The sequence below is a fragment of the Ensifer sp. GW821-FHT05G01 genome (assembly GCF_059419585.1).
The window spans coordinates 1-56,879 of record NZ_JBWKSC010000013.1 but is presented as its reverse complement, the minus strand read 5'-3'; the positions used below and the strand labels follow the sequence as shown (position 1 = coordinate 56,879).

General features: G+C 61.7%; 48 protein-coding genes and 1 pseudogene (1 of these 49 running past the window's edge). 34 read left to right on the top strand and 15 right to left on the bottom strand.

Annotated elements, in window-relative coordinates:
• From AC07UR_RS26615 to AC07UR_RS26605, 3 genes are all read left to right on the top strand, one after another.
• On the top strand, window positions 1–971 hold the 3' portion of the coding sequence (locus AC07UR_RS26615) for an L-lactate permease (RefSeq protein WP_209789787.1). 427 nt of this gene lie to the left of the window's left edge; only the last 971 of its 1,398 coding nucleotides appear in the window; the start codon falls outside the window, past its left edge; its stop codon occupies window positions 969–971.
• A 5-nt stretch (window positions 972–976) separates the two neighbouring features.
• Window positions 977–1,447, top strand: coding sequence for a VOC family protein (locus AC07UR_RS26610; RefSeq protein ID WP_173424034.1), 471 nt, complete (start codon window positions 977–979; stop codon window positions 1,445–1,447).
• 81 nt (window positions 1,448–1,528) lie between these two features.
• On the top strand, window positions 1,529–2,455 hold the full coding sequence (locus AC07UR_RS26605; RefSeq protein WP_209789786.1) for a DMT family transporter: 927 nt from the start codon (window positions 1,529–1,531) through the stop codon (window positions 2,453–2,455).
• A 36-nt stretch (window positions 2,456–2,491) separates the two neighbouring features.
• Here AC07UR_RS26605 and AC07UR_RS26600 read toward each other — a convergent pair whose 3' ends face one another.
• The 4 genes from AC07UR_RS26600 to AC07UR_RS26585 form a co-directional block, all read right to left on the bottom strand.
• The gene (locus AC07UR_RS26600) at window positions 2,492–3,622 is read right to left on the bottom strand and encodes an ROK family transcriptional regulator (RefSeq protein WP_209789785.1); all 1,131 of its coding nucleotides are present in this window, start codon (window positions 3,620–3,622) and stop codon (window positions 2,492–2,494) included.
• 282 nt (window positions 3,623–3,904) lie between these two features.
• Window positions 3,905–5,143, bottom strand: coding sequence for an NAD(P)/FAD-dependent oxidoreductase (locus AC07UR_RS26595; RefSeq protein ID WP_209789784.1), 1,239 nt, complete (start codon window positions 5,141–5,143; stop codon window positions 3,905–3,907).
• Between the two features lie 59 nt (window positions 5,144–5,202).
• Entirely contained in the window at window positions 5,203–5,523 is a 321-nt protein-coding gene (locus AC07UR_RS26590) for a 2Fe-2S iron-sulfur cluster-binding protein (RefSeq protein WP_209789783.1), read from the bottom strand.
• Window positions 5,524–5,532: 9 nt separating this feature from the next.
• Window positions 5,533–6,135 carry an MSMEG_1061 family FMN-dependent PPOX-type flavoprotein gene (locus tag AC07UR_RS26585; RefSeq protein WP_209789782.1) on the bottom strand — a complete coding sequence of 201 codons (603 nt, stop codon included), beginning with the start codon at window positions 6,133–6,135 and terminating at the stop codon, window positions 5,533–5,535.
• Window positions 6,136–6,189: 54 nt separating this feature from the next.
• On the opposite strand from AC07UR_RS26585, the gene AC07UR_RS26580 reads away from it, so the two are divergent.
• Together AC07UR_RS26580 and AC07UR_RS26575 are read left to right on the top strand one after the other, a co-directional pair.
• Complete coding sequence (locus AC07UR_RS26580; RefSeq protein ID WP_209789781.1) at window positions 6,190–7,410, top strand: hypothetical protein; 1,221 nt, start codon at window positions 6,190–6,192, stop codon at window positions 7,408–7,410.
• 20 nt (window positions 7,411–7,430) lie between these two features.
• A complete protein-coding gene (locus tag AC07UR_RS26575; protein WP_209789780.1) occupies window positions 7,431–7,628 on the top strand; it encodes a hypothetical protein in 198 nt (65 codons plus the stop codon).
• A gap of 114 nt (window positions 7,629–7,742) precedes the next feature.
• On the opposite strand, the gene AC07UR_RS26570 is transcribed toward AC07UR_RS26575, so the two are convergent.
• Complete coding sequence (locus AC07UR_RS26570) at window positions 7,743–9,176, bottom strand: aldehyde dehydrogenase family protein (protein WP_209789779.1); 1,434 nt, start codon at window positions 9,174–9,176, stop codon at window positions 7,743–7,745.
• A 221-nt stretch (window positions 9,177–9,397) separates the two neighbouring features.
• On the opposite strand from AC07UR_RS26570, the gene AC07UR_RS26565 reads away from it, so the two are divergent.
• From AC07UR_RS26565 to AC07UR_RS26530, 8 genes are all read left to right on the top strand, one after another.
• A complete protein-coding gene (locus tag AC07UR_RS26565) occupies window positions 9,398–10,432 on the top strand; it encodes an ABC transporter substrate-binding protein (protein ID WP_173424066.1) in 1,035 nt (344 codons plus the stop codon).
• 4 nt (window positions 10,433–10,436) lie between these two features.
• Window positions 10,437–11,249, top strand: coding sequence for an ABC transporter ATP-binding protein (locus AC07UR_RS26560; protein ID WP_209789778.1), 813 nt, complete (start codon window positions 10,437–10,439; stop codon window positions 11,247–11,249).
• Between the two features lie 62 nt (window positions 11,250–11,311).
• Window positions 11,312–12,085, top strand: a complete 774-nt coding sequence (locus AC07UR_RS26555; protein ID WP_234941784.1) for an ABC transporter permease — start codon at window positions 11,312–11,314, stop codon at window positions 12,083–12,085.
• A gap of 111 nt (window positions 12,086–12,196) precedes the next feature.
• A complete protein-coding gene (locus AC07UR_RS26550) occupies window positions 12,197–13,552 on the top strand; it encodes an FAD-dependent oxidoreductase (RefSeq protein ID WP_209789776.1) in 1,356 nt (451 codons plus the stop codon).
• Entirely contained in the window at window positions 13,549–14,706 is a 1,158-nt protein-coding gene (locus AC07UR_RS26545) for a CaiB/BaiF CoA transferase family protein (RefSeq protein ID WP_209789775.1), read from the top strand. The genes AC07UR_RS26550 and AC07UR_RS26545 overlap by 4 nt, the downstream gene beginning before the upstream one ends.
• Window positions 14,703–15,476, top strand: coding sequence for an enoyl-CoA hydratase-related protein (locus AC07UR_RS26540; protein ID WP_209789774.1), 774 nt, complete (start codon window positions 14,703–14,705; stop codon window positions 15,474–15,476). The genes AC07UR_RS26545 and AC07UR_RS26540 overlap by 4 nt, the downstream gene beginning before the upstream one ends.
• A 45-nt stretch (window positions 15,477–15,521) precedes the next feature.
• A complete protein-coding gene (locus AC07UR_RS26535; RefSeq protein WP_173424060.1) occupies window positions 15,522–16,445 on the top strand; it encodes a LysR family transcriptional regulator in 924 nt (307 codons plus the stop codon).
• A complete protein-coding gene (locus tag AC07UR_RS26530) occupies window positions 16,442–17,839 on the top strand; it encodes an amidohydrolase family protein (protein ID WP_209789773.1) in 1,398 nt (465 codons plus the stop codon). The genes AC07UR_RS26535 and AC07UR_RS26530 overlap by 4 nt, the downstream gene beginning before the upstream one ends.
• Here AC07UR_RS26530 and AC07UR_RS26525 read toward each other — a convergent pair.
• The 4 genes from AC07UR_RS26525 to AC07UR_RS26510 form a co-directional block, all read right to left on the bottom strand.
• On the bottom strand, window positions 17,824–18,711 hold the full coding sequence (locus AC07UR_RS26525; protein ID WP_209789772.1) for a dihydrodipicolinate synthase family protein: 888 nt from the start codon (window positions 18,709–18,711) through the stop codon (window positions 17,824–17,826). The genes AC07UR_RS26530 and AC07UR_RS26525 overlap by 16 nt on opposite strands.
• Before the next feature lie 26 nt (window positions 18,712–18,737).
• On the bottom strand, window positions 18,738–19,076 hold the full coding sequence (gene fdxA / locus AC07UR_RS26520; protein WP_209789771.1) for a ferredoxin: 339 nt from the start codon (window positions 19,074–19,076) through the stop codon (window positions 18,738–18,740).
• A gap of 429 nt (window positions 19,077–19,505) precedes the next feature.
• Complete coding sequence (locus AC07UR_RS26515) at window positions 19,506–20,345, bottom strand: alkaline phosphatase family protein (RefSeq protein ID WP_209790264.1); 840 nt, start codon at window positions 20,343–20,345, stop codon at window positions 19,506–19,508.
• Between the two features lie 60 nt (window positions 20,346–20,405).
• The gene (locus AC07UR_RS26510) at window positions 20,406–21,989 is read right to left on the bottom strand and encodes an ABC transporter substrate-binding protein (RefSeq protein WP_209789770.1); all 1,584 of its coding nucleotides are present in this window, start codon (window positions 21,987–21,989) and stop codon (window positions 20,406–20,408) included.
• A gap of 132 nt (window positions 21,990–22,121) precedes the next feature.
• On the opposite strand from AC07UR_RS26510, the gene pdxR reads away from it, so the two are divergent.
• The gene (gene pdxR, locus AC07UR_RS26505; protein ID WP_209789769.1) at window positions 22,122–23,645 is read left to right on the top strand and encodes a MocR-like pyridoxine biosynthesis transcription factor PdxR; all 1,524 of its coding nucleotides are present in this window, start codon (window positions 22,122–22,124) and stop codon (window positions 23,643–23,645) included.
• A gap of 73 nt (window positions 23,646–23,718) precedes the next feature.
• Here the strand turns inward: pdxR and AC07UR_RS26500 are convergent, their stop codons facing one another.
• Window positions 23,719–25,821: an oxidoreductase gene (locus AC07UR_RS26500; protein ID WP_209789768.1), complete on the bottom strand. Its 2,103-nt coding sequence runs from the start codon at window positions 25,819–25,821 to the stop codon at window positions 23,719–23,721.
• Between the two features lie 244 nt (window positions 25,822–26,065).
• On the opposite strand from AC07UR_RS26500, the gene AC07UR_RS26495 reads away from it, so the two are divergent.
• Entirely contained in the window at window positions 26,066–26,704 is a 639-nt protein-coding gene (locus AC07UR_RS26495) for a TetR/AcrR family transcriptional regulator (protein ID WP_173424052.1), read from the top strand.
• Window positions 26,705–26,795: 91 nt separating this feature from the next.
• Here AC07UR_RS26495 and AC07UR_RS26490 read toward each other — a convergent pair whose 3' ends face one another.
• Complete coding sequence (locus tag AC07UR_RS26490) at window positions 26,796–28,889, bottom strand: oxidoreductase (protein WP_209789767.1); 2,094 nt, start codon at window positions 28,887–28,889, stop codon at window positions 26,796–26,798.
• A gap of 584 nt (window positions 28,890–29,473) precedes the next feature.
• Between AC07UR_RS26490 and AC07UR_RS26485 the strand changes: the two genes are divergently transcribed.
• The 11 genes from AC07UR_RS26485 to AC07UR_RS26435 all read left to right on the top strand — a co-directional run bounded on the left by AC07UR_RS26485 (window position 29,474) and on the right by AC07UR_RS26435 (window position 42,839).
• Window positions 29,474–30,736 carry an MFS transporter gene (locus AC07UR_RS26485; RefSeq protein WP_209789766.1) on the top strand — a complete coding sequence of 421 codons (1,263 nt, stop codon included), beginning with the start codon at window positions 29,474–29,476 and terminating at the stop codon, window positions 30,734–30,736.
• Window positions 30,736–32,751 carry a CocE/NonD family hydrolase gene (locus AC07UR_RS26480; RefSeq protein ID WP_173424049.1) on the top strand — a complete coding sequence of 672 codons (2,016 nt, stop codon included), beginning with the start codon at window positions 30,736–30,738 and terminating at the stop codon, window positions 32,749–32,751. The genes AC07UR_RS26485 and AC07UR_RS26480 overlap by 1 nt, the downstream gene beginning before the upstream one ends.
• Window positions 32,752–32,781: 30 nt before the next feature.
• Window positions 32,782–33,729 carry an ABC transporter permease gene (locus AC07UR_RS26475; RefSeq protein WP_209789765.1) on the top strand — a complete coding sequence of 316 codons (948 nt, stop codon included), beginning with the start codon at window positions 32,782–32,784 and terminating at the stop codon, window positions 33,727–33,729.
• Window positions 33,726–34,631 carry an ABC transporter permease gene (locus AC07UR_RS26470; RefSeq protein WP_234941749.1) on the top strand — a complete coding sequence of 302 codons (906 nt, stop codon included), beginning with the start codon at window positions 33,726–33,728 and terminating at the stop codon, window positions 34,629–34,631. Before AC07UR_RS26475 ends, AC07UR_RS26470 begins: the two co-directional genes overlap by 4 nt.
• Window positions 34,628–35,500, top strand: a complete 873-nt coding sequence (locus tag AC07UR_RS26465) for an ABC transporter ATP-binding protein (RefSeq protein ID WP_209789764.1) — start codon at window positions 34,628–34,630, stop codon at window positions 35,498–35,500. Before AC07UR_RS26470 ends, AC07UR_RS26465 begins: the two co-directional genes overlap by 4 nt.
• Window positions 35,497–36,498 (top strand): oligopeptide/dipeptide ABC transporter ATP-binding protein, encoded by a 1,002-nt coding sequence (locus AC07UR_RS26460; RefSeq protein WP_209789763.1) that lies wholly within the window; start codon window positions 35,497–35,499, stop codon window positions 36,496–36,498. Before AC07UR_RS26465 ends, AC07UR_RS26460 begins: the two co-directional genes overlap by 4 nt.
• 36 nt (window positions 36,499–36,534) lie before the next feature.
• Window positions 36,535–38,079, top strand: a complete 1,545-nt coding sequence (locus AC07UR_RS26455) for an ABC transporter substrate-binding protein (protein ID WP_209789762.1) — start codon at window positions 36,535–36,537, stop codon at window positions 38,077–38,079.
• A 9-nt stretch (window positions 38,080–38,088) separates the two neighbouring features.
• Complete coding sequence (locus AC07UR_RS26450; RefSeq protein WP_209789761.1) at window positions 38,089–38,838, top strand: electron transfer flavoprotein subunit beta/FixA family protein; 750 nt, start codon at window positions 38,089–38,091, stop codon at window positions 38,836–38,838.
• Between the two features lie 24 nt (window positions 38,839–38,862).
• Complete coding sequence (locus AC07UR_RS26445; RefSeq protein WP_209789760.1) at window positions 38,863–39,792, top strand: electron transfer flavoprotein subunit alpha/FixB family protein; 930 nt, start codon at window positions 38,863–38,865, stop codon at window positions 39,790–39,792.
• 342 nt (window positions 39,793–40,134) lie between these two features.
• The gene (locus AC07UR_RS26440) at window positions 40,135–41,778 is read left to right on the top strand and encodes a caspase family protein (RefSeq protein WP_209789759.1); all 1,644 of its coding nucleotides are present in this window, start codon (window positions 40,135–40,137) and stop codon (window positions 41,776–41,778) included.
• Window positions 41,779–42,206: 428 nt separating this feature from the next.
• Window positions 42,207–42,839 carry an autotransporter outer membrane beta-barrel domain-containing protein gene (locus tag AC07UR_RS26435; RefSeq protein ID WP_173422832.1) on the top strand — a complete coding sequence of 211 codons (633 nt, stop codon included), beginning with the start codon at window positions 42,207–42,209 and terminating at the stop codon, window positions 42,837–42,839.
• A gap of 322 nt (window positions 42,840–43,161) precedes the next feature.
• On the opposite strand, the gene AC07UR_RS26430 is transcribed toward AC07UR_RS26435, so the two are convergent.
• The 3 genes from AC07UR_RS26430 to AC07UR_RS26420 all read right to left on the bottom strand — a co-directional run bounded on the left by AC07UR_RS26430 (window position 43,162) and on the right by AC07UR_RS26420 (window position 47,137).
• Window positions 43,162–44,235 carry a porin gene (locus AC07UR_RS26430; protein WP_173422833.1) on the bottom strand — a complete coding sequence of 358 codons (1,074 nt, stop codon included), beginning with the start codon at window positions 44,233–44,235 and terminating at the stop codon, window positions 43,162–43,164.
• 149 nt (window positions 44,236–44,384) lie between these two features.
• A complete protein-coding gene (locus AC07UR_RS26425) occupies window positions 44,385–46,121 on the bottom strand; it encodes an LVIVD repeat-containing protein (RefSeq protein ID WP_209789758.1) in 1,737 nt (578 codons plus the stop codon).
• 230 nt (window positions 46,122–46,351) lie between these two features.
• Complete coding sequence (locus AC07UR_RS26420) at window positions 46,352–47,137, bottom strand: GntR family transcriptional regulator (protein WP_209789757.1); 786 nt, start codon at window positions 47,135–47,137, stop codon at window positions 46,352–46,354.
• A 168-nt stretch (window positions 47,138–47,305) separates the two neighbouring features.
• Here AC07UR_RS26420 and AC07UR_RS26415 point away from each other — a divergent pair, with 168 nt between their 5' ends.
• The 5 genes and pseudogenes from AC07UR_RS26415 (at window position 47,306) to AC07UR_RS26395 (ending at window position 53,026) form a co-directional block, all read left to right on the top strand.
• Entirely contained in the window at window positions 47,306–48,292 is a 987-nt protein-coding gene (locus AC07UR_RS26415) for an ABC transporter substrate-binding protein (protein ID WP_209789756.1), read from the top strand.
• 137 nt (window positions 48,293–48,429) lie between these two features.
• Window positions 48,430–49,209, top strand: a complete 780-nt coding sequence (locus AC07UR_RS26410; protein WP_209789755.1) for an ABC transporter ATP-binding protein — start codon at window positions 48,430–48,432, stop codon at window positions 49,207–49,209.
• A 7-nt stretch (window positions 49,210–49,216) separates the two neighbouring features.
• Window positions 49,217–50,139, top strand: a pseudogene (locus AC07UR_RS26405) (ABC transporter permease).
• Window positions 50,140–50,152: 13 nt separating this feature from the next.
• Window positions 50,153–51,394, top strand: a complete 1,242-nt coding sequence (kynU, locus tag AC07UR_RS26400; RefSeq protein ID WP_209789754.1) for a kynureninase — start codon at window positions 50,153–50,155, stop codon at window positions 51,392–51,394.
• A gap of 201 nt (window positions 51,395–51,595) precedes the next feature.
• Window positions 51,596–53,026 carry an NAD-dependent succinate-semialdehyde dehydrogenase gene (locus AC07UR_RS26395; protein WP_209789753.1) on the top strand — a complete coding sequence of 477 codons (1,431 nt, stop codon included), beginning with the start codon at window positions 51,596–51,598 and terminating at the stop codon, window positions 53,024–53,026.
• 78 nt (window positions 53,027–53,104) lie between these two features.
• Here the strand turns inward: AC07UR_RS26395 and AC07UR_RS26390 are convergent, their stop codons facing one another.
• Window positions 53,105–54,010, bottom strand: a complete 906-nt coding sequence (locus AC07UR_RS26390) for a LysR family transcriptional regulator (protein WP_209789752.1) — start codon at window positions 54,008–54,010, stop codon at window positions 53,105–53,107.
• A 143-nt stretch (window positions 54,011–54,153) separates the two neighbouring features.
• Here AC07UR_RS26390 and AC07UR_RS26385 point away from each other — a divergent pair, with 143 nt between their 5' ends.
• Genes AC07UR_RS26385 through AC07UR_RS26375 form a run of 3 tightly spaced genes read left to right on the top strand, consistent with a single transcriptional unit; the run spans window position 54,154 to window position 56,506 of the window.
• The gene (locus AC07UR_RS26385) at window positions 54,154–55,110 is read left to right on the top strand and encodes a dihydrodipicolinate synthase family protein (protein ID WP_209789751.1); all 957 of its coding nucleotides are present in this window, start codon (window positions 54,154–54,156) and stop codon (window positions 55,108–55,110) included.
• A 20-nt stretch (window positions 55,111–55,130) separates the two neighbouring features.
• Window positions 55,131–55,673, top strand: coding sequence for a 3-hydroxyanthranilate 3,4-dioxygenase (locus tag AC07UR_RS26380; protein WP_077502360.1), 543 nt, complete (start codon window positions 55,131–55,133; stop codon window positions 55,671–55,673).
• Window positions 55,674–55,699: 26 nt separating this feature from the next.
• A complete protein-coding gene (locus tag AC07UR_RS26375) occupies window positions 55,700–56,506 on the top strand; it encodes an aspartate dehydrogenase (protein ID WP_209789750.1) in 807 nt (268 codons plus the stop codon).
• Window positions 56,507–56,879 lie beyond the last annotated feature (373 nt).

The following is a 56,879-nucleotide window of genomic DNA, read 5'->3' as shown; positions in this document are numbered from 1 at the left end:
GATTGTTGGGTCTGTGTGCGGTTCCGTGGGGATCGATGGGGCCGGGAACGCTTATTGCCGCTAACATGTCGGGTCTGTCCTTTTATGATCTTGGAGTTACGTCCGCGATTGTGAGTGTCATTCCGTTCACAGTCACGGGATGCGTTGCCGCGTGGTTGGCCGCATCTGGAGAAGGCCGAGGGCTCGCCATCCTACAGGGTGCGCTTTCGGGAATAGTGCTGACGGTTTCCGTTACCGCAGCCAACGTGGCGTTTGGTACCCCGAGTGCAGGCGCAATGGGTGCGCTGGTCGTGATCGCCTTGCATATTTTGCGTGGTACGCGGCTTCAAAATAGCGCGCCACTGGAGAGCGGTGGCCGAGCCACCCTCTGGACTTACGCCATCCTTCTCGGTGGAGTCTTGGTTTCCGGTTGGGCCGTGCACGCGGCCGATCTGTCCGAAAGCTGGCGCTACATGTCTTCGCCCGCGCTCTGGCTGTTCCTTGCTGCACTGTGGTTCGCACGCGGATCCCTCCGGGCGCTGCCCTTGCAACGCACATGGGCTTCCTGGATCCAAGTTGCACCGGTGACGGGATTGTTCATTGTCCTGGGCGTTTTGATGGCTATGTCGGGTATCGCTGCGTTCCTGGCGCAGACCTTGGCCGGTGTCGGGACCGCCTATCTGGTGGTGGCCCCCTTCGTCGCCGCTTTGGGTGGGTTCGTGACTGGATCCAACAGTGGGGCCAACGCTATGTTCGCCTCGACCCAGGCCGAAATCGCACGATCGCTTGGGGTGGATGTGCTTTGGTTCATGGGAATTCACAACGTGGCCGCAGCTTTCCTGCTGATGGCCTCACCGGGAAAAGTCGAGATGGCGATACAGTTGGCGTCTGCGGAGGCGTCCGAGCGTCGATCGCAGATTCAATTGACTGTTTTGGGCGTGGCTTTCCTGGTCGTTGCGATGCTCGCATTCGTCATCCTGTTCCTCTTTTAGAGTCAATGACGACCGATACCGGGCCCAGGAGAGCGGTCGGTTTCTCAATACACGGTTCCCAAATTGAGAATCAGGGACCCAGGATACCGGAGGCAGGTGTGATAAGCGGGACTATCGGTGCGGTTTTCATTCCCGTTCGCGAAATCAGAAGAGCGCGGGCATGGTATGCGCGCCTGCTCGGCGTCTCCCCGGAAGGCGACATCCTATTCGACCATTTATGGGTCGTGCCCACCACCGGGGAAACAAAGCTCATTCTCGATAGCAAGGATTTCACAGCCCCGCACGACGCCAAACCGATCTTCTATTTCAGGGCGAACGACCTGCAGGCGGCCCACGATCATTGCAGGAAGATTGAGGCGCCGGCGCTTGAGCCAATCCGCGACGAAGCGTTCTTCACGCTCAAGGACATCGACGGCAACCTGTTCATGGTCGCAAGTGTCGACCGAGCCAGACCGGACAGGGAGGAGTGCTCATAAGCGCGAAACATCCCAACGAAACCCGCCTCACGACACGGCGCAATGAAACTCCCCCCGAAACCCCACCTTTTAAAAAGTCCAATGCATTTGCCGACGACAAAAATGAATTCCCGCCTTGGGATTGAGATCGGTCTTTTGGTTCTCCTGTCCCTGATCTGGGGCAGTTCATTCACCTGGATCAAGGTCGCCGTAACCACGATACCTCCCTTGACCATAACGGCTATACGGGTGTCGGTCGCCGCTGTGTTCCTGGCGGCGTTGGCAAGGTGGAGGGGCTATGCCCTTCCACGGGACCACGTGGTCTGGCGAGAGTTCTTCGTCCAGGGGCTATTGCAGAGCGCCTTGCCGTTCACGCTTCTCGGATGGGGTTCAAAGTACATTCCAAGTGGCCTTACCGGTGTGCTGAATGCGACGCCTCCAATGTTCGTCCTGCTGATCGCGTTCGTCACGGGATATGGAGCGCAGCATGTCACCGGCCAGAAGATCGTCGGAGTTTGCCTGGGCCTCCTCGGTGTCGTCGTGATCATCGGCACCCAGTCACTTGGCGACATCCAAACATCGGCGGGTTGGGCACAGGCAGCAGTGCTTGGTGCCAGCCTTTGCTACGCGCTGGCCTCCATTTTGGGGCGGAGATTTGCCAAGCTTCCAGCCATCGTCACGGCCACGGGCGCCATGACAACCGCAGCGATCATGATCGTCCCTGCGGCAATCGTGATCGAGCGTCCGTGGACGCTGATGCCCAGCACTGACGCTATCGCCGCCGTGATGGTTCTCGCCGTCATTTGCACGGCACTGGCCATGGTGATCTATTTCCGCCTGGTACAGACCTTGGGTCCTCTCGGGACCACGAGCGGAGGTTATCTCCGGGCCGGATTCGCCGTTGCGCTCGGCATCATTTTTCTCGACGAAAACTTCGATACATCGACCTTGATCGGAATGACGTTGATTGCGGTGGGTGTTGTCGCTGTGACCGTGCCTATCGCTTGGCCAAGCCTATTGAGGTCATGACGTGCAGCGAAGACCGCACCCGCGCGCTTCGCCATGTCACGACGACTTAACGTTCGCGTTGACACGAGGAGTGGCGACAATATCGTCCAGCGAAAACGACTGCTTCGTCAACTTCGCGAGACTGGGGTTGGTAACGTTGAGCAGCGATAGCGCCGCTGCACCCAAAAGGGCAGATCGGCTGCCAAGTTTAGAAATCTCGAGCCGCTGCTCTGCCAGTTCGGATCGTACGGAAGGAAAATCCTGTCTCGCCAGACGCGATACGATCTCAGCCAAAAGCCATTCCGGGGCGGTGCCTCCGACGATCACCCGTTCCGGGTCCAGGATATTCTCCAGGCTCACAAGTGCGCGGCCGAGTGCCGAGGCAGCCGAATTAATCCATTCGTCCGGGACGGATGAGGGCTCCAACGAAACGTCCTTGTATTTTCGCCGCAGCCCGCCAATGGACAAATATCCGTGAAGGCAACCGTTGTTGCCACAATGGCATTTTTCACCATTGGGATCGATCAGGATATGTCCGAACTCGCCTGCGTTCCCCCGAACGCCGCGGACTGGCTCGCCAGCATCGACAATTCCTCCGCCAACGCCCTCACCAACGAAGATATAGACAAAGTTTCCACCGGCACGCACAAGACCGAACATGCTCTCCGCGAGCGCCGCAGCATTCGCGTCATTTTCGAAGACGATCTCCTCGTCGAAATACCCGGCCAAGGCCTGAGATTGCGCCGCAAATTCCTCTGGGCTCTGTTCGTGGATGAACCATTTCGAGGAAGCGGGGCGTGAGAAGACCGCGCCGACGCCGAGGCGCATGAGACCCTTCAACTCGTGCTGGCTCTTGGCATCGATCTCAGCAATCGTTTCAAGCATGTCGGCCTTGGAGCGGGGGATGGGTAGAGACTTGCCCTCATAAACAATCTGCCCCCCGAGATTGGCGGCAACATGATGCAGGATGCCCGCTTCGGCATGGAAACCTAGCGAGTAGCCACCGTCAGGATTGATTTCGATATTGATCTGGGGCTGGCCGCGGAAGCCTTTTCTCCGACCTGTCTCCCTTATCAAATTGGTCTGCAGGAGATCATCCACGATGTTGCGGATTGCCTGGGGCGTTAAGCCACTCAAACGCGCAATCTCAACCCGCGACAAACTACCGTTTCTGCGCAGGGCATCCATGACAACGGCTCTGTTGTACTGCCTTGTCAGGGCTGCCGAATTTCCAGTTCTCATCAAGCCCCCCAGGCAAGCCGCCGTCCGGCCAAAAGTAAAAACAGTGTTTTTCTTTGGTGATAGCACTCACGACAGCCGTCGGATAGAACCCTTGCGTGCGAGGTCTCATCTCGGCGGCTGCGGCTATAGCACGTCGGCGGACGGTTGCCGATTTGGGCCGACAGCTTTGAAGTCACCGATTGGGCGGGCGTTTTTCCGACTTGTCGGCTCCAGGAGGCGGAAAGCGCTTCATGCAGCCGACGCGGTTATCGAGCGTATATACGCAACAAGATCCAAGCCTTCGTCTTCCAGAACCGCCGCCGGCGGGTTGATGCCGAGCGAAAGCATTCGCCTGCCGCTAACAAACGCCTTTGGATCGTTGATCGCATCGACCGCGATGAATTGTCCCTGTTGGAAATACCACACCGACTTTGCACCGGGACGTGACCCATTGCGAACGAGCGTTCTGTCATATCCGACATTGTAACCAGCGATCTGCAGCTTCAGATCGAACTGATCGGACCAGAACCAAGGCTGCGGCTCATACCGAACACGACCTCCCATGATTGATGTCGCAACCGTCTCGGCTTGGTCCACTGCATTTTGAACGGATTCCAATCGCACCGATCTGCCCTTGTATGAAAACTCCGTGCAGTCACCGGCAGCATAAATCGAGGGATCGGAGGTACAGCCGTACTCATCGACCGATATGCCATTTCCAACCGAAAGTCCGCTTGCTCTGGCCAGCTGGTCGTTTGGAACCACGCCAATGCCGATGATGACAAAGTCCGCCGCGATCTTGGAACCATCTGAAAGTTCCGCGCCAGTCACATGGCCTTGGTCGGAAATGAGGGTCACGAGCCCAGTATTTTCCCGAAACTCAACCCCGTTCGCAACATGCGCAGCACGCACGATGTCTGACGTGTCGCTAGCGGCAACACGCTGCAGAATCCGCGTGCCCAATTCGACCAGAATGACCCTTAAGCCCAAGGAGCGGGCGACCGCCGCCGCCTCGAGGCCCACATAACCTCCGCCGATGATGAGCACACTGCGTTCCGGGCGCATCTCCGCTCGAAGAAGGTCGCAATCGCGTTTATCCCTTACGAGATAAACGCCTTGCAGGTCGCCGCCAACGGCAGAGGGTAGGGACCGAGGCGACGCCCCGGTGGTCAACACCAGACTATCGTAGGCAATTCTGCTGCCATTTTGGAGAACAACGCACTTCTCGCGTCGGTCGATTTCTTCAACCGAGCTGCCGAGGCAAAGGTCGATGTGATTTTCCCTGAACCAGTCTTGGTGCCGAAATAGCAGCGTCTCGAATGCGACATCACCGACCAGGTATTTTTTCGACAGCGGAGGTCGCTGATACGGCGGAACGCTCTCAGAGCCAATCATGGTAATTGGGCGGGTATCACCCTGCGCCCTTAGCTTTGCAGCAACAGCGAAACCCGACTGCCCTGCGCCGACGATCACAAGTCTATTTTCCACTGGATTACTCCGAGCTTTTGGTGAACGGCTGATGCACGCACACCGTTTCCTCACGGCGATTAGCCCTGCACTTCCGGCATTTGAACGCGAAGCCCGTCAAGCTCTGCCCTAAGTACGATCTGGCAAGCCAGGCGGCTTTCCGGCAGCAAACTGTCCGACAGGGAGAGCATATCCGCCTCGTCGTCTGCCGGCGGAGGAAGTCGGTCGAGCCAATGTTGTTCAATGTAGACGTGGCAGGTTCCGCAGCCGCAAGTGCCGCCGCACTCTCCGAGCATGCCGACAATGTCAGCATTCCGGCCAGCGTGCATGAGGTCACCAGCGGCCGGAGCCGTTACCGTTCGTTCTTTGCCACTGGCCTCAACAAACGTGATCTCTATCATATCATTTCCTCAGTAGAGCGTTTTCTGATCACCGACGCGGATCCTTTCGATCATTTCGTCCTTGTTCAGACCCGCGATTTGATCGGCAAGAATTGCGCCGAGTGGCGGAAAATCCTGTCTGGTCGCGAACGTTGCCGGGTTCCAAATTTTCGACCGGATGACCGCTTTCGAGCAGTGGAAGAACACTTCCTTCACATGAAGTCGGACCGCGACTTGCGGCGTCCTGCCCTGTATCGCCAAGAGCTCGAGTTCTTCGCCGACAACCAGATCAGCCTCGCCGTTTATCCGTAAGATTTCCCCCAAGCCCGGCGCGAGGAAAAGACAACCCACCTTCGGGTTGTTCAAAATGTTCTCCATCGTATCGAGCCGGTTGTTTCCGGGTCGGTCTGGAATGAGAAGGGTCGTGGGGTCGATTACTTTGACGAAGCCTTTGGGGTCACCACGCGGAGACACATCCGCACCGTGCAAACCCTGAGTTCCCATGAGGAGGAATGGCGAGAGCGAAATGAAATGAAGGCAGTGCTTGTCGAGCCACGTTAGTTGCTTATTGACGACAAGCGCCTCCGGTTCGGGAAACATCTCGCGCAACTCTGTCCGATCAATCGATCGCATCGCAGTCCTCCCTTTTCGAGCGAGTTCAACGGTGCTGACGATAGCCGAAACCGATTGAATGTCAATAAAACAAAACCATTGTTTTTCTTTATTACGAAAACTGGTGACCAGGGCTATAGGAGGCATGGGCTTGATGCCGAACGGACAAAAGGGTGGGACGAGATGTTTACAGTGATGTGTTCCGGGATGAAGGTCGTGGTTAACCCTCAGGGTGGCCACTTGGAAGACGTCTCAATCAGCGCAGGTGGACGCGTCATGCAGCCCTTGCACCGCGCTCCATGGCGCACCGGCGAAGACACCGGAGGTATTCCGGAGGTTTTTGACGCTGGGGTAGCACCGACGCTTCAAAGCCTCTCAGGCGACTTTTTCTGCGCACCGTTTGGCGCGGACGATATTACCGACACGCCGGAACATGGTCTTCCAGCAAACGGGATCTGGCTATACGAGCAAGGGATCAACCATGAAGATGGGGGAGTGACCGCCATCTTCAGGTTGAGAGAGCCGATACTCGGCGCGAAATTGTTCAAGCAGATTACCCTTCGGCCGGGTCATCCGGTCGTCTATCAACGACACAGGTTCATCGGTGGCTGTGGCGCCCTGTCCGTAGCGCACCACCCCATGCTCCGCATCTCAGAAGGCGCGAAGCTGACTTTCTCGAAAAAAGCCTTCGGTGCCACGCCAGAAAATGCCGTCGAGACTGACGCTTCACGCGGATTCTCGGCTCTAAGATACCCTCAGGAATTCGACAGCCTGTCTAGCGTCGAGCTTCAGGGGGGAGGGTGCCAGGATCTAACCGTCCAGCCTGGTCCTCCGAATGCGGAGGATTTTCTGATCCTTGCTGAGGAGAAGGGCTCAAAGCTGGGTTGGACTGCTGCCGTACTTCCAACGGCAGGGTACATCTACTTCGCCGTACGTGACCCAAACGTGCTCCCGTTCACCATGCTCTGGATGAGCAACGGCGGACGAAAGTATCCACCTTTCTCCGGCAGGCATAAGGGCGTCATCGGCCTGGAAGAAGGATGCACGTTCTTTGGCGCCGGAAATGGTCCCTCCACTCGCAGGAATTGGCTCAACGACCGTGGATACAAGACGGCGATCACGTTGAACCCCCATGGCGACACCGTTGTTGATTTCGCGTTCGGAGCGATACCGTTGCCCGAGGGGTGGACTGAAGTGATGGACATATCGGTGACGGAACGAGAGCTCGTCTTGGTTTCTCCGCAACTGCAGCGGGAGCGAGTTCCATTCAGGCGAGAGTGGCTGTCGACCCTGTGAACAGCACTAGATCTTTGCCAATGCCCGGGCGCAGCGATGCGCATCTTGGCATTGCCGTCGAAGCCGTTCCGTTCAAGGAAATCGCTGATGTGACGGGGCGCCAGCTCGGCCTCCCGGCATTGCTTCGGCTGCAAGAGCGCTTCGGCTCATTCACCAACTCTGCAGCGGCAAACATGGCGGCACCCGGCGCCAAAACCCGATCGCTTCTCGGCTTGTAGCCGGGCGGTCCGGGGCTGATCGCCGATCTCGATCAGCCCGCCTACTTCCTGGGTTGAAGCTCGGTCGCAGGACTCTGGACGTCAGTCAACTGACGCCGCGGGAGTGACCTGCCGTTACGTCAATGTGTATGCCGTCTTGACGGTTGTGTAGAATTCGGCGGCATAGCGACCCTGCTCGCGCGAGCCATGGGAGGAGCCCTTGCGGCCGCCGAAGGGCACGTGGAAATCGACGCCGGCGGTCGGCAGGTTGACCATCACCATGCCGGCCTCGGCATTGCGTTTGAAATGCGTCGCGTGTTTCAGGCTGGTGGTGGCAATGCCCGACGACAGGCCGAACGGCGTGTCGTTGGCAACGGCAAGCGCCTCGTCATAGTTCTTCACCCGGATCACCGAAGCGACCGGTCCGAAGATCTCTTCTTGGCTGATGCGCATCTGGTTGGTCGCCTCGGTAAACAGCGCCGGCTGCAGGTAGAAGCCGGGCGTGTCGCGCTTCAGGAGTTCGCCGCCGAAGGCGAGTTTCGCGCCTTCCTGTTTGCCGATGGCGATATAGTCGGTGTCCTGGTTGAGCTGGCTCTGGTCGACCACCGGGCCGATATGCGTGCCGGCCTTCAAGGCATCGTCGATAACCAGACCCTTCATGCGCTCGCCCATCGCCTGGACGAAGCGGTCGTGAATGCCTTCGGTCACGATCACCCGCGACGACGCGGTGCAGCGCTGGCCGGTGGAGAAGAAGGCGGAGTTGACGGCAGCCTCGACGGCAACAGTGAGATCGGCATCGTCGAGCACCACGAAGGGGTTCTTGCCGCCCATCTCCAGCTGGTACTTGCGATTGTGCTCGACCGAGGCGAGCGCGACGCGTTTGCCGGTCCCGGTCGAGCCGGTGAAGGTGATCGCCTGGACGTCGGGGCTGTCGAGCATCGTCTGGCCGACGACGGAGCCCTTGCCCATGACCAGGTTCAAGACGCCCTTCGGCAGGCCGGCGCGCACGAGGATATCGACGATTGCCCATGAGCAGCCGGGCACCAGTTCGGCCGGCTTGAAGACGATGGTGTTGCCGTAGCAGAGCGCCGGCGCGATCTTCCAGGCGGGAATGGCGATCGGGAAGTTCCAGGGCGTGATGATGCCGACGACGCCGACCGGTTCGCGGGTGATCTCGACGCCGATGTTTGGTCGCACCGAGGGGATGACCTCGCCGGCCAGCCGCAGCGCCTCGCCGGCGAAGAAGTCGAAGATCTGGCCGGCGCGCACGGTCTCGCCGATGCCTTCTGCCAGCGTCTTGCCCTCTTCGCGCGACAACAGCCGACCGAGTTCGTCCTTGCGCGCCAGGATCTCGTCGGCGGTCTTTCGAAGGATGGCGTGGCGCTCGAGAATGCCCGAGCGCGACCAGGCCGGAAAGGCGGCTTTCGCCGCGGCAATCGCGGCCTTCGCATCCTCGGCCGAAGCGCGGGCGTACTCCCCGATCACGTCGTTGGTGTCGGACGGATTGATGTTACGAACCATGTCGTTACCGTCGATCCATTCCCCATCAATCAGGTTGCTGTGCATCATATCTGTCCTCCACGACGGTGAGCGCTTGAAATGTCCGTTCGCTTATCCGACGGGCACGGGCCCCAAACAAAGCACAATCTTTCGAGCCTGCCGTTGCCGAAAAGGCAAAGGCGCGAGAAGTCTGTGTGTTGCCGTATCGGCAACGCTTACCGCGAAAAATTGTGCTTTATGAGATGCCGAATTTCATCATCATCGCTCCCATAACAAGCCAGGGGAACGATATGTCTCATTTCATGATGAACCGCCGGGGTTTCCTTTCCAAAACCGCCGCAGTCGGCGCGATCGCCGCGACCCACAGCCTGATCAACGTCTCGCCAGGCAAGGCTGCCGATCCGGCCACGATCCGGATGCAGCTCGGCTGGCTGCCCTCCAACGGGCTTCTCGGAGAGCTGGTCGCACGCAAGAAGGGTTATTACGCCGAGAGCGGCGTGGAGCTGGAAATCGTACCCGGCGGACCGAATGTCGACGGTGTCGCCGGCGTTGCCGTCGGTCAGTCGACGATCGGGCAGATTTCCTCCAGCCCGTCTGTCATGCTCGCCCGTTCGGCCGGTGCGCCGATCAAGGCATTCGCGGCCGGTTATCAGAAGCATCCTTTTGCCTATTTCTCCCGCAAGGCCAACCCGATCGCCAAGCCGCAGGATATGATCGGCAAGACGATTGCCGCGATCCCGACCTCGGTCATCCTGCTGCGCGCACTTCTCGCCAAGAACGGGATATCGGAGGACCAGGTCAAGATCGTCAACATGGGCTCCGACATGAACCAGTTGGTGACCGGCCAGGCCGATGCCGTCTGTGGGTGGCTGACCAACGTCAATGCGCTGAAGGTCCTGGGCGATGACCGCGTCGACCTGACACTCTGGGACGGTGGCATCCGTCTTTACGCCAACGTCTACTACACGACCGACGACCAGCTGGAAAATCACGCCGACCATCTCGCGGCATTCGTATCGGGTGCGGCACGCGGATGGAACTATGCGCGCGAACACCAGGAGGAGGCGGTCGACATCCTGCTCGAGTCCTATCCGAACCTGGACAAGGCAAGTGAGCTCGAGGCCATAGGGCCGCTGATGAAATTCGTCTTCAACGAAACCACTGCCAAAGTCGGCTGGGGTGGCATGGAGCGGGCAAACTGGGAGGAGCAGATCAAGACCTATGCGGACCTCGGCCAGTTCAAGGGGCCAGTTCCCAATGCGGACGACGTCTATACGATGGCCATCCTCGATGCCACTGCCGACGTCCGCAAGAGCGTAGGATAAGGCGATGCTGGAAACGCTTAACAGACCCAAGCAGGTGTCGACCGGGGCAGTCGGCGGCTCGGCGGTATCGGTGCAGAACCTGCATATCCGCTTCGGCGCGGATGATTCCAGCTTCACCGCGCTGTCGGATGTTTCGGTCGAAATACCGGCCGGTTCTCTGGTGACCATGCTCGGTCCGTCCGGCTGCGGCAAGTCGACGTTGTTGCGCACGGTCGCAGACCTCGTGCATATCAGCGACGGTTCGGTGTCCGTGCACGGCCAGACGCCGCGCAAGGCACGCGAAGGGCGCGATTTTGCCTTCGTCTTCCAGGAAGCAACCTTGTTGCCCTGGCGCAACGTGATCGACAACGTGCGCCTGCCGCTGCTGGTCGGAAAACGCGAGGCGGGCGCGACCTATGCTGATCCGGAGGAATTGATCGCGCTCGTCGGACTGAAGGGGCGCGAGAAGGCGATGCCGCACGAACTTTCGGGCGGCCAGCGCCAGCGCGTGGCAATCGCCCGCGCGCTGGTTACCCGTCCGCGCATCCTGTTGATGGATGAACCGTTCGGTGCACTCGACGAGATCACCCGCGACAAGCTGAACGAGGAGTTGCTGCGGCTCTGGCAGGAAACCGGGACAACGATCCTGTTCGTCACCCACTCGATCCCCGAGGCGGTCTTTCTCGGTCAGCACGTCCTGATGCTTGCGGCGCATCCCGGCCGGGTCAAGGAGTTCATGAAGGTCGACTTGCCCTATCCGCGAACGCTCGCCATGCGTGACACGGTCGAGTTCATCCGCGTGACCGCACACCTGCGTACACTTTTGGGAGAATGTTGATGGCTAATGCCCTTCCTTCGCAAGCGGAAGGCCGCGCTTTGGTCGATGGCCAAAGGTTCAGGATGCTGGACACCATTGCTGCGGCTGGCCTACGTCACTTGCCGGCAACGCTCGCGATCCTCGGCTGCATCCTCTTGTGGCAGTTCGTCGTCTGGGGTTTCTCAGTGCCAACCTTCATGGCGCCAGGGCCAGTCGACGTGATCAAGGCATTCGGCGAGAACGCCGGTGTGCTGTGGTCGAATTTCCTGCCGACGCTGATGGAAGCCGTGCTCGGTTTCATATTCGGCAATGTCGTTGCCGTCCTGCTGGCGGTCTGGTTCGTCCACAGCCCGCTCGCGGAGCGAGCATTCTATCCGATCGCCGTTATCATCAAGTCGATCCCGATCATCGCGCTGGCACCGATCCTGGTGCTGCTTGTCGGCAACGGCATTGCGCCCAAGATCATCATCGCAGGCCTGATCTGCTTCTTCCCGACGCTCGTCAACATGGTGCAGGGCCTGAAGTCGGCGAGCCCGGCAATGCTCGATCTCATGCGCATCCTGTCGGCCAGCAACGCCGAGATCTTCTGGAAGGTTCGGCTTCCAAGTTCGCTGCCCTTCCTTTTCGCCGCGCTGAAGATCGCTGCGACGAGCAGCGTGATGGGGGCCATCGTCGCGGAGTGGATCGGATCGAGCTACGGCCTTGGCGCCCTCATCATCGAGGCGACCTATAATTTCCGGTCGCCGCTGCTCTATGCGACCGTCGTGATCGCCGCCTCGCTTGCCGTGGTTCTCTTCTTCGCGGTCTCATTCGCGGAATCGAAGATCGTCCGCTGGAAGCCGACGACGGACCACTGACCCCAACCCCCTTCCTTGCCGGACCGCTTACCCGGTCCGGCCAACCGATGACGCCGCTGGCTGTGAGCCTTCTCACATTTCGCCGGACACGCCCCCTATGGAGGAAAGACAATGGAAACAATCAGGGAACCCTTGCGCAACGCCAGGATCGTCGACCGCTCGGATGTGGTCGTGGTCGGCGGCGGTCCGGCAGGCATTTCAGCCGCCGTCTCGGCGGCGCGCACCGGCGCCAGCGTCACCCTCATCGAGCGCTATCCCTATGTAGGTGGCCTTGCCGCAGGCGGCATGGTTCTGGTGCTCGACGACATGGTCAATAGCGTTGAAATCACCGTTCGCGGCATCTGTATGGAGATGATCGAGCGGATGAAGACGCTCGGCCTCTGCGTCACCCCGACGGACGGCGACCGTCAACTCGATCTTCGCGATACGCCGGAAGCATGGCGCCGCTGGGCACGCTGGGGACTGTTCGATTTCCACACGCCGTCTGCGCCGCACCCGATCTGCTACGCGGCGGCGTTCGATCCGGATGCCTTCAAACGCGTCTCCTATGACGTCCTGCGCGAATCCGGCGTCAAGCTCAGGACACACAGCTGGTTTTCGTCGGCGATTGTCGAGGATGGCACGATCAAGGGCGTGGTCTGCCAGACCAAGGCCGGGCGCGAAGCCATCATGGGTGACGTGGTTATCGACGCATCCGGCGATCTCGACGTCGCTGCCGACGCCGGCGCCCAGCATACGGACGGCAACTTCATCCTGACGACCGTTTCCCGCTGGGGCGGCATCGACACGGAGGCTGCCGAACGTTTCGAGTTCGAGGAGCCGGAACGGTTCAAGGCACTCGACCACGAGGCCAAGCGCCTGATCGGCGGTTGCTGGTCGTTCTGGTGGCTGAAGACGCCGCTGCCCGGCGTAATCTGGCTGAATTGCCCGCACATGCCGAAGCTTTCCGGCCTCAGCGTCGAAGATTTGACCTATGCGGAACTCGAGGGACGCAGCCGGATCGCCCGCCTGCTCGATTTCGCCCGCGCAAATCTTCCTGGCTTCGAAAATGCCCATGTCATCGACTTCGCGCCGCAGACGGGCGTGCGCCAGTCGCGGCTGCTTCAGGGCGAATATGTCGTCACCAAGGACGACGTGATGAACCGCCGTCACTTCGCCGATACGGTCTGCCGTGGCCGCGACTACTACACGCCCTACCGGGCGATGCTGCCGAAGGAGATCGACCAGTTGATCGTGGCCGGTCGGCACTATTCCGCGACGATCCAGGCGCAGAAGTCGAGCCGCGAGATACCGCCGTGCATGGCGATGGGCGAGGCGGCCGGTGTCGCAGCCACCGTCGCGCTCAACGCCGGCGTAAAGGTCCGTGACGCCGATGTCAGGGCGATCCAGAAGCAGCTGCGCGCCCAGGGTGCCGACCCCGGCGACGTGCCATCCGAAAATGCAACCTATCTGGAGGCCGCAGAATGACGTCTCTTCCCCTCGACGGTATCCGCGTCGTCGATTTCACCCAGGTCATGCTTGGCCCCTGCTGCACGCAAATGCTGGCCGACTATGGAGCCGAAGTCATCAAGGTCGAGAAGGCCAAGATCGGGGATCTTTCGCGCTGGTCGCTCGGGTCTGACCCTGATGGCCTCAACAATCCGGTGTTCTCGTCGCTCAACCGCAACAAGAAGAGCCTGGCGCTCGACCTCAAGCAGGACGAGGCGCGTGCCGCGGTGCGTGCCCTGATCGACACGGCCGACGTGGTGGTCAACAACTTCCGCCCCGATGTGATGGAGCGCATGGGCTTCGGCTACGAAGAGCTGAAGAAAACCAATCCGCGGCTGATCTACGCCGTCGGTACCGGTTTCGGCCTGGAAGGTCCCTATCGGCACAAGGGCGGACAGGACATTCTCGCGCAGGCGCTTTCGGGCGTCATGCGTCGGAAGTCCGACGCGAGCCATCCCTTGTCGATCTATGCGACGCCGCTTGCCGACTATTCGGCCGGAATGCATCTGGTTCAAGGTATCCTGCTAGCGTTGCTGCACCGAGAGAAAACCGGGCAAGGCCAACAGGTTGCGGTCAGTCTTTACAGTTCTATGCTAGCCATGCAGCTGCAGGAGGGCACCACGCACATGATGCGGGAGAAGGACCTGAACTGGGGCGCCTTTCCGCTGACAGGCGTATTCGAAACCACGGACGGTGCCATCGTCATGGTCGGCGCCTTCAAGCCGAACCCGCTCAGGGACATCTGCGTCGCCCTGGAGATCGAGGACCTGTCCTTGCAGCCGCAGTTTGCCGATTTCGACGCCCAGATGCAGCGCCGCCCTGAGCTGCAGCGGATTTTTCGCGAGACCTTCGCGACGAACAGCAGCGCGCATTGGCTTGCCCGGCTCGAAGAGGTCGACATTCTCTGCGCGCCGGTGCGCTCGCTTCCCGAAGCGCTGGCCGACGAGCAGACGGCCATTAACGGCATGATCCTGGAGGCGGGCGAAACCAAGGCTGGTCCCGTGCGCCTAATCGGCTCGCCGATTGCCATGTCCGCCGCGACCGTGGCCGTGCGCATCGCCCCGCCCAGGCTCGGCGAACACAACGACGATATCCTCTCGGCGCTTGCCATCCGTCAGGGAGATGCGGCATGAGCGTCGCGTTTGTCGTGGAGGATCGCGTCGCGCGCGTCACGCTCTGCCGTCCGGAACGGATGAATGCGGTGGACGCGGCGACCGAACGCGATCTGGAGACGATCTGGCAGGAGATTGAAGCGCGCGACGACATCAGTTGCGTTGTGCTGACGGGTGCCGGCGAGCGGGCCTTCTGCGCCGGGGCAGATCTGAAAGGGGCCGAAACGACCGGCCTTGACTACTGGAGCGAGAGCCGACCGAACGGTTTTGGCGGGCTTGCCTTTCGCCGCTCGCTCGATGTTCCCGTTATCGCCAGGGTCAACGGCTATGCGCTCGGTGGCGGCTTCGAGATGGCCCTAGGCTGCGATATCGTCGTCGCCTCGACGACGGCAGCCTTCGGCCTACCGGAGGCCCGCGTCGGGCGCCTGCCGCTCGACGGGGGCATGGTCCTGTTGCAACGGCGGATCCCGCACAATCTCGCGATGGGCGTGCTGCTGACGGGTCGGCGGTTCTCCGCTGCCGAGATGCAAGGGTTTGGCATCGTCAACGAGGTCGCCGAACCGGGAGAACTCGACGCCGCCGTCGCGCGCTGGACAGATGAAATCGTCGCCTGTGCGCCCCTTTCGCTCAGGGCGATCAAACAGACGGTCAATCGCACCGAGCATCTTTCGCCCGCCGAGGCTCAAGCGCTACGTACGCCCGCGCTTGTAAGGGCGCTGAAAAGCGAGGACGCTCTGGAAGGTGTCAGCGCGTTCCAGCAGAAGCGTGCGCCCGTTTGGAGGGGGCGGTGAGCGTGCTATAGGTCGGTGCCCAGGGGGAGGGAAGGTTCCAATCGAATGCACGCCAGCATCTTGAAATACTTTGTCGCGGTCGCACGGTCCGGCTCCATTCGCAAGGCCTCCGAGGAGCTTCACGTTGCGTCGTCGGCGGTCAGCCGCCAGATCAAGAAACTGGAGGACGAATTGGGCATCGCACTGTTCGAGCGGCTCTCGAACGGCCTGAAGCTGACCGTTGCCGGCGAAAACGTGCTGCGCCACGCCCGCGCCACGCTTGAGAATTTCGACCTTCTGCGCAGTGACCTCGGCGCCTTGCAGGGGAAGAAGACCGGCCGCGTGCAGATGTCCTGCCTCGACAGCCTGGCGATCCAGTTTCTCCCGGACATGGTCAACGCCTTCCACAGCATCCATCCCGGAGTGAGCTTCCATATCCACACCGCCGGCCACGGCAATATCAGCAGCCTGGTCGCGGAAGGCGACGTCGACATGGGGTTGACCTTCGATCTGGCCAGACCCGATGACACGGAGATGCTTTTTCGCGTGCCGATGCCGCTAATGGCGTTCGTCGGGCGCGGCCATCCACTAGCCAGGCAGCGGCAGGTTTCGCTCGCCGAGTGCGCTCAGTACGATCTTCTGCTGCAACTCGACACGCAGCCGATCCGCTCGCTCATCGAAATCGAACTGTCCGTCTTCGAGCGTACCGGGCGACCTTTTGTATCGTCAAACAGCCAGATGATGCTCAAGCCCTTCATGATCTCCGGCAAGGGCGTGGCCTTTTTCACGCCGATCGGTTTCCTGGCGGAGATCAAGGCGGGCGACCTGGTGGCCATACCGCTTTCCGGGTCGCGTCTTCAAAACCTGCACGTCGGAATCCTCGTGCAGCGGCGTCGCCAGCGTACGCACGCGGCCGAGGCGGTCATCGAGTTCGTCGGCGCGGAACTGCAGAGGTTCAGCGATCAGATCATGGAGGCCATCCGCACGTGACCGCAGGAGCGAGCCCCGGACGACTTCTCTTGCGTCCCGGTCATGAGCCTGCACGGCGAGAGACGGATCTCTTGCGGCATCTGCCGGAGAGCGTTTCACCGCCAGCGATCCCGGCCAATGCTCTCCTCATGCCGCCGCCCGTCAACGCCCATGACCACGGCTATGGCATCCGCACCCTCGATTTCGGCAACATTGACGATGCCCTGGAAGTCTGGATCCCTGGCCTTCGGCTGCGCCCCCGAACCGACCCTTACCTCGAAGCGCTCGTGGCGTTTTCACGGCTGGCGCTGACGGGTGTCGGTGCGACCATGCATTGCCACAACTCGCTGAACATCGACCGGCTGGTGGAAGAGGCTGGCGCCGTGATGCGCGCCGCGCGCGATGTAGGCATACGACTTGCGCTCTCCTGTCCGCTGCTGGACCACGACCCTTGGGCCTATGATGGCGGGCCGCAACGGCTGCGACCGTTACTCGCGCCGGCAGACTGGGAAGAGCTCAGCGCTTCGATCCCGAAATATGCGGCGCCCTCGGTCCAGATTGCCGCGGCAGACGCTGTGGGTGCCGCAAACACCAGCCCGCTGATCGATGTCCAGTACGGCCCGATCGGTCCGCAATGGTGTTCCAACGCTTTGCTCGAAAGCATCGCAGAGGCATCAGCGGCAACGGGCAGGCGGATTCATATGCATCTGCTTGAAAGCCCGCGGCAGCGGCAATGGCTGGATCGGCGCTTCCCGCAAGGGGTCGTGCGATACCTCGACGATATCGGCTTCCTCTCGCCGCGCCTCGCGGTCGCCCACGGCGTTCAGTTGCGAACGGATGAACTGGAGCTTCTGGCGGCACGCGGTGTGCAACTCGTTTCCAATCCATCGGCAAACTTGCGCCTGCGTTCGGGCGTGGCGCCGATTGCCGATATGTCCGTGCATGGACCCGCTTTCGCTTTCGGCCTCGACGGGACAGGTTTTGACGATGATCAGGATCTCTGGCGGGAACTGCGCCTTGCGCATCTGCTGCATGGCGGCCAAGACCTGATGCGGGCGTTTACAGCGAAGCAGGTGTTCGACGCAGCGATCCATGTCGGCGCCAAGATCCTGAATGCGCCGGTGAACGAAGACCTGGTGCTCGTAGACTACGGCGCGTTGATCGCCGACAGTCTGACTGACGATCTGGACGAGGCGGAGGTGCTGCTTGCGCGGATGACGGCGGCTCACGCGAAGGGTCTCTACGTCGGCGGACAGGAGGTCATGCGTGATGGAAAGCTGACCCGGATCGACTGTGAGGGCGCCCGGGCAGAACTGCTACAGCAGGCACGTGCCGATCTTCCGCGGCTGACCCGCGAGCGTCAACGTGTGACCAAGCTCGCCGCCGCCACGCGGGCCTATTACTCCGGCTGGTGAACCTGGGTTGCGAGAAGGTCGAGTTTTTCTCGGTGCGCGCCGCCAAGCGAAGGCTGCGGCGGGGCGGCATTCAACCAGACCGGATTTCCGGTTCGCTTGGCGACCAGGTATTTGACGGCCGGGATCAGCGGGTTGGCGGATATCGCATGGCGCAGCCGGAGCACGCGATCCTGCAAGGGAGCATCGCCCTGGCTCTTCCAAAGCTTGGCCGATAGGACCGGGGCGATATTGACGGTCGCGGAAATCGTGCCGGCATAGTTGTCAGCATTGGCATCGGCAAGCGTCGCCTCGTTGCTCGGGAAAACGGCGAAGTTCGGGATCTCCGCCAGCTGACGGGCATAGCCGAGATCGCCGGAGCTGTCCTTGGCACCCTTGACGCGGTCCGGAAACGCTTCGGCAAGTATCGCGGCGAAGGCCGGGGTAAACGTGATGCCGGTCATTTGCGGAAAGTTGTAAAGATAGATCGGGATCGGATTTTTCGCAGTGGCCTGGACGAGCCGCGCAAACCACGAAAAGAGCCCGTCGTCGGAGGCCGGCTTGTAGTAATAGGGCGGCAAGACCAGCGCCGCCGCATAGCCCAGGCGATGGGCAAGCGCTGTGAGCGCGACGGTCGTCTCGATGTCTGGCGTACCGGTGCCAACCATCAGCCGTTTCGTATCGAGCGCCTCGGCAGCGGCCACCATCACGGCCCTGCGCTGCTCGAAAGACAGCGAGTTTGCTTCGCCAGTCGTCCCCAGCACATTCAGGCCATCACAGCCATTGTTCAGGCACCAGCTGGCATGTTCGACAAAGGCTGCGGTATCGATCCGCCCCAGATCGTCGAACGGCGTCGGCACGGCGGCTACAACGCCACCGAATTCGGTCACACACATGTCTCGTTCCTGTCGTTGAGGTGTTGTTATGCTGCTGTTGCGGCTTTCTCGAAGCTGGCCACGAAGGGGTGGTCCAGCACTGTCGAGCACTCCTTGCTCCATCCGCCAGGCGACCCCATTCCCGTAACGTCGGGGCCGAAGAACTCCTTGTTGACGGTGATGAAATGGCGCTGTGTCTCGGAGATTTCCTGGTCCCAGACAATGGCATCAACGGGACAGATCGACAGGCAGAGCCCGCAGTTTATGCATTCGTCTGGATGGATGTAGTAGGTGCGTCCACCCTCGTAGATGCAGTCGACAGGACAGGCCGCGGTGCAGTCGCCGTCTTTCACGTCGATGCAGGGCTCCGTAATGACATAGGCCATCTTGCTTGCCTCTGATGAGTTGCTTGCAAGCGCAATGTTTCAGAGTTTCTCCGGGCGAAGAAGCATAGATATTCGCAACAGACGTTGCCGAAAAGGCAACGTTTGGCGGCTGTCGGCCGCAATCGGTTCAACGTTTCGTTCGCCCTTGCTTGCGCCACGTTCGCTTAAAATTCCGGCGTGGTGGTCTCGTCACGCTATCCTGACCGTGGTTGGGCCCGACGCGACAGCCTATGCGGATGCGGATGCGCTCTTTTGGTGTCAAATGTCAAAGCTGGTTAGATGCGCGACGCTGTCAGCCAGTTATTAACGCAGCACTGGCACGGACGATCCGTCCTGGCATTTCGAGCAGACGGGCGGCAACGACGATACCGTCACGGCGACACAGGCTCGTTCACTCCGTAGGCCCAAAATCGGTAGGCAGTGATCTGTCTAAGCTAAAAACGGCTTCGACTTCATGCTCTCGGGGAGGTCCACCCCTAGGCGCGACAGCACTGTCGGCGCGAGCTGCAATTGGTGCAGGAGCGTGTCGGCGGGCGGACCTTCGCCGCCACCGAACCAATAGAATGCGAAGTCCTGCATTTCTTCATCGGCGCCGCCATGATGTCCCCGGTTGGTCTGGCCGTGATCGGCCGTTACGATGACCTCGTAGCCTTTCCCACGCCAGCGGGGCAGGAATGCCGCGAGCTGTGCGTCAATGGTGAAGCAAGCATGGTCCATCTGCGAACAATCGTGGCCGAAGCGATGCCCCATGCTGTCGAGCGTGCAGGTGTGCAGAATACCGTAGTCTATCGCATGGCGCTCGGTCAGCATGGTTAGCGTCGCGAAGAGGTCTAGATCGCTGGGCGTCATCTGGTTCTGATGATTGTACCCCGCCATGGTGTGGAAGCGGCCATGATGAATGGGGCCTTGCGCATCGTCATATTCGATGTCGCGCACCATGTCGAAGGGCGCGCGCTGAAAGAAGGTCGACCAGAAGGAATGGGTTACGGCGCCCGTCTTGCCACCGGCCTTGGCCACCTCGGAGAAAATGTCGGGTTGCTCGACGCGAAACAGCGTTTCATTCGAAAGAACGCCATGGACCTGCGGTGGCACACCGGTATGGATCGAAGCGTAGCAGGAGGCGGACGTGGAGGGCAGAACCGAGCGCATCTTCCACACGCGGGCCTCGCCGGCCTCTACCCAGCCTTCCAGATTGCCCATCAGCCGGCGCGCGTTGCGCCAAGGCTGGCCGTCAAGGATGATCAGCAGAAGTTTGTTGCGAAGCGGCATTTCGGTGTCCTTGGCGTGGCGCGCCGCCATCAGGGCGGCGCGTTTGATCCGGGTGCTCGATCAGGCGCTGAGCCAGCAGCGCAACGGCGCGTCGCCGTTCATGAGCTCTCCGGCGGGATTGTCCACCCAGCCCTGGATGCTCTCGCCAACGCCGTCGATGAAGTCATTGAACATCGGCGCGATCAGGCCGCCTTCGTCGCGCATCATTTCCGACATGTCGCGATACATCGCCCGCCGCTTTGCCTCATCCAGTTCCGCGCGCGCGGCGACGACCAGCTTATCGAAGGTCTCGTTCTTGAACCGAGTGTCGTTCCAGTCCGCTGACGAGATGTAGCCGGTCGAGTACATCTGATCCTGCGTCGGTCGGCCACCCCAGTAAGACGTCGCGAAGGGCTGGACATTCCAGACGTTCGACCAGTAGCCGTCGCCCGGCTCGCGTTTGACCTCGATATCGATACCGGCCTTGCGTGCACTTTCCTGGTACAGCACCGCGGCATCAACCGCGCCGGGAAACGCCACGTCCGACGTGCGCAGCACGATGCCGCTGCCGTGTCCGGACTTCTTGAAATGGAACGCGGCTTTGTCGGGGTCGTAGGTCCGCTGCTCGATTTCCTCGTAAAGCGGATAGGCCTTGTTGATCGGCGCATCATTGCCGACCGAGCCATAGCCGTGCAGGATGCGCGCAATCATCGTCTCCCGATCCATCGCGTATTTGAGCGCGAGGCGCAGGTCCTTGTTGTTAAAGGGGGCGGTGTCACAGAACATGTTGAAGGGATAAAAGCCGCGGCCGGACACGTTGCGGATGGTCACCCGCGGCATGGTCTTGAGCAGCGCGACGGTTTTCGGCTCGATCCGGTTGATCATGTGCACCTGGCCGCTCTGCAGGGCGGCGATGCGCGCCGTCGCGTCGTTGATGACGACAACTTCCACCTGCTCGGCGAAGCCGACCGTTTCGCTGGCCCAATAGCCTTCAAAGCGGGTCGCATTGTAGCGCACGCCCGCCTCTCGGTCGGCCAGCTTGTAGGGGCCGGTGCCAATCGCCGCCTCGGGATTGTCCTTGCCGCCATTTGGCTGGATCACCAGATGATAGTCGATCATCAGGAACGGCATGTCGGCGTTGGCTTCCTTCAGCGTGAAGACGACGGTCTCTCCGTCCGCCTTGACGGTCTCGATCCCCTTGAGAATACCGAGCGCCCCTGACTTTGCGCTTTCGTCCGAATGCCGTTCGATGGTCGCAACCACGTCTTCGGGTGTCAGCGTCTTGCCGTCGTGGAACTGCACGCCCTTGCGGATCTTGAAGGTCCAGGTTTTAGCGTCGGACGAGGCGCTCCATTCTTCGGCAAGAACGGGTATTGGCGAACCATCCGGCGCCAGCCAGACGAGGGTCTCGCCCCACAGATGATTGATCATCGCCGCGACCTGATTGTTCGCAAGGCCTGGGTCGAGGCTGTCGGTGGATGCACCGCCCTGCATGCCGATCTTGATCGTTCCGCCGCGCACCGGCCCCTCGGCCCTGACGGCTGTCGACAGCAAGGATCCCGCCGCAACGATGCTAACCCCGAACGCAGCACTGCGCCCGAGAAAGTCGCGGCGCGACATCCGGCCCTTCGCAACGAGGCCGGAAAGATATTTGAGTTCATCCATCGATAGTCCCCCGATACGGCCGAACTGGCCTGGCCCGCGGTTCGCCCAGCGGCGCCTTTGCTTGACCCGACGGATATTAATCGCCAAGAATGCTGCATACATGTCCAGAAATGGCAAAAATGACCAGTCCACTTGTCATCGCTGGGACACACCCCATGGAGGCGCGCCATCGCCCGCACGATCGACGGATCCAGCCTGGACGGATTGATACTCGAAGCCGACAGCGCACGACCTCTGTACCTCCAGCTCTACGACGGCTTGCGGGAGATGATCCTGTCGGGCGCGCTTCCCGGCGGGATGCGCATCCCTTCGTCACGCGTCCTGTCGGAAAGTCTCGGCATCTCCCGCTTCACGGTGGTGACCGCACTCGACCAGCTTGTCGCGGAAGGCTATCTCAATTCTGCGCGCGGCAGCGGCACCTATGTGGAGACGGTTCCTCGACGCCAACAGGGCAGTCCGAACACACCTTCAGAACGCGACGTCGCAACGCCGGACCGGTTCGAAAACCTGCTGTCGAAGCGTGGGCAGGCACTGACATGGCGCACGTCCCTGACCCTCAATGACGGGTCGCAACTTCTGCACATGGCGACCCCCGATCACCGGCTGTTTCCGGTGCAAATCTGGTCTCAGCTGACGAAAGAGGTCTATGCGCAAGGCGATTTCCGGATCGTCAATTATCGGGAGATCCTGCGTCCATCCCTGCTCGAAGAGCAGATCGCCCGGCATATCGCCGTCAGCCGCGGCATCCGATGCGAGCCAGAAGAAGTGGTGACCACGCTCGGTGCGCATCATGCCGTCACGCTTTTGGCCGAGCTGCTGCTCGACCCCGGCGACACCGTTGCTTTCGAGGAACCCGGGATGGCGGCAATCAGGTCGATTTTCCAGTCGTCCGGTTGCAAGATCGAGCCAATGTATGTCGATGCGTCGGGGCCGGACCCGCATACGGTTGCCAGCCGCGACGTCAAGCTCGCCTTCGTCACGGCTGCCAAGCAGCAGCCGATGACGATCGCTATGCCGATGAAGCGAAAGCTGGAACTGCTGCACTGGGCGGCCGACCGCGAGACGCTTATCATCGAGGACGATCTGGGTAGCGAATTTCGCTATCGGGGTGGACCGATCCCACCGCTGAAAGCGCTCGATCAGGCGGGCCAGGTCATTTATGTCGGTGCCTTCAGCATGACGCTGCTGCAATCCCTCCGCGTCGGTTACATGATCATGCCAAGGGCGCTTGCGGAAAAATGCCGCCGGCTGATCCAGGTTCGCTACAGGGCGTTGCCGCAATTCACCGAACAGATCGTCGGCCGCCTTATCGAGGACGGCCATTATGTTCGCCACCTACATCGGATGCGCCGGATCTACGCCAAGCGCCAGAACTTCCTTCTACAAATTCTGCGTTCCGATTTTGCCGACATCTTCGAGCCGCCCGAGTTCGCATCGGGCTTCTACAATCTCTGTTATTTCAGGGACCAGTCGGTGGATGAGGATGCCGTGCTGATCCGTTGCCGCCACCACAATCTCGGCGTCGAACAACTGTCCTACTACTACGCAAACCGGACATCGCCGCGGAAGGCCCTTCTAGTCGGCTTCGCCGCATCGACCGAGGATGAAATTGAATTCGCAACGAAATTGCTGAGGCGCTGTTTGGATGCGACATAACGGCGTCGTGAACACGGCCCATGCCTTTCGGCGCGGATCGAGCGCGCGCCGAAAGGCGGTCGTGACCGTGTCGTCATTCCGCCGCGTCTGCCTGCTCAAAGCCGGGTTCACAGTCTGTAATCGGCGTGTCGCGCAGATACAGCCTGTGTCCGTCCCTTTGGCCAAGCTCCCGGGCGGCCTTGTGGCCGCTGTGCACCGCATGGGCGATCGCACCGGGTGCGAGAGCATCGCCAATTGTCGTGACGCTGGCGATGCCGGCCGCCTCTACCTCCGCCCGTCGGAGATCCAGGGCCTCGCGGAGGGCGCTGCGCGGCCGGCGCAGGCCGACGATCAAGATCGAGCGGCAATGCATTGCCGTTTCCTCGCCGGTGAACACATGGGCAAGCGTGGCCATTTCGCCGTCGAAACCGGTGACCGTCTGCAAAGTTGTAACGGGGATCCGGCGCTGCAGCAGGGCGCGGTGCACCAACGGCAGTTCATTCGTCATAATCGTCCAGGCCGATGCCTGGCCGGCGGGGGTTACATAGGAGACCTCCATGCCCTTGGCCGCCAGATGCTCCGCCAGGACGCCGCCGTAATAATAGTTGTCGAAATCGAAGACGAGCACCGGTCCTGCCGGCAAGCGTCCCGCAGCGATGTCATCGGGCGTATAGACCGCTGGATGTTCCAACTGGCCGACCGGGATTTCCAGTGTCGAATAGAGCATGCGGGTCCACGCGGCGCCCGTTGCGAGAATGAGGTGATCTGGGGCAAGCTCGAGGATATCGTCGACGCCAAGCGGGCTTTCCAGGTACATGGACACATTTGGAAGATCGGCGAGACGGCCAAGGCGGTAGTCCACGACCCGGTTCCAGGCCGCAAGGCCCGGTAGCGTCTTTTCAAAGCTCAGTCGCCCACCCCAGCTCGTCCCGGCATCGGCAAGCGTTACCTCATGGCCCTGGCGCGCAGCGGTGAGCGCGCATTCGAGGCCCGAAGGCCCTCCGCCAACGATCAGGACCTTCTCGCGCTTGCGAGCAGGTGCAATCCGCTCCGGATGCCATCCGCGACGCCATTCCTCGCCTGCGGTTGGGTTCTGCGTGCAGCGAACGGGGACGCCGTCATGCCAGCTCGAAATGCAGATGTTGCAGCCGATACACTCGCGGATCTCCTCGATGCGGCCCTCCCTGATCTTGTTCGGCAGGAACGGATCGGCGATCGAGGGACGCGCGCCGCCGATCAGGTCGAGAACGCCCCGACGAATCTGGGAGACCATCGTGTCCGGCGACGTGAAACGGCCGACGCCGACGACAGGCTTGTCCGTCATCCGCTTCACGAAATCGATTACCGGCTCATGGCTGCCTTCGCCGGTGAAACGCGAGGCGGAACAGTCTGTCGGGCTTGAATCCATCTTCACATCGAAGAGATCGGCATGGTCGGAGAGGAGCGAGATCAATTCATGTGCCTCGGATTCCTGATGCGTGCCCGGCCGGCCGCGCAATTCCTCCAAGCTGACTCGCAGCGCCACACCGCAATCGGTGCCGACCGCCTCCCGTGTCACCTCAAGCAGTTCGCGCACGAAGCGGATGCGGTTTTCAATCGGTCCGCCATACTCGTCGCAACGATGATTGTATTCGGGCAGCAGAAACTCGTAACCGAGATAGCCCATGCCGGCATAGACATAGACGATGTCGAAGCCGGCGCTGCGCGCCTTGCCAGCGCCTTCCGCCTGCCATCGCAGAACGTCGCGGATATCCGTTTTGTCCATGACGCGCGGGCGCAGATTGCCCATGAAGCCGACATGCGTCGCCATCCAGGGGATACCCGAGGGCGACAGTGGCGGCAGGCGGCTCGCCCGGTTCATCACCGCCGCGCCGCCGTGCCAAAGCTCCACGCCCGCAAGCGAGCCGTGGCGATGGACTGCCTCCGTCATCAGGGCGTGTGCGCGAATGTCGTTACGGTCCCAGAGCGTGGCGAAAGGCAGCGGTGTATCGTCCGAAGTCGGGTCGATGGAACAGGCGCCCGTACAGATCACGCCCCACCCGCCCTCGGCCTTCGTCTCACGGAATGCGGCGCGCACCCGTGGTAGGGCATTGGTCATGCCGCTGGCATGCGGCACCTGGTAGAATCGGTTTGGCGCCGTGACCGGGCCGATCCGCACAGGTTCGAACAGCACATCGTAGCGAGCATCTCGCGTCATGCTTCCAGTCCTCGTTCCCCGCCCGCCATGTACTGGCAGGTCATTGGCGACAGGATAGGCACTGAGCACGTCACTTCGCAAGAGAAATTATAAGATCGTATAACAAGTATAATTATCGTTTCATCGCAATATGATATTGCATATATTCGTCGATGATACACAGTGGTTGTCCAGCTGATTGAGCTCCCCTCTGGTAAATGGCGGGGCATCACCCACAGCTCGGCAGACAAGAGGCAGGGGCGCATTGGCAAGAAAAGTCGTAGCAAAGGGCAGGGCGCGTTTTCACCGGGAAACGCCCGAGGACCGACGTCGGCAGCTTGGCGAAGCGGCGCTTCGCTGTATCGTCAAACATGGCAATGCCGGCGTTTCCGTCCGGCAGATCGCGGCGGAAGCGGGTGTGACGCAGGGCTTGATCACCCACCATTTCGGCGAGATCAACGAACTCGTCGCCTATGCTTTCGACATCATGTCTGAAGGCCTGCTGCAATCGCTGTTGAAAGCCGTCGCAGATGCCGAACCGACGCCGCAAAAGCGCCTGGACGCCTTCATCAACGTGTCCTTCTCTCCCATGCTGTTCGATCGGGGCGTGCTCGGTGTCTGGGTGGTGTTCTGGGGACTCGTTCTCCATTCCCCGCGCATGAGTGCCTCGCAGCAGGGCGAGTATTCCAACTATGTCGGTGCCATCGAAGGGTTGCTCGGCGATCTCGCCGCCGACGAGGGGTTCGGGATCGCCGACATTCGCCTGAGCGCCATCGCCTTTACTGCACTCCTCGATGGCCTCTGGCTCGCCTGGTGCCTCAACCCGGCCTCCTTCAAGCCTGAGGAAGGCATGCAGCTCTGCCGCAACTGGGTCGAAGGCTTACGCCGAGGTGCTTACGCATAACCGAAGCGTCTGGCCGCAACTGGTGATCAGAATAGCGCCCGTGGCGACCATGCCAATAGGCCGCTCCCCCCTTCACTGACTAAAGGCTACCTCATGAAGATGGGAGGTCTTGGAGCGTTGCGATGTCCTCCCGAAGGAAGGGGACGCGATCGCTATCGACTTGTTGCTGATAGGTGCGGGCATACTGGTGACCCGAGTAGACGGCGGCAGCGATCAGGCCGGGGGCCAGGCAGTCGCCGAGCCGGACAACCGTCTTGATGCCGGCATCGGCCCAATCCGCTTCCCGGGCTTTCAAGTCTCGCCAGAGGGTTTCGTCAGGCAATCGCGCCGTGACCGGGACGAGTGTGTCGCAGTCGATCGACCGGATCTTACCGCTGTAGACGCAGGCGAGGTCGAGTCGATCCTTGGTTCGGCCGGCAAGGCTCATGGCGGGGATGATCTCGACGCCAAGATCTATGAGACGCTTCTGCACGCGTCCCTGTTCCAAGGTATTCTTGCTCCAGGGCGAAACCTGTGGTTCGGGTGTGACAAAGGTCACCAGCCGGCCGGCCTTGGCCAGCAGTTCCGCAAGCACGCTGCCCATGTAGAAGCTGTCGTCGTCGAAGACCACGACTGGGCCACGCTCAGAAACCGCCTGGGCGCCTTCGGCAAGGAGGGCATCAGGCGAAACCAGCGCGCCCTCTGCAAGAAATTCGAGCGGCCGCCGGTGGGTGCGACCGACACCATCGCATCGCCAGCTTGCGCCGGTGGCAATCGCGACATGAGGAATGCCATATTGCAGCACGTCCTCGGCGCTGAGCGGACTATGAAGATAGAGCTCGGCATTGACCTTGGTGCTCAACTGACCGATGCGCCAATCGCGCACCCGGCCCCAGGTGGCAAGTCCCGGCAACCGGCATTCACGCGCCACCCGTCCGCCCCATTCCCCACTTCCTTCCGCGAGCACGACATCGACCCCACGCTGCGAAAGCGCGCGTGCCGCCTCCAGGCCTGCGGGGCCTCCGCCGATGATCAGCGCGGGTTCGGGCGCGGGCATTGATGCGATGATCTCTGGGTGCCAGCCCTTGCGCCATTCCTCCCCGATCGTCGGGTTTTGCGTACAGCGCATGGGCACATTGGTATTGTCGCCGGAAGCGCAGATGTTGCAGCCGATGCATTCGCGGATGTCGTCGATGCGGCCTTCCTCGATCTTCTTCGGCAGATAGGGATCGGCGATCGACGGGCGTGCCGCACCGATGAAGTCGAGGACACCCTGGCGAACTACCCGCACCATGCTGTCCGGCGAGGTATAGCGCCCGACGCCGACCACGGGCTTGGTCGTGACGGATTTGACGAAGCGGATGTAGGGCTCCTGGTAGCCTTCCTCGGAGAAGCGAGCGGTCTGGCTGTCGTTCGACCAATCGGAGAGGTTGACGTCCCAGAGGTCCGGAAGCTCGGCGAGCGCTGCGATGATGTCCTTGCCTTCCCCCTCGCTGGTAATTCCGGCGGGTCCCATCAGTTCGTCGACGGCCAGGCGCACGGCAAGCGCACAGGTGTCTCCGATCGCCTCCCGTGTATCCTCCATGATTTCGCGAAACAGCCGCAACCGGTTTTCGAAGGAGCCGCCGTACTCGTCGCTGCGGTCGTTGTGGCGGCGCGACAGGAAGTGTTGAAGCACGCTCATGTCATGGCCGGCATAAAGATAGACGATATCGAATCCGGCTTTCCTGGCACGCAATGCCGCATTGCGGTACCAGCGGCGCATATCGGCGATGTCGGCCTTGTCCATGGCGCGCGCCTGAACAGGGTCGAGGCTGTCGCTGACGGCATGGGACGGGGCAAGCGGGATCATCCGGCTAAACCGATTGGCGACATGCAGGCCGTTGTGAACCAGCTGGATGGCCGCGAGGCTGCCATGGTCATGGATGCGCGCGGTGACGGCGGAAAGGGCCGGCATGTCACCTTCGTCCCAAAGGCGCGCCTCATTTGCCGGCGTCAGATCCGAGGTCGGGTGGATTTCCGCCTCCTGGGTGGAGACGACTGCCCAGCCGCCCTCGGCCTTCATGCCACGCAGATGGGCCTCGGCATTCGGATAGCGGTAGCCCATGCCGGAACAGTGCGGCACCTGATAGAAGCGGTTGCGCGCGGTGACCGGGCCGATCTTGACTGGTTCGAAGAGAATATCGAAGCGGGGGTCTCTGGGCATCATCACTACCATGGATAGAATTGTTCTTTGGACAGCGCTGGCCGCTGCGGTTCGGAAAGGCCAGCATAGCCCGGCGCCTTCACCATGCAAGATCATTGCTATACAAACGTATAATTTCCGGCATGGCAAATTGTTTTGAGGTCATTTCGTTTCGTCATGATCCCCTTTGGATTGGAGCGACTCCCTCCAACACAGACCTGGAGCAAGCTCCCATTCTCAACGTTAAACGACGTAAAAACAGCAGGTTGTGCGACAGATCGATGTGCCGTCTCATGGGTGATCATAGGTGTAGGCGCATTGCGGGATTGGTTGCTCGAACATCGAATGAAATGCCATAAATTACATGTTATCAATTACTTCCAGCATTAATTATAAGATCGTATAATTTCTCTTGCGCCAATTTTCAGTTTGTGCGTAATTTGATGCACGACAAAACACTGTCCGGGCCACGATGCGCCGGACGAAAAAGGGTCCTGGCACGCCAAGGTGAATTCCACCTGTGGCTGCAGGCCTGCACATTCGTAATTTGCCTTTAGTGGTCGCTGTTGGAGGCTTGCCGGCTCCCGCAGGGAAGGAGCCGTGTCATGAGTCAGGTGCAAAGCTTGCCTGTTTGGTCGATCGCGTCACCGCTTGCCGGCGGTGCGCTCCATGCGGCCGGATCGGGCCTGTTTCATACCCTGTTGCCGTTGCGGCTGGTTTCGGCCGGCGACGGCGCCAGCATCGTCGGCCTTGCCGTCATGGCCGAAAGCGCCGGGTTTCTCGTCGGCTGCGTTGGCTCCACACGCCTCATTCGCTCAGTCGGTGAAGTGCGCGCCTATGCGGCCTTTTCGGCGCTGGCGGCGGTCCTTCTTCTTTCCATGGCGTTCAATCCCGGCATCGCCGCGCTCATGGCGGTGATGGCGGTGATGGGCTTCGTCAACGCCGGCCAGACAGTCATCATCGAAAGCTGGCTGAACGCCATGGTGCCGAACAGCGGGCGCGGGCGGGCGCTGACACTCTATGTGCTGGTCATCGGTCTCTTCTACGGGCTCGGGCAACTGCTTGCGCGGGATATCGATCCCGGTGGCAACGACATGCTGATGTTTTCCGCCGCCTTTTACGTGCTGGCGCTGGTGCCGGTCACCGCCATCTGGGTGGGTGAACCGCAATTGCACGCGCCAGTCGGCATTCACATCCTGCGGGCGTTCCGCACCTCTCCGCTCGGGGCCTTCGCCTGCCTTCTAACAGGGCTCGTATCCTCGACCTTCGCCAATATCGGCTCGCTCTACGTGCTCGATCTCGGCTTCACCCAGGACCGCATCGCTCTCCTGATGTCGGCGGTCGTGCTCGGCGCTCTCTTCCTGCAATTCCCGCTCGGCGCGCTGTCCGACAAACTCGACCGCACCAACATGATGCTCACGCTCGCCGTCGTTCTCGTCGTCGTGTGTGGGTTGTTCTTCACAATCAGCGTTGCAACACCCTTCTGGATGCTACTGATCCTGTTTTCAGTCTTCGGCGGCATTTCCGAGATTTTCTATCCGCTCGGCGTCGCGCACGCCAACGATCGCGCCGAGCCCGCCGATTTCGTCCCACTCTCGTCGAACCTGCTGCTGATCTGGGCCTTCGGCGGCACGGTCGGACCGATGATCGGCGCGACCGGGATCGAGCACTACGGAGCGAACGCCTTCTTCTGGTATGCCGGCGCGCTCTCCATCGCCTTCGCCTTGTTTGCTCTTTGGCGCCGCCTGCGGCGGACCGGCGTGAAGCGGCGCAAGGATTTCGTCACCTACCCACAGACCTCGCCCGAGGTCTACCAATGGCTGCCTGCCGCCGACAATCAGCCCCCCGAGAAGAACGAGAAGCCGTGATGTCCGTTGTCACCTCCTTTCCACGCGCCGTGCGCTGTCTTGATCCCGTTTTCATCTCGATGCGTGACGGTTGCCGCCTGGCGGCGACGATCTGGTTACCTGAAGATGCCGAGGTGTCGCCGGTGCCGGCGATCCTCGAACTCATTCCCTATCGCCGTCGCGATGGCACGGTGTTCCGCGACGTCAAGATGCACCCCTATGTCGCCGGCCACGGCTTTGCCTGTTGCCGGGTCGACATTCGCGGTTCTGGCGACAGTGAAGGCATTCTGACCGACGAATATACCGAGCAGGAATTCGACGATGCCGAGGACGTCATCGCGTGGCTCGCCACTCAGCCCTGGTCCACCGGCGCGGTCGGCATGACCGGCATTTCCTGGGGCGGTTTCAACGCCTTGCAGGTTGCAGCCCGTCGGCCACCGGCACTGAAGGCGGTGATCGCACTCTGCTGCTCCGATGACCGTTATGCCGACGATGTACACTACAACGGCGGCTGTCTTCTCACCGAGGATGCCATGTGGTCGTCCTTCATCCTCGGACTTGGCGCCCTGCCGCCGGATCCGCAGATGGTCGGCGAGCGCTGGCGCGAAATGTGGATGGAGCGGCTGGAGGCTTCCAGCTGCTGGTCCGACATTTGGCTGGAACACCAGCGGCGCGATGCCTACTGGCAGCGCGGCTCGATCTGCGAAGATTTCTCCAAGGTGGACATCCCGGTCTATGCCATCAGCGGATGGGACGACACCTACTTCAACGCAGTGCCGAGGCTTCTGGAAAACCTGCCGGGGCCACGCAAGGGGCTCGTCGGCCCGTGGTCGCATGCCTACCCCTTTCTCGGCGAGCCGGGACCGGCGATCGGTTACATGCAGGAGGCCATCCGCTGGTGGCGGCAATGGCTCTGCGGCATCGAAACCGGCATCATGGAGGAGCCGGCCTATACGGCCTGGATCATCGAGCCGCACCAACCGGCGCCTTTCTACGCTGATCACCCCGGTCGCTGGGTCGGCGAAGAAGCCTGGCCGTCGCCGAACGTTGAGACCCGCACCTTGCATCTGAACGCAGTGGGGCTGGCCGACGAGCCCGTTCCCGGCGAGGCGCTTGTCCTCTCGACACCCACCGTGACGATGCAGGATTTCGGCCGCTTTGGCGGCTACGGCGGCGATGCACCCGACATGGCGCTCGATCAGCGGCGGGAAGATGGTCTGGGCCTGGCCTTCGACACCTGTCCGCTCGCTGCCGGCTTCGATATGCTCGGAGCGCCGGAACTCGAGATCCGCGGCACCTGCGATGTCGCCAATGCCCAGCTCGTCGCGAAGATCTGCGATGTCGCGCCTGACGGTACTTCGACACTGGTCACGTGGGGTTGCCTCAATCTCACCCACCGCAACAGTCACGAGAAACCGCAAGCTCTGCAGCCGGGCGAGATGTTCACCGCCCGCATCACTCTTGGCCATATCGGCCGCCGTTTCCCAGCCGGTCACCGTCTCCGGCTGGTGTTGACGACACAACTCTGGCCGATCCTATGGCCGTCACCGGAGCGGCCAACGATCTCGCTGGCAACGGGTGCAGCCAAGCTCTCCATTCCCGTACGGAAGTCGATGGCGGGAGAGGCGACGCCGACCTTCGCCCCGGTCGAGATCGCACCGCCGCTTGAGGTCATTGAGATCGCGCCGATGCAACATCGCCGCGAAATCCATCGTGACGTCGGCCCCGGTCGCGAGGCGATCGTGCTCACAAGCGATTTTGGCAGGTACAGGCTACCGGACCGATCGATCGTGACCGCCGCCAGTGTGATCGACCGCATGGAGCTGACCGACAGCGACCCGCTTTCGGCCGCGTTGGAGACGGGCTGGCAGATGGCTTTCGCCAGCGGCGACGCTGACGTCGAGACCCGTTCGAAAGTCACGTTGACGTCGACCGCAACCCAGTTTCGCCTGCATTGGCACCTTCTGGCGCTGGAGCGGGGAGAGGTCGTCTTCGAACGCGCGGGCGAACGAGATATCGACCGGGACCACCTCTAGCTCCGGCCAACCAAAACAAAGGGGGGAACCATGACATTCTTCATTCTGCGGCGGGTAGGGCTTGGCATCGCCATCCTCTTCGTTGTCGCTCTCATGCTCTTCAGCCTGATGCACATGATCCCGGGCGATCCGGTGGTCGTCGCACTGGGCGCTCGCTCAACGCCGGAAATGCGCCTTGCCTTCCACGAGATGATGGGCCTCGACCGTCCGTTCTATGAACAGCTTGGCCTGTTTATCGGCAGGCTCTCCGTCGGGGATCTCGGCGAGGACGTGTGGAGCCGGCGACCGGTGCTGACGATGATCGCCGAAGTGATGCCGCACACGATCACGCTCGCGCTTGCAAGTTTTGCCTGGGCGGTCGCGCTCGGCGTTGCCCTCGGCTGCCTTGCGGTGCTCTATCGCGGACGCTGGCCGGACTGGCTGATCGGCCTGCTCTCCATCGGCTTCGTCGCCGTGCCGTCCTTCGTCGTCTCGCTTTATACGCTGCTGCTCTTCGCAGTGACGCTGAACTGGCTGCCGGCAATCGGCGCCGGCGAGATGTCCGATCCGCTCGGTTATCTCAGGGCCCTGATCCTGCCGTCGTTCGCGATCGGCCTCGGCTGGGTCGGCTACGTTTCGCGCATCGTGCGCGCCGCTATGATCGAGGCGATGAACGAGCCCTATGTGCGCACGCTGCAATCCTTCGGTGTGGGCCAGCGCCGGGTGGTCCTGCGCTACGCGCTTCGCCAGTCCATGCTGTCCGTGCTCTCGGTCATCGCCATCGGCTTTGGCGGCCTTCTGACTGGCTCGGTCTTCGCAGAGATAGTCTTTTCGCGACCGGGTCTCGGCAAGATGACCTACGACGCCGTCATCACCCGAAATTTCCCTGTGGTCATGGGCACCGTCATGGTGACCGCCGCCCTCTATATCGCCTGCATGATCTGCGCCGATATCCTCGCGGCTCTGCTGGATCCGCGCGTGAAGAGGGCCCTTCAATGAGCGAGGCAGTCTCCAACATGCATGTCGCCAGCGGCTTCAACCAGAGACGTTCCTTCCGGATCGCGCGCACGCTGCGCCAGATCCTTTCCACGCCGCTCGGCGCCATCGGCGTGGTGCTTGTTACCTTGATCGTGCTCATCGCGGCGCTGGCGCCCTGGATCGCCCCCTATTCGCCAACCGCAATCAGCGTGACCGAGCGTCTCGCCGGCCCGTCGGCTGCCCATTGGCTGGGCACCGACCAGCTGGGCCGCGATCTCTTCACCCGCGTCATTCTCGGCACGCGCACGGCAATGACGGTCGCGCTGGTTTCGCTCACCACCGCTCTTGCCGCCGCCATTCCACTCGGCTTGATTGCCGGCTACGGCCCGCGCTGGCTGGATGGCCTGCTGGTCCTCGTCTTCGACAGCCTCAGCTCGTTGCCGATGATCATGTTCGGCCTGGCAATCGTCGTGCTGCTCGGACCCGGCGTCTCCACGGTGATCCTGGTCATCGTCGCCTATTCCGTCCCGTCCTATGCACGGCTTGTGCGCGCGCAGACGCTCAGCCTCAAGGCACGGGATTTCATCCGGGCCGAGCAGGTGATGAACGCCTCCAGCCTGCGCATCCTTTTCGTCCATCTCCTGCCCAACGTCGTCGGACCGCTGCTCATTCTTGCCTGCCTCGACCTCTCCACGGTGATCACGCTCGAGGCCGGGCTTTCGTTCCTCGGCCTCGGCGTCAAGCCGCAAGTACCGAGCTGGGGTAACATCCTGTCCGATGGCTTCTCGGTGATCCGCAACACGCCGGTGCCGGTCCTCGTCGGCAGCATACCCATCGTGCTCGCCACGATCGGTTTCACCTTCTTCGGCGAGGCGCTGCGCGACGCGCTCGATCCCAAGCTCGCGACGGAGAAATCGGCATGAGCACCGAGCAACAACAGACACGCCCGGTGCTTGAGATCGACGAACTGTCGATCTCCTATGGCGGAAGGCCCGCTGTCTCGAATGTCAATCTCACCATCCAGCCGGGCGAGATCGTCGGCATCATCGGCGAGAGCGGCTCGGGCAAGTCGACACTTGCCCATTCCATTCTCGGCCTTCTGCCCTCATCGGCCGCCGTCAGCGGCAAGGCCCTGTCGCTCGCCGGCAAGAATTTGCTCGGCGCCGACGGGCCGGCGTTCCGGTCCGTTCGCGGACCGGGGGCCGCCATGGTCTTCCAGAACCCGATGACCACCTTTAGCCCACTGCACCGGTTGGGCGATCAGCTCACGGACCTCCTGTGGCGCGAGACGGCTTTTTCCAAGGAGGAGAAACGGCAGCGCATCGTCGCCGTCTTCAAGCAAGTCGGACTTTCCAACGCTGCCGGGCGGTTGTCGAACTACCCGTTCGAACTCTCCGGCGGCATGCTCCAGCGCGTTGCCATCGCCGCAGCGCTGATGATGCGGCCGTCGCTTTTGATCGCCGACGAACCGACGACCGCCCTCGACGTCACCATGGAGGCGCAGATCCTCCACCTGATCCGGGAGCTGCGCGCCGAGGCGGGTGTCGCCGTGCTGATGATTTCCCACCATCTCGGCGTCATCGCCGAAATCTGCGATCGTGTGGTCGTCATGTATGCCGGCCGCGTGGTCGAGCAAGGCCCGGTCGAGGCCATTTTTGCGAACCCGACGCACCCCTACACCAAGGCACTCTTTGCGTGCGAGCCGGCGCTGATCGCGCCCGGCGTGAACCGCATGCCGGTCATCGACCACGAGGCCCTGCGCCGTCACGCAGACGAGAGGAAAACGGCATGACGAAACAGACACCCATTCTCGAGGCGCGCGGCCTCGGCATCGCCGTCGGTACGGGCGGTGGCATCTTCTCCGCCGGGCGCAAACTCGACATTGTCATGGATGTTTCTCTGTCGCTCCGGCCCGGCAAGATCGTCTGTGTCGTGGGTGAAAGCGGTTCGGGCAAGACCACGCTCGGCATGGCGCTTGTCGGTCTGACGCCGCCGACGACAGGAGAAATCCGTTTCGACGGCGCCCCCCTTCAGGACTTCTCGAAGGCCAGCTTCAGACCGATCCGCGACAAGACCGCGCTGCTCTTTCAGGACCCGGCCTCCTCCTTCAATCCGCGGCAACGCATCGGCGACATCATTGCCGAACCCCGTCGAATTTCCGGCGAGGGCGCAACGACGTCCGAGGCCATTGCCTCCCTGGCGCAGCTTGCCGGATTGCCATCCTCTCTGCTTTCCCGCTTTCCCCATGCCCTTTCCGGCGGCCAGGCGCGTCGCGCTGCGGTTGCACGGGCTCTCTCCGTCGTCCCGCGCCTGATCGTTGCGGACGAACCGACGGCCGGTCTCGACGTTTCCGTGCAGGGCGGGGTGATGAACCTCTTCCTGGACATCCGCGAGAAACACGACACCGCCTTCCTGATCATCACCCACAATCTAGCCGTGGCGCGGCACATTTCCGACGAGCTGGTCATCATGTATCTCGGACGTGTCGTCGAAAGCGGGCCGACGGCGGAAATCTTCCGCAATCCCCAGCACCCCTACACAAAGGCACTGCTCGACAGCGAACCGGTGCCGGATCCGAGGCACCGGCGAAACGAGCCGCCTGTGATCGGCGAAGTGCCTAGCATCTTCGCCCGTCCATCCGGCTGTGAATTCCACGAGCGGTGCCGTTTTGCGCAGGACCTGTGCCGAAGCGAGGCTCCGCGGGAGACCGCCGGGGTGAACGGCCAGCGGGTGCGCTGTCATTTTCCGATAGGGCAGGCCGTGGGCGAACCAGCACTCGCCATCGCCTGACCCTATCGAACCACCATCTGAGGAGGGAGAATTCAGATGTCCATGAACAGACGACAATTCCTGACAGTATCGGCCGCCGCCGCAGGGGCGCTGATGCTCAGGCCACGCCTTTCCTATGCCATCGATGGCGACACGCTTGTCGTGCGCGGCGGCACGGATATCCAGATCCTCGACCCCGCTTTCCAGAACGGGTCGCTGGAGGAGGAGATCGGCCGGTGCATCTACCCTTCGCTCAATCGCCTCAACGACGTGCGTGCGACGCCCGGCTGGCAGGCCTATGCCGCCAAAAGCCTTGTGCAGAAGTCGCCGACGGAAATCGAGTTCGAGCTGCACGACTGGCTGGAGTGGACTGACGGTTTCGGGCCGGTGACCGCCGAGGATGTAAAATACTCCTTCGAACGTGTTGCGACGCCCGCCAACAATTCCCCCTGGGCCTATGCCTTCGACACGATGGAGACGGTCGAGGTGACGGGCGAGCGCACGGGGATCATCCGGCTGAAGACACCGTCCGTCCCGTTCTGGGTGACGACGCTGCCCTATTACATGGGTCATATCGTCAGCCGGAAGGCCGTCGAGAAGGTTAGCGGCAAGTTCACAACGGAACCGCCGGCAACGGCCGGGCCGTACCGGATCGAAGCATGGGTGCCGAAGCAGTCGCTGCTGCTCACGCGCAACCCGGCCTGGAAGGGCGCTCAGCCGTCATTCCCGGCGGTGAAGTTCGAAATCGTGCTCGACGACGAGGCAGCGGCGCTCGCCTACGAGGCGAAGGCGGTCTCCTATACCAAGGTCAGCCTCAATACACTGGCGACGTATCGCGATAGGTTGCCGGAAGGAAGCGACCTCATCGAAATGAACGGCAGCCGGCTGATCTGGCTGAACCTCAACCTCACAAACCCGAAATTCGCCGACGAGCGGGTGCGCCGCGCGATCCAGCATGCAATCGACGTCAGCCAGATCATGGCCGGATCCTATTCCGATCTGGCCCAACCGGCGACCGGCGTCGTCCCGCCCGGCATGATCGGCCATCGCGAAGCGATCCTTTACGCACCGGATATGGAAAAGGCGCAGGCGCTTCTGGAGGAGGCTGGGGTTTCCGATCTCAGCATCACGCTTTCGGCGCTGAATGACAAGACGAGCCTCTTGACCTGCCAGATCGTGCAGGCACTGCTCAGCGTCATCGGGGTGAATGTGGAGATCAATGCCGTCGACGACGCGGTTTTCTGGACGCTGGGCGACAAGGCACCGGACGGCAGCAACGCACTTGAGATGGTGCTGATGAATTTCGCAGGTGGTGTCGATCCGGCGGAAAACCTCGCCTGGTTCCGTCCCTCGCAGATCGGCCAGCTCAACTGGTCGCAGTTTGACAGTCCGGACTTCGAAAACCTCTATCTGCAAGCAATGGCCGAGCCGGACCAGGCCAAACGCAACACGATGTATCAAAAGATGCAGGACTTGATGGAGCAGTCGGGCGGCTTCGTTTTCCTGACCCATGAGACTTTCGCCGCCGTGGCGCGACAGGGCATCAAGCCTTTCCTGCTGGCGGATGGCTACATCGACATTCCCCGGTTCGAAAAGGCGTAAGGAGCAACCATGAAAATACTTGTGACGGTTAAGCGGGTGGTTGACTACAACGTCAAGATCCGGGTGAAGGCGGACGGCTCGGGCGTCGAGCTGGCGAATGTGAAGATGTCGATGAACCCGTTCGACGAGATCTCGGTGGAAGAGGCGCTGCGGCTGAAGGAAGCCGGCAAGGCCGACGAGGTCGTGGTCGTGTCGGTGGGTCCGGCCAAGGCCGAAGAGACGCTCAGGACCGCGCTCGCCATGGGCGCCGACCGGGCGATCCTGGTCGAGACCGAGGACCAGGTCGAGCCGCTCGCTGTCGCCAAGATAGTCAAGGGTGTTGCCGAGGCAGAACAGCCGGGGCTGATCATCGTCGGCAAGCAGGCGATCGACGACGATTCGAACCAGACCGGCCAGATGCTGTCGGCGCTGCTCGGCTGGGCGCAAGGCACGTTTGCCTCCAAGGTCGAGATCGGTGATGGCAAGGCAACCGTGACCCGCGAAGTCGACGGCGGCCTGCAGACGATCGACATCAAGCTGCCGGCAGTGGTCACCACCGACCTGCGCCTCAACGAGCCGCGTTATGCCTCGCTGCCCAACATCATGAAGGCGAAGAAGAAGCCGCTCGACAAGAAATCGCCCGCCGATTTCGGCGTCGACACCACGCCACGGCTGAAGGTGCTGAAGACCGAGGAGCCGGAAGGCCGCAAGGCCGGCATCAAGGTCAAGTCGGTGGCCGAACTGGTCGAAAAGCTCAAGACCGAAGCCGGCGTGCTTTAAGTTTCAGGAAAGGGAGATTTCATCATGGCTATTCTGCTTCTGGCTGATCACGACGGCAGCCACCTTTCCGACCAGACCGCCAAGGCGCTGACGGCAGCGAGCAAAATCGGCGGCGATGTGCATGTGCTGGTGGCCGGTGCCGGCGCCAAGGCGGCAGCCGACCAGGCCGCCAAGCTTTCCGGCGTCGCCAAGGTGCTGGTGGCCGAGGATGCAAGCCTTGCCAACAATCTGGCCGAGCCCTTGGCAGCCCTCATCGTCTCGCTGGCCGGCAGCTACGACACAATCCTTGCTGCCGCCACCTCGGTCGGCAAGAACGTGCTGCCGCGGGTTGCAGCGCTTCTGGACGTTGTCCAGGTCTCGGACATCACCGAAGTTGTCTCTTCCGACACCTTCAAGCGCCCGATCTATGCCGGCAACGCCATCCAGACGGTGCAGACGAGCGAAGCCAAGCGCGTCATCACCGTACGCACCGCCTCGTTCGCCTCTGCATCCGAAGGTGGCTCTGCCTCGGTCGAGACGATCGCGGCTGCCGCCAACCCGGGTCTTTCGACCTTCGTTGCCGATGCGCTGTCGTCGTCGGATCGCCCGGAGCTGACCTCTGCCAAGATCATCATCTCGGGCGGGCGTGCACTCGGCTCGGCGGAGAAGTTCCAGGAAGTCATCCTGCCGGTTGCCGACAAGCTCGGTGCCGCCGTCGGCGCATCGCGCGCCGCCGTCGATGCCGGCTACGCCCCGAACGACTGGCAGGTCGGCCAGACCGGCAAGGTGGTCGCCCCCGATCTCTACATCGCCTGCGGCATCTCCGGTGCGATCCAGCATCTCGCCGGCATGAAGGACAGTAAGGTCATCGTCGCCATCAACAAGGACGAGGAGGCACCGATCTTCCAGGTCGCCGACTACGGCCTCGTCGCAGACCTGTTCGAAGCCCTGCCGGAAATGGAGCGGGTTTCCTGAGCAGACGTCGGTAGCGACGGCTGGACGATGACGTTCAGCCGTCGTTACTGATCGTCCGTGCGCAGACATGCAGGGCACGGCCCGCTGACGGCCGAATTCCTCATGACATGACATCACCTCTACACTCCCCCACTGACAGTCCGATGATGCGACAACATCCGACGGGTCTCCTCAGCCTCGAGATCTTTCCGCCTTGGTTGACTAGGCCCGCGTGGAAGATCATCCTCATTCAACCTGACTGCAGTCCCTTGGGCTGGTCCGATGCGCTGACAGCGACCGTCGGAGGTGTGCCTGTCAAACGTCGATTTCGACAGGGGAGCATGGTCGGTGGGGCTGGCTCCTATGTATTACCTTCGTGTGGCCATTGCGCTCTCGTTTATCTTTCTAAGCTCGTATGCTTGGGCCGAAAGGCGCATCGCGTTGGTCATCGGAAACTCGGCTTACCAGCACGCGCCACAGCTTGCGAACCCTCAGAATGACGCCGGTGACATGGCCTCCAAACTGACAGGGCTGGGGTTCGTGGTTGTGACGGGGCGTGACCTCGATCTGGCGGGAATGCGCCGGTCGATCAGAGAGTTTGTACGCAAACTCGAAGGCGCTGACGTCGCACTCTTTTTCTATGCCGGACACGGCCTGCAGGTAAACGGGGACAACTATATGATCCCGGTCGACGCCCAGCTTCAATCAAACAACGATTTGGATTTCGAGGCGTTGCCGATCGAGCTCGTCCTCTCCGCAATGGAGCGCAACGCCAAGGTCAATGTGGTGTTCCTCGACGCGTGCCGCGACAATCCGCTCGCCATGACATTGGCTCGCTCCCTGGGAACTCGATCCGTGGCAGTGGGGCGAGGGTTGGCGAAACTCGATACCGGCGTCGGCTCGTTGATTGCGTTCGCAACTCAGCCGGGAAATGTTTCCCTTGACGGCTCTGGAAGGAACTCCCCGTTCACGACCGCTTTGCTGAAACACCTCGGCACCCCCGGGCAGAGCATAACGGATGACATGATTGCCGTGCGTCGAGCGGTGTTGCAGGTGACGGATGGCAAGCAGATCCCCTGGGACAGCTCATCGCTGACAGGCCCCGTTGTTCTAAATCCCTTGGCAGTCCCGGACACGGCAACCGGCCCAGCGGCGCCAGCGGATACCGACAGAACCGTAGAACTTGCCTACTGGAATTCCATCAAGGATGCGACCGAAAGCAATTTCTTCGAAGCATACCTCCAGCAATACCCCAACGGCGCGTTCGCAACGCTGGCGAAGTTGAAGATCGCGGCAATCGGGCGCGAGAAGGAAAGGCAGATGACGGAGCAGGAAAAGGCAGTTTCCGAGCGTGCCGCGAAGCCTGCAGACGACGCGCGGAAAACTGAAGTCGCTGCGCTTGACCAGGCCAACTCAGGGACACAATCCTCCGGTTCGCCCGCCGACAACATGGCTCCCGGCGACCTCGCGTTCGCCACGCAAAGGGAACTGGCGCGCCTCGGATGCCTCAGCCAAGTCGACGGAAAATGGGGTGACAGCAGTCAGAAGGCCCTTCGAGCATATGCCGCGCGCAAGGGACTGAGGCTTGCATCACTCGCACCGACCGAGGCGCTTTTGAATGGGCTGAAAGCGATTGGCAACCGTGTCTGCCCGCTGGCCTGCGCCAACGGAATGGAGGTACAGGACAACCGCTGTGTCGCGCCCGGCTTGAGCGTCTTCGACGGCACATGGAAGATTGTAAGGCACGCAAAGACGGACTGCGGCGACTGGCGCGAACTCTCGACAACCGTTTCCGTAAGTCACGGCGCGGTGTCGTCTGGATCTGGATTTTCGGGGAAAATCTCCAGCAACGGAACCGTCAACATCACCCACACATTTGTCCATAAGGGAAGGAGAGGCGGCAACATCCTGACGGGAAGGATAAATGGAGCGACCGGGACCGGCAGGTTCAAGGGGACCGGGGCAGGTAGCGGCTGTTCGGGCACGATTACTTTGAGCAAGATGTAGAATGAAAGTTCGTGGCTGAACATGAGCCCCGTGTGGCGACAGTGTCAGTTCTCTCGCCTGCCACCTGAAGGTGAGAATGCGCTCGATTGCATTGCTGCCTCGCGGAAGGGACCCGAGCCATGGCGGCAATCCCATCCTTTGCCACTCAACTCCTCATGCGCCCGCCCATAGGCCACGGAAATGGCGCGGAACTTGATCGCTTGCCACAGGATATAGTCCCGGAGCAGGGTTTGAGAGACGAATAAGTCGCCGCGATTACCGGGAAGGCTCCAGACGAGAAGCCCTTCCGATTTTGCCCGGGAAAATACCCTCTGCACATGGCTCCGCGATAGGGTGTGTCGGGTCGAGACGTCACTTGCAGGAAGCGCTCCGAGGCAGACTGGCCGATCAATTTCCTGAAGGCCGGCCGGCACACGGCAGATAAGTTCATGCAGGACATTGCGCTGATCGGCCCGTCGTTCCACTTCGACCGCATGACCGATCCTACCGACGCCGACGCCGAACTGACCGGTAACGGCTGGCTGGCCGGCCCTTATGCTTCGTTCGAGCTTGGCTCCGGCGTGTTCCACGACACCAGCCTGCTCTACGGCGGTTCCTGGAACGACGTCGACACGGAGCATTTCGGCGACTCGTTCGATACGCGCCGGGTGATGTGGGACTCGAAGCTGCAGGGGCAGTGGCAACTCGGTGACGCAACCGTCCTCACACCCGTGCTACGTGCCGTCCTCCTCAGCGAGACCGTCGACGACTACAGCGTCTCGAACGGCGACGGTACCCAAGTCGATCTCAAAGGGTTCGCACAGGAGCAACTGCGCTTCAGCGTCGGCGCGGAACTGGAGCGTGCTTGCCTGCTCGAAAGCGGCCTGCTGCTGACGCCCGGCTTAGGCGGCACTGCGGGATTTGCCGCGTCGGACAATATCGGCGCTTTCGGCACAGTCAGCGCGGGGTTGAACATCTCCAACGACCTCAACTGGGATTTCGACTTCTCGCTGCTCTACGGCATCGAAAGTGAAGGCGAGCAGACGGTTGGTGCGAAGGAAGGTGCTCATGTGCGTTTCTGATCGAGTGCATGCCATTTGACTGGACTGGCGAGGCGGCACATCTGACGGCAGACGCGAAACGACGCCGCTCCTGCACATGCCCCCTCCGCCTGTGTTGCCCGGGTCTTGATCCTAGGCTTGCCGCAGTTGCGTCGTCGGACAAGGGACAGCCCCGGCGGCGGCCCGATGGTTTCGATGACAATGAAAACGATTGGCGATGCAGCGATGGCTGAACGGAGCACCGGCATCGTCGTGCCGATTTCAGCCACATCATTCGTCGCGCTCGTCGTCGAGCATAGACATGCGTCGGCGGCGATGTCGCCGCCGACGCATATTCGCATGTTTAGAAGTTTCTCTGGAAACGCACGACGCCGCCGAAGGCGTCTTCGTGTCCGCGGAAGCCACGGAAGGCGGTGTAGTCAAGTTCCGGCGTGATCCTGAAGCCCGGTACGACTTCGTAGGCGACGTTAAGCGCCGCGTTCCACGTGCCGTCCTCCTCGAAGGAGATCTGGCTGTTGATGGTGGCCTTCTCGCTGACCTCTGCGGAAAATCCGCCCCACATCGCCCAATCGCCATACCAGCTGCCATAATAGTTGGGCTGGCTTGGGTCGGATTGGTAGGCGCCCATGACGAACAAGGAGAGCGCGTCGCTGACCTCGAGATTGACGCGTGCCTTGAGGGCCCAGGCGTCATAGCGGGTGTCATAGGCAGCCATGCCGAAGAGCGTGAACCGGTCCTGCTCGTACTTGACGCCACCGAGGAGGTGCGGAATCCTGTCGGCCCGCAGGTCAAACCACTCGCGACTTGCCACGCCCGACGCATCGACCGTCTCGAGTTCCCAGGAGCCGTTGCCTTCCTCGGCGCCGACCATAGCGGAGAATCCGCCTCCGAAGTCGTGGGTGTAGCTCGCCTGCATCGTGCGGTCACCGGAATAGTAGATGACGTCGTCGTAGATGACGTTGCCGGCACCCCAGGTCCAGTTCGCGAAAAGGGAATCGGCAATCCCGACAGAGAAGCCGGCAAGCTCGATGACACCTTCCGAAATATAGATACGCTCTCCCGATGCCTTGTGCTCGAAACGGGTCTCCAGATAGGAACGTAGCGTTCCGAACTCGGTTTCGTTGCGGGCGTCGAAGCGCAGCGTGGCCCGTGCCTTGCCCGGCAAGCCATCGAGCGAGCCGCCCCAGTAGACATCGTCGCCGGCAGCAACCTCGTGGCGCAAGTAGCCGCTGATCTTCAGGCAGGTTTCGGTGCCCGGTACATAGAAGAAGCCGTTGCCATAGGCATCACAGACGCGGACATATTCGACGGGTTCCGCGTCCGAGGCCATTGCCGGTTGCATGCCGGCCATCACACAGAGCGCTGCTGCGGCACCTTTCAGGAGGAAAGGCGACGTCGCACTGGATTGCTTGTTCATCTTGAGTTGGTTCTCTCATTGGTTTCAGAAAATCGGGAAAGCTTCGACGGCTCCGTCCACGGCGCGCCGGACAAGCAGATCCTGATTGGGGTCGGATGGAATGGCAGAGGATGGGCCGGCGTCGGTTGCGATGCCGGCCCTGTCAGCGGTTATCCGCGCGGCGGCCAGACTTCGCCGGTAAGACCGGTCTTCGGCTCACCGAGAAGAGGCGTCTTCAGGGCGCGAATGCCGGCGATGCTGATCAGCCAGATGATGTTGCGGTCATACTCCGTGAAGACCGCGAAACTGGCATTCTCATAGGTGTAATCAGGCATTTCCTCAGGCTTGGGGAAACGCGGTACGTAGTAACCGGCGATCTTCGGATCCTTCGGATCCTTGACGTCGAAGATCTGCAGGCCGGCGTTGTAGAAGGCATAGGGCAGGATGCCTTCGCGGCTGTGGCCCGGCTGGTGGGTCGTGCCGGAGCGCTTCGGACCGAAGCTGCCGCGCCGCTGGCAATAGTCGGTGAATTCGGCCTCTGCCGGCGGGGTCGGGCGCGGGAAGGTGGCGACCACCTTCGGGTCCTTCGGATCCTTGGCGTCGATGACCAGCACGTCCTTGTAGGGTTCGTAACAGTTGGAGTTCATCGGGTAGCCGTTGGCAAAGACATAGCCGGTGCGCTCGTACTGGCTGGTGTCGGCATTGTCGAACTCGGTGCCGGCAAAGCTCGGTGGAATGCTCAGATGGCCGAGCATTTCCGGCGTGCCGGGTTTGGTGAGGTCGAAGGTGTAGAAGCCGAGACCGCCCATGGCGCCGAAACCGATCGTGCCACCCTTTTCCACGGGCTTCGGCAGGAACAGCGGCATGCGCGACCCCATCCAGGACGTGCGGTTGCCGGCGCGCGGGTTCATCAGGTAGGCATCCTCGCTTGCCTTGTCCCCGACCACCTGGCCAGGAACGGTGACCTGGCTGACGAAAAGAGGATTGGCCGGGTCCGTCATGTCCCAGGCCTGGTACCCCGGCGAATGCAGGTAGTCCGGGTATTCGGTCAAGGCGTAGCTGTCGTCGGGCGCCGCCGAGAGATACATGTACTTGCCGCCGAACCAGGCGGGCGCGTCGAGCGAACCGGAGCCCTGCTGCTTGCCGATGGGCGCGTCGGGGTTGTTGATGTCGGTCGTGCGGGTGGCGATCAGCTTCCAGTCGCTCGGCAGCGGGCCGTTCATCTCGTAGACCTTGAAGCCCTTGAGCGAATTGTACTGGCGCAGCGTCTCGACGACGTCAGGCTGCGTGCGCTTGTTGTCGAGGATGCCGAAGCGGCCGATCTCGTAGGAGGCAACGACGACGTTCTTCTGGAGCTTCTCGCTCCAGGCGATGGTCATGCCGCCGAAATAGTCCTGCACCGTCTTGGCGTCCCAGTCCTCGCTGGAGCCTTCCGGTCCCCAGACGCCGCCCTTGGAATAGACCACTTTGGCTTTTGCGGGGTCGGTGATGTCGAGCACCCGCATGTAATCGCGGTCATGCAGGTACATGTAGCGCTTGCCGTTGAAATCCGCGACGTCCGGCCAGGCATGCCACGGCGACGTGATGTGCGGGTAGAAGGCGATTTCCTCGACATTGCTCTTGTAGGTCTTGTCGTCCCAATGGTCGAGCTGGCCCGGGAAGTTCGGCGATGCGCCGAGTGCGGTGGCGCGCGGCGCGTTGAACTTGCCCGTTGTCGGATCCATGCCGTAATCCTTGCCCGGCGTCAGCGCCGGCGGCAGCTTGTCATAGGTCAGCTCCGACCAGCGCTTGAGGTGGGGATCCTGGATGTTGATCTCCGTCGGCACGTCCTTTTCCCAGCCGGCACCAAGGGCAGAGCCCGCCGCCAGACACAAAATCGAGCATGTGATAATCAGCCTTTTCGGCATGTCCGTCTCCTCCTGCAATATCGGTGAATGCCCGCGTCCAAGGCGGCCGCGGCGCAAGGCAAACGACAGGACGGCAGCGAACGCCCACGGCGTCGCATTCCGAATTCCTTCGTTGTGTCAGTGGATTGCGCGGGCTTCCTCATGCCCGCAGAAATCACGCCGCTCCCGTTTGCTGGCAGGTATGAAACAGAACCGCTTTCCCTATAACAATCGCCTTAATCAGCATTAATTCATGCGGATTTCTTATGAGTGCGCGTGCGCGCTCCTTTCTTGCGCGCTGCAAGGGCTGCCGCTTCCCCTTCCTCGACGGCGTAAACTTCCAGCGGATAACCGAAATGCTCGTCCATCAGCAGACGGGCGCGCTCGGCGTTGCGGTCAAGCACGGCCTCCATCAGGTCGGTATGAGGCCCGATCGACTGCGCCTTATGCAGCGCAGCCATGGCCTCCTCGTATCCGTCAGTCTCGCCGGCGGCAGCCCTCAGGGCGGGGGCGAAGGCCAGGAAGCGGTAGTGGCGCTGGAGCTGGTCCGAAATGGTTGCGCGGAAGCGCATCAGCCAGCTCGATTGCGCCGCGCTGAGCAGGGCGGCGTGAAATGCCTCGTGCCGTTCCATCCAGGCATCGACGGAAAGGTCGGAGGAGTCCTCGAGGATCGTCTTGCAGCGCGACAGGCGGTAATGCGCGGTGACGATGGCCGATTCCCATTCGGAACCGCCGCGCTCCATGGCTTCCAGCAACAACGGGATTTCGACGACACTGCGCGCCTTCGTCAGATCCTCCAACTCGGCCCGCGAGACGGGTGCGACCGTGAACCCGCGATTGGAGATCGCCACGACCAGGCGCTCCGCCTCCAGCCGCGAAAGGGCTTCGCGCAGCGGCGTCCGCCCGACATCGTAGGTCTTGCTCAGGAGATCAACCCGCAACGGCGTCCCCGGCTGCAGCCGGGTCATGAGGATCTCAGTCCGCAAAATCCGGTAGGCGGCCTCTGTTTTTGTACCGTTCTCTTGCTCTTCGCTCACTTGCACTCCCCAAAAAGTGGCACCTCGATCGGTGGCATCATATATTCGAGAAAAGTATATGATAATCGCAAATTGCGATAATTGTATACTATCTCGTTGACTTTGCCGTGCGGCTGCGCTTCCTCATCCCTCGTCGTGCTGTCATTGCGACAGCTGGAGGAGGAACACATGGCGACCACGAAATCGAAACTTATCACAAGCCTGATGGCCGTCGGCCTGATGCTCGCAGCGACTGGCTCGGCCGCCGCCGATCCGATCCGCATCGGCATCGCCAATTTCGGCGAACATCCGCCACTCAATGCAGCGATCGCCGGTTTCAAGAAGGCGCTCGCGGAAAACGGCTTCGTCGAGGGCAAGGACGTCGTCTACACGGAAAGCCACACCAATTTCGACGCTTCGCTCGTGCCGCAGATGATCGCGAAGCTGCAGGCCGAACAACCGAAGCTCGTCTACACCGTCACCACGCCGGTTTCGCAGATTGCCAAGAAGGCACTCGCCGGCTCCGGCATTCCGGTCGTTTTCACGGCCGTCACCGATCCGGTAGCCGCCAAGCTCGTCCCGTCCTCCGAAAGCGGGGACGATGGCATCACCGGTGCGACCGACAGCCAGGACATGGCTGCGGTGCTTGCCTTCACCAAGAAGCTGTTGCCGAACGCCAAGCGCCTAGGACTTCCCTATAATCCGGGCGAGGCCAATGACGTGGCGCTGCTCGAAACCGTTCGCAAGATCGCACCCGAACAGGGCTTCGAAGTCGTCGAAGTCGGCGTCGACAATCTCAATGACATCCAGCAGAGAATCACCTCGCTCGCCGGCAAGGTGGACGTCATCTACGGTCCGACCTCCAACATGATCCAGCCGGCCATCGCCGCGGTTGCGTCGGCCGCGCGCCAGTCTGGCATTCCGGTCGTCAACGCCGTCGATACCGCGGTGCTCGAAGGCTTCGTACCGGCAAGCTTCGCCGTCAACTACGAACAGGTCGGCGAGAATGCCGGCAAGATCGCGGCCGAAGTGTTGAAGGGCAAGGACCCGAAGTCCATCGCCCCCGTGCGCCCTGCCGTTGAAGATCACCAGGCGCTGATCTCCAAGAAGGCGATGGCTGCCTTCGGCATCGAGATCCCGGCTTCGCTCGCCGACTGCAAATGCATCGTCGAGTGACCTGACGCCATCGGCGGTCGGTGCGCTGAGCACCGTCCGCCTGAGCGCCAGGAGCGCTCGACCCTTTTGTTTTTTTCACAATTCCTGATGCAAAGCCGCTGAGACGCATTTGCTGGAATTGCTCAGAGGAGGAACGGATGCTCGAAATCCGATCTGCACGTAAGGTCTTCTACAAGGGACAGCCCGACGAGAAGATCGCCCTCAACGACCTCAGTCTGACGCTCCCGACCGGCAACTTCGCCATCGTCATCGGATCGAACGGCGCCGGCAAGAGCAGCATGTTGAACGCCATTTCCGGCGCACTGATGCTCGATTCCGGCAAGATCCTGATCAACGGAGACGATGTCACGGCGCTGCCGGTGCACAAGCGCGCAAGCCGCGTCGCCCGGGTGTTCCAGGATCCGATGAAGGGCACGGCTGCCTCGATGACGGTAGCGGAGAATATGCTTCTTGCCGAATTGCGCGGCAAGAAGCTGAGCCTCAACCGTGGCCTCAACGCCAAGCGGCTCGCGAGCTACCGCGAACGCCTCGCCGCGCTGAACCTCGGACTGGAGAACCGTCTGGAAACACGCGTCGAGCTGCTTTCGGGCGGCCAGCGGCAATCGCTTTCTCTGATCATGGCAACGTGCGACCAGCCTGATCTCCTGCTTCTCGACGAGCATACGGCGGCCCTCGATCCGCGCACCGCCGACATCGTCATGCGGGCAACGGTCCGCGCTGTCGAGGCCTTCAATCTCACCACACTGATGGTGACGCACAACATGCAGCACGCTGTCGATTTCGGCCATAGCGTGGTGATGCTCGACGCCGGCAGCATACGGCTCGAAATCACCGGCGCGGAGAAAGCCGATGTCACGATCCCGAAACTCATCGGTCACTTCGGATTGAAGACCGATCGAATGCTATTGGCGAGCTGAGACTGACATGGACACGGTTTACACTGTTATCTCGAACTTCATCGCGCTCGTGCCGGTCACGCTGGCGCAAAGCCTCATCCTGTCCTTCATCGTGCTCGGCATCATGCTGCCGTTCCGCACGCTGAACTTTCCGGATCTGACCAGCGAGGGCGCATTCCCGCTCGGCGGCTGCGTCTGCGCACTGTCGCTGGCCGGCGGCGCGCCGGGCTGGCTTGCCATCCTCGCGGCGATGGCCGCCGGGTTCCTGGCCGGAAGCTGCACGGCCTTCGTGCATCTGCGTTTCCGCATCCATACGCTCTTGGCCGGCATCCTGATGATGACCATGCTCTACTCGATCAATCTGCGGCTCATGGGCAAGTCCAACCTCTCGGTCTACGGCACGCCGACCATTTTTGATGGTATTCCCTTCGTCGAGCCGGGCTTCCTGTCAGCAAGATCGTCGTCGCGGGCCTGCTCGGTATTGCCGTCTATTGTCTGCTGAACCTCTATTTCCGGACCGAACGCGGCACGGCCATGCGCGCCGTCGGCTCCAACCCGGACATGGCGGAAGCGCAGGGCATCAGCATCTGGGCGGCCACTATCGGTGGCGTCGGCCTTGCCGGGGCCTTCTCGGCGACCAGCGGTGCGCTCATGGTGCAATCGCAGGGGTTTGCCGACGTCAACATGGGGATCGGCACCCTGATCAACGGCCTGGCCGCCCTGATGATCGGCGAAGCCATCGTCGGCAAGCAGACCATCCGCCGCCAGCTCGCAGCACCCTTCGTCGGCGCCATCGTCTACTACCAGCTTGTCTCTCTGTGCCTGGCAGCCGGAATGCCGCCGACCGACCTGAAGCTCGCGACCGGCCTCTTCGTGCTCGCCATGCTCGCCCTGCCGACTCTCAAGCGTAGCCGCGGGCCCATGCCAGCCCGCGAAGCCATTCGTGAATAGAAGGACTGCCCCTATGAAGATCGATATTCATGCCGTCGAGGCGCTGGACCGCGACGATCCGCTCGCGGGCTTCAAAAGCCGCTTTGATTTGCCCGAAGGCGTCACCTATCTCGACGGCAATTCGCTCGGCGCGGCGCTCTTCGCCTCCTATGCCGAGATCGAAAAAGCCGCGAAGCTCGAATGGGGTCAGGACCTCATCCGCAGCTGGAACAAGGCCGGCTGGTTTGCGCTGCCGCTGACGCTCGGCGACCGCGTCGGCCGCCTCACCGGCGCCGCACCTGGTCAGACGGCCGTGACCGACCACACCTCGGCAAACGTCTACAAGGCGCTGCACGCGGCACTTGGTCTCAATCATGAGCGCAAGGTCATCGTGGCGGAAAGCTCGAGCTTCCCGACCGACCTCTATATGGCCGAAGGCGTGATCGCGACGCGTCCCGGCACGGTCATGCGGCTGGAAGGTGAAGATGCACCCCGGATCGAGGACCTGATCGACGAAACCGTCGCCGTGGTCCTGATCAACCACGTCAACTACAAGACCGGCGCACTGCGCGACATGGAGGCGCTGACCAAGCGCGCCCACGCGGCCGGCGCACTCGTCGTCTGGGACCTCTGCCATTCCGCCGGCGCGCTGCCGGTGGAACTCGACGGCTGCAACGTCGATTTCGCCGTCGGCTGCACCTACAAGTACCTCAACGGTGGCCCCGGCGCGCCCGCCTTCATCTATGTGGCCAAGCGTCACCAGGAAAAGGTCAGCCAGCCGCTCAGCGGTTGGTGGGGCCATGCCCGCCCGTTCGGCTTCGAGCGCGGCTACGACGGCGGTGCGGGCATCCTGCGCTTCCTCTCCGGCACGCAACCGATCCTGTCGCTGCGGGCGCTGTCGGCAGCCCTCGACCTGTGGGACGAGGTGGACATGGCGGCGATCCGCAAGAAGAGCATCGCGCTTACCGATCTCTTCATCAAGCTCGTCGAGGCCCGCTGCGGCGCGTTTGGCCTGAAACTGGTCGGACCAAGGGATGGTACTGTGCGCGGCAGCCAGGTCTCCTTCGAACACGAGGGGGCCTATGAAATCATGCAGGCCCTGATCGAGCGGGGCGTCATCGGCGATTTCCGCGCACCCGCCACCATCCGCTTCGGCTTCACGCCGCTCTACACGAGTTTCAGAGATGTCTGGAACGCCGTGGACGTGCTGCACGAGGTGATGGAAACCGGGGCATGGCGCGATGCCCGCTTCGCGGTGCGCAGTGCGGTGACCTGATCGGCGAACGGTAGGAAGGATGAAGAGGGCGCTTTCCCGGCCGGGAAGGCGCCTTTTCGCGTTTGTTGGCTGGCTGAAGACTTATCACATTTCGATATCAATTCATTCAACCTATGTGGATTGTTATATCAGACCGCTGATTGCATCCATTGCTGGACAGGAAGGCTCGGCCTTCCAAAGGACTGGCGAAAAGGCAATCTCATGGCTCACGAAACGCATGCTCAGCTCTATATCGGTGGCAAATGGAGGGCGACATCCGAGACGCTCGCCGTCATCAACCCTGCCAATGAGGAGGTCATCGGCAAGGTCGCAGTCGCCCGCGAGACCGATCTCGCCGACGCAACCGATGCGGCCTGGCAGGGTTTTCAGGCCTGGAGCCGGACATCCCCCGCAGCGCGCGCAGCAATCATCCTGAAAGCAGCCCAGCTGTTGCGAGAGCGTTTGGAAGACATCGCCCGCTCGATCACGCTGGAAAACGGCAAGCCGATCTCAGAGGCTCGGTCCGAAGTCATCCGCGGTTGCGAGTTCTTCGAATGGGACGCGGGCGAATGCGTGCGCCTCTATGGCCGGGTCATCCCGAGCGCGCCGGGTATCCGCTATATGGTGCTGCATGAACCGATCGGCCCGGTTGCGGCTTTCTCGCCGTGGAACTTCCCGATGAGCCAGCCTGCCCGCAAGATCGGCGGGGCGCTTGCCGCCGGCTGCTCCATCATCATGAAGGCTTCCGAGGAGACACCGACGGGCGTCGTGCACATCGCCCGCGCGCTCCACGATGCCGGCCTGCCAGCCGGCGTGCTCAACCTCGTCTTCGGCCATCCCGCCGAAATCTCCGAATATCTCATCCCGCAGGATCGTATCCGCATGGTCGCCTTCACCGGCTCGACCGCGGTTGGAAAGCACCTGACGACGCTCGCTTCGCAGGTCATGAAGCCGGCACTGATGGAGCTTGGCGGGCATGCGCCCGTCATCGTCTGCGAGGATGCCGATCCCGTTGCCGCAGGCATTGCCTGTGCGACCCGCAAGTACCGCAATTCCGGCCAGGTCTGCACCTCGCCGACGCGGTTCTTCGTGCACGAGGCGCTCTACGATCGCTTTACCGTCGCCTTCCAGGAAAAGGCGCAATCCATCAAGGTCGGCGACGGCCTTGATGCCGCGACCCAGATGGGGCCGGTCGCCAACGACCGTCGCATTGCAGCCCTTCAGGAGCTGGTGGACGACGCGCGTTCCAAGGGCGCGCGCGTGCTTTGCGGCGGTGGGCGCCTCGTTGGCAAGGGCTACTTCTTCGCACCGACCGCGATTGCCGATCTGCCGGATGATGCCCGTGCGCTTTCCGAAGAGCCTTTCGGCCCGCTTGCCCTGATCAATCCGGTTTCTTCAGTGGAGCAGGCTGTTGCCAAAGCGAACGCGCTTCCCTTTGGTCTGGCCGCCTATGCCTTCACGAACTCTGTTGCCAATGTCGATCGCCTCATTCAGGGCATCGAGGCCGGGAACCTCTCGATCAACACCTTGGAGGCCTCCGTCGCCGAAACGCCGTTCGGTGGCGTCAAGGAAAGCGGCCTTGGCCGCGAGGGTGGCGCGGAAGGCCTGCATCATTATACCGTCGTGAAGAACGTGTCGCTGCGCATCGCCTGAGCGCGTCTGACGCACCGCAACCAAGCGGAACCGAGGCCGAAACCGTTGTTGTCACGGTTTCGGCCTGCTTGCGTTCCGTCAGCCGATCACCGGGATCATGTCGCGCAGCACCCTGCGCAGCACGGTGCGGACCGCGAGCGTCGCAGGGGAGGGCGTGCGCTCACGCGCTGTAATGACGGCCACGTCTCGGGCGATCGACGGCTCGACCAACGGACGGGCTGAAATCTTGCGGCCGTTCAGGCCGGTAAAGGCATAGGTCGGCAGGATGGCAAGACCCGCCTCGCGCTCGACGAGCGAAAGGGCCGTGTTGATCTGGTGCACTTCGAGCGAAGGGCGCAGCGGTACGCCGGCGCTTTCGAAGCCGACCTCGGTCAGAAGGCGGATATTGCTTTCCCGGGTCAGCGTGATGATCGACTGGTCGGCGAGCGCGGACCAGGCCACTTCGGCCTTCGCACAGATGGCGTGGCCCTCGGGTGCAAAAACCATCAGCTGGTCGCGCAGCACCCGCTGAATCTCAAGTCCGTCCTCGTCGCTTGCGAAGGTGCCGACACCGAGGTCGCAAAGGCCGCTGCGCACCCTCGGCGCGATGAGATCTGTCACCACGTCCTCGATCCTGAGCTTGAGGTTCGGGTGGGTCGCTGCGACTTCCTGCAACAGGCGCGGCAGCACGGTTGCGCCGAGGAAGGGCGGGGCGGCGATACGCACGAGGCCCGTGCGAAGCTGACCGAGGTCGTGCACCGCATCGACGGCGCGCTCGATTTCCGCCAGTCCCGGCAAGGCCCCGGCAGCGAAGACGCGGCCGGCTTCGGTCAACTCGACCCGTCGGGTCGTGCGGTCGAAGAGACGCGCGCCAAGCAGCGCCTCGAGGTCACGGATCGCATGCGAGATCCCGGCCTGGCTCGTGTGCAATCGCTCGGCAGCGCGCGAGAAGTTGCCGAGTTCGACCACGGCCTGGAAACACTTGATCTGACGGAGATTGAGCATCGGGTCATCCATACTGATTTCAGCATGAATATATACGAACTATGCGTCTTTATGAATAAGATTCTCCTGCGCTAAATGACGACAACGGAGACCGGGACGGCCTGCTTCATGCGCCGCCGGAAGGACATGCGACAGGGAGCGCCATGAAATACCAGCGTAAAGATGCAAAGGCTCATTCCCGCGCCACAATGCGCGGCATCTGGGCGGCGGCGAACACGCCGTTTACTGCCGATGGCGCGATCGACGAGGACGGCTATCGCCGGAATGTCGAGCATTGGATTTCCGACCTGGGGATCGACGGCCTGTTTATCGCCGGCAAGCAGGGCGAGTTCTTCTCCATGTCGGTCGACGAGCGCAAGCACATGTTCGATCTGTCGGTGAATGCTGCCGGCGGCCGGGCGCAGACCATCATGTCCTGCTCGGATCAGAACATGGACGTGGTGATCGATCTTGCCCGGCACGCGCAGGCGTGTGGCGCCGACTACATCGTCGTGCATGCGCCGATCCTGCACTTCTTCAAAGAGCAGGACGAGACGCTGCTGCGCTACTACGAGACCATCGCCTCCAAGGTGGATATCGGCATGGCGCTGTGGTCGCATCCCGACAGCGGCTACCTGATGAGCCCGGAACTGTGCAACCGGCTCGCAGATATCGAGACGGTGGTGGCGATCAAATATTCCGTACCTCGCGACCTCTACAAGAAACTGACAGCACTTGCCGGCGACCGCATCCTCGTCTCGACCGCTTCGGAAGAGGAATGGCTGGATAACGTGCTGGAACTGGGCTGGCAGCTTTATCTCTGCTCCTCGCCGCCCTACACGCTCCAGACCAAGACGGACCGCCGGATGGCCGAATACACAGCACTCGCCTTAGCCGGAAAGGCCGGGGAGGCACGCGCCGTTAGCGCGAGCCTGCAAGGTGTTCGCGACGCCTTCCGCAAGACCAAGTCGGCGGAAAAGCCCCATGCGCACCAAAAGTACTGGCAGGAACTGCTCGGCCAGGTGGGTGGAGCGGTTCGCCGCCCCCTGTTGGAGCTGACGGACGAGGAAAAGAGACTGACCCGAGCCGCCTTTGAAGAGTGCGGTCTGAAATTGGGTTAAACGGGAGAGGGAGGAAAACCATGACCAAGCTGAAAGCCTTCAACCTGCAGAAGTGGATCGACGAGCACAAGCACCTGCTGAAGCCGCCGGTCGGCAACCAGCAGATCTGGAAGGATGCCGATTTGATGGTGACCATCGTCGGTGGCCCCAACAAGCGCACCGACTACCACGACGACCCCGTCGAGGAGTTCTTCTACCAGCTCAAGGGCGACATGGTGCTGAAGCTCTATGACGGCAAGGACTTCTACGACGTGCCGATCCGCGAGGGCGACATCTTCCTGCTGCCGCCGCATGTGCGCCATTCGCCACAGCGGCCGATGGAAGGTTCGATCGGTCTCGTTATCGAGCCGACGCGACCGGAAGGCCTGCTCGACGCGGTCGAATGGTACTGCTTCGAATGCACCGAGCTCGTGCACCGGGCGGAGGTAGACCTCGAATCCATCGTCGACGACCTGCCGCCGATCTACCAGGCTTTCTACGCGGACGAGAAGCTGCGCACGTGCCCGAAATGCGGCACCGTACACCCCGGAAAAACCCCGCCCGAGGGCTGGGTGACGCTCTGATCCGGCACCAAGACAGGGGAACCTTTATGTCGACAGTCGAAGCCATCTGCCTCGTCGGCTGGGGCGCCATAGGCCAGCGGGTCGCAGCACTTCTGAAGGCGAGGGGTGCGAGTGCCCGCATAGTTGGGATCGCGGTGCGCGATCCAAAGGAAGTCGAAGGGACCATGCCGGAGGGGGCGGTTCGTCTATCGAGCCCCGAGGCATTGGCTGCGACCGGCGCGACCTTGGTTGTCGAAGCCGCAAGCCGCGAAAGCGTGTTGCCGTTCGCCCGCGCTGCGCTGGCGGCAGGCATGGATTTCGCCGTCACCTCAACCTCCGCCCTGGTGGATGTCGCTGTGCTCGACGAACTCGTCGAGCTGGCGCGGCGAAATGGCAGCAAACTGATCATTCCGCCGGGCGCGCTCGGCGGCATCGATGCCCTCTCGGCGGCGTCGCGGTTGGGGCTGGACAGCGTCGAGCACGTCATCACCAAACCCGCGCGGGCCTGGCTCGGCACGCCGGCCGAGAAGCTCTGTCGCTTGACAGAACTGCAGGAGGCGGAAGCCTTCTTCGAGGGCTCGGCGGCCGAGGCGGCGACAGCCTTTCCGCAAAATGCCAATGTGGCAGCGACCACCTCACTCGCCGGCATCGGCATGGATCGCACGCGCGTGCGCCTCGTCGCCGACCCCAAAGCCGTGGAAAACATGCACAGCATTTGCGCCCGCGGGCCCTTCGGCACGCTCGAAATCCGCCTGCAGAACCGTCCGCTTGCAACCAATCCGAAATCCTCGGAAATGACGGCACTGAACCTCGTTCGCTTGATCGAGAACAGGACCAGCGCACTCGTTCTCTGAGCGGTGGCATAGATTGGGCCTATTCTCCGCCAGGCTTGGTCTCGCCGGAGTAACACTAGGTCACCGTTGCTGCAGATAAGCCTTCGTTGCATGCAGGTAATCGAAGGTGTTCTCCGATCCAGCAAAGCGAAGCCTGTGCGCCTGACTGCAACTAAGGCCAGCGGCTCGCCAACGCGCAATCCTGCAACGTTCATCCATACTCAACTGCACAAATGAGCGGGCCACATCCATCGTCCTGAAACGATGGCCAATTTGCCTTTGTCGCATTTGAAAATGGAATCCGCCCGGCCACACAGAATGTCAAAGCTGATTAGAGGCGCGACGTTGCCAGCCAGTTAGAAATGCGACACTCAGCACCTCTGCCGGCGCCGAC

What these genes read in the sequence shown, in the direction of transcription:
- AC07UR_RS26475 (WP_209789765.1), top strand. Translation starts at nt 32,782, where the DNA reads ATGACATTCTTCATTCTGCGGCGGGTAGGGCTTGGCATCGCCATCCTC.
- AC07UR_RS26540 (WP_209789774.1), top strand. Translation starts at nt 14,703, where the DNA reads ATGAGCGTCGCGTTTGTCGTGGAGGATCGCGTCGCGCGCGTCACGCTC.
- AC07UR_RS26585 (WP_209789782.1), bottom strand. Translation starts at nt 6,135, where the DNA reads ATGCGATCGATTGATCGGACAGAGTTGCGCGAGATGTTTCCCGAACCG.
- AC07UR_RS26470 (WP_234941749.1), top strand. Translation starts at nt 33,726, where the DNA reads ATGAGCGAGGCAGTCTCCAACATGCATGTCGCCAGCGGCTTCAACCAG.
- AC07UR_RS26570 (WP_209789779.1), bottom strand. Translation starts at nt 9,176, where the DNA reads ATGATGCACAGCAACCTGATTGATGGGGAATGGATCGACGGTAACGAC.
- AC07UR_RS26550 (WP_209789776.1), top strand. Translation starts at nt 12,197, where the DNA reads ATGGAAACAATCAGGGAACCCTTGCGCAACGCCAGGATCGTCGACCGC.
- AC07UR_RS26545 (WP_209789775.1), top strand. Translation starts at nt 13,549, where the DNA reads ATGACGTCTCTTCCCCTCGACGGTATCCGCGTCGTCGATTTCACCCAG.
- AC07UR_RS26500 (WP_209789768.1), bottom strand. Translation starts at nt 25,821, where the DNA reads ATGACGCGAGATGCTCGCTACGATGTGCTGTTCGAACCTGTGCGGATC.
- AC07UR_RS26450 (WP_209789761.1), top strand. Translation starts at nt 38,089, where the DNA reads ATGAAAATACTTGTGACGGTTAAGCGGGTGGTTGACTACAACGTCAAG.
- AC07UR_RS26430 (WP_173422833.1), bottom strand. Translation starts at nt 44,235, where the DNA reads ATGAACAAGCAATCCAGTGCGACGTCGCCTTTCCTCCTGAAAGGTGCC.
- AC07UR_RS26590 (WP_209789783.1), bottom strand. Translation starts at nt 5,523, where the DNA reads ATGATAGAGATCACGTTTGTTGAGGCCAGTGGCAAAGAACGAACGGTA.
- AC07UR_RS26575 (WP_209789780.1), top strand. Translation starts at nt 7,431, where the DNA reads ATGCCCGGGCGCAGCGATGCGCATCTTGGCATTGCCGTCGAAGCCGTT.
- AC07UR_RS26460 (WP_209789763.1), top strand. Translation starts at nt 35,497, where the DNA reads ATGACGAAACAGACACCCATTCTCGAGGCGCGCGGCCTCGGCATCGCC.
- AC07UR_RS26455 (WP_209789762.1), top strand. Translation starts at nt 36,535, where the DNA reads ATGTCCATGAACAGACGACAATTCCTGACAGTATCGGCCGCCGCCGCA.
- AC07UR_RS26525 (WP_209789772.1), bottom strand. Translation starts at nt 18,711, where the DNA reads ATGTGTGTGACCGAATTCGGTGGCGTTGTAGCCGCCGTGCCGACGCCG.
- AC07UR_RS26600 (WP_209789785.1), bottom strand. Translation starts at nt 3,622, where the DNA reads ATGGATGCCCTGCGCAGAAACGGTAGTTTGTCGCGGGTTGAGATTGCG.
- AC07UR_RS26490 (WP_209789767.1), bottom strand. Translation starts at nt 28,889, where the DNA reads ATGCCCAGAGACCCCCGCTTCGATATTCTCTTCGAACCAGTCAAGATC.
- AC07UR_RS26385 (WP_209789751.1), top strand. Translation starts at nt 54,154, where the DNA reads ATGAAATACCAGCGTAAAGATGCAAAGGCTCATTCCCGCGCCACAATG.
- AC07UR_RS26535 (WP_173424060.1), top strand. Translation starts at nt 15,522, where the DNA reads ATGCACGCCAGCATCTTGAAATACTTTGTCGCGGTCGCACGGTCCGGC.
- kynU (WP_209789754.1), top strand. Translation starts at nt 50,153, where the DNA reads ATGAAGATCGATATTCATGCCGTCGAGGCGCTGGACCGCGACGATCCG.
- AC07UR_RS26555 (WP_234941784.1), top strand. Translation starts at nt 11,312, where the DNA reads ATGCTGGACACCATTGCTGCGGCTGGCCTACGTCACTTGCCGGCAACG.
- AC07UR_RS26410 (WP_209789755.1), top strand. Translation starts at nt 48,430, where the DNA reads ATGCTCGAAATCCGATCTGCACGTAAGGTCTTCTACAAGGGACAGCCC.
- AC07UR_RS26390 (WP_209789752.1), bottom strand. Translation starts at nt 54,010, where the DNA reads ATGCTCAATCTCCGTCAGATCAAGTGTTTCCAGGCCGTGGTCGAACTC.
- AC07UR_RS26440 (WP_209789759.1), top strand. Translation starts at nt 40,135, where the DNA reads ATGTATTACCTTCGTGTGGCCATTGCGCTCTCGTTTATCTTTCTAAGC.
- AC07UR_RS26510 (WP_209789770.1), bottom strand. Translation starts at nt 21,989, where the DNA reads ATGGATGAACTCAAATATCTTTCCGGCCTCGTTGCGAAGGGCCGGATG.
- AC07UR_RS26415 (WP_209789756.1), top strand. Translation starts at nt 47,306, where the DNA reads ATGGCGACCACGAAATCGAAACTTATCACAAGCCTGATGGCCGTCGGC.
- AC07UR_RS26425 (WP_209789758.1), bottom strand. Translation starts at nt 46,121, where the DNA reads ATGCCGAAAAGGCTGATTATCACATGCTCGATTTTGTGTCTGGCGGCG.
- AC07UR_RS26560 (WP_209789778.1), top strand. Translation starts at nt 10,437, where the DNA reads ATGCTGGAAACGCTTAACAGACCCAAGCAGGTGTCGACCGGGGCAGTC.
- AC07UR_RS26605 (WP_209789786.1), top strand. Translation starts at nt 1,529, where the DNA reads ATGCATTTGCCGACGACAAAAATGAATTCCCGCCTTGGGATTGAGATC.
- AC07UR_RS26565 (WP_173424066.1), top strand. Translation starts at nt 9,398, where the DNA reads ATGTCTCATTTCATGATGAACCGCCGGGGTTTCCTTTCCAAAACCGCC.
- AC07UR_RS26465 (WP_209789764.1), top strand. Translation starts at nt 34,628, where the DNA reads ATGAGCACCGAGCAACAACAGACACGCCCGGTGCTTGAGATCGACGAA.
- AC07UR_RS26515 (WP_209790264.1), bottom strand. Translation starts at nt 20,345, where the DNA reads ATGCCGCTTCGCAACAAACTTCTGCTGATCATCCTTGACGGCCAGCCT.
- AC07UR_RS26610 (WP_173424034.1), top strand. Translation starts at nt 977, where the DNA reads ATGACGACCGATACCGGGCCCAGGAGAGCGGTCGGTTTCTCAATACAC.
- AC07UR_RS26380 (WP_077502360.1), top strand. Translation starts at nt 55,131, where the DNA reads ATGACCAAGCTGAAAGCCTTCAACCTGCAGAAGTGGATCGACGAGCAC.
- AC07UR_RS26375 (WP_209789750.1), top strand. Translation starts at nt 55,700, where the DNA reads ATGTCGACAGTCGAAGCCATCTGCCTCGTCGGCTGGGGCGCCATAGGC.
- fdxA (WP_209789771.1), bottom strand. Translation starts at nt 19,076, where the DNA reads ATGGCCTATGTCATTACGGAGCCCTGCATCGACGTGAAAGACGGCGAC.
- AC07UR_RS26480 (WP_173424049.1), top strand. Translation starts at nt 30,736, where the DNA reads ATGTCCGTTGTCACCTCCTTTCCACGCGCCGTGCGCTGTCTTGATCCC.
- AC07UR_RS26445 (WP_209789760.1), top strand. Translation starts at nt 38,863, where the DNA reads ATGGCTATTCTGCTTCTGGCTGATCACGACGGCAGCCACCTTTCCGAC.
- AC07UR_RS26395 (WP_209789753.1), top strand. Translation starts at nt 51,596, where the DNA reads ATGGCTCACGAAACGCATGCTCAGCTCTATATCGGTGGCAAATGGAGG.
- AC07UR_RS26435 (WP_173422832.1), top strand. Translation starts at nt 42,207, where the DNA reads ATGCAGGACATTGCGCTGATCGGCCCGTCGTTCCACTTCGACCGCATG.
- AC07UR_RS26485 (WP_209789766.1), top strand. Translation starts at nt 29,474, where the DNA reads ATGAGTCAGGTGCAAAGCTTGCCTGTTTGGTCGATCGCGTCACCGCTT.